54 protein-coding genes, 1 tRNA gene and 2 pseudogenes (2 of these 57 only partly in view) are annotated in these 56,544 nt (G+C 71.7%); 19 read left to right on the top strand and 38 right to left on the bottom strand.

What is annotated here, in order from left to right; genetic code table 11:
- Both QPJ90_RS11300 and QPJ90_RS11295 read right to left on the bottom strand, forming a co-directional pair.
- Positions 1–674, bottom strand: the 5' portion of a protein-coding gene (locus QPJ90_RS11300; RefSeq protein ID WP_290131319.1) for a response regulator transcription factor. 46 nt of this gene lie to the left of the window's left edge; 674 of the gene's 720 nt are visible here — the first part of the coding sequence; the start codon lies at positions 672–674; its stop codon lies beyond the left edge, outside the window.
- A 169-nt stretch (positions 675–843) separates the two neighbouring features.
- Complete coding sequence (locus QPJ90_RS11295) at positions 844–2,103, bottom strand: TRAM domain-containing protein (RefSeq protein WP_290131318.1); 1,260 nt, start codon at positions 2,101–2,103, stop codon at positions 844–846.
- Positions 2,104–2,117: 14 nt separating this feature from the next.
- Here QPJ90_RS11295 and QPJ90_RS11290 point away from each other — a divergent pair, with 14 nt between their 5' ends.
- Both QPJ90_RS11290 and QPJ90_RS11285 read left to right on the top strand, forming a co-directional pair.
- Entirely contained in the window at positions 2,118–2,909 is a 792-nt protein-coding gene (locus tag QPJ90_RS11290; RefSeq protein WP_290131317.1) for a Maf family protein, read from the top strand.
- Positions 2,910–2,988: 79 nt separating this feature from the next.
- Entirely contained in the window at positions 2,989–4,767 is a 1,779-nt protein-coding gene (locus tag QPJ90_RS11285) for a biotin carboxylase N-terminal domain-containing protein (RefSeq protein WP_290131316.1), read from the top strand.
- An 84-nt stretch (positions 4,768–4,851) separates the two neighbouring features.
- On the opposite strand, the gene QPJ90_RS11280 is transcribed toward QPJ90_RS11285, so the two are convergent.
- From QPJ90_RS11280 to QPJ90_RS11220, 13 genes are all read right to left on the bottom strand, one after another.
- Positions 4,852–5,706 (bottom strand): hypothetical protein, encoded by an 855-nt coding sequence (locus tag QPJ90_RS11280; RefSeq protein WP_290131315.1) that lies wholly within the window; start codon positions 5,704–5,706, stop codon positions 4,852–4,854.
- Between the two features lie 299 nt (positions 5,707–6,005).
- Positions 6,006–7,670: a phospho-sugar mutase gene (locus QPJ90_RS11275; protein ID WP_290131314.1), complete on the bottom strand. Its 1,665-nt coding sequence runs from the start codon at positions 7,668–7,670 to the stop codon at positions 6,006–6,008.
- Complete coding sequence (locus tag QPJ90_RS11270; protein ID WP_290131313.1) at positions 7,667–8,527, bottom strand: purine-nucleoside phosphorylase; 861 nt, start codon at positions 8,525–8,527, stop codon at positions 7,667–7,669. Before QPJ90_RS11270 ends, QPJ90_RS11275 begins: the two co-directional genes overlap by 4 nt.
- Before the next feature lie 134 nt (positions 8,528–8,661).
- On the bottom strand, positions 8,662–8,940 hold the full coding sequence (locus QPJ90_RS11265; RefSeq protein WP_290131312.1) for a PTS sugar transporter subunit IIB: 279 nt from the start codon (positions 8,938–8,940) through the stop codon (positions 8,662–8,664).
- Positions 8,937–9,416 carry a PTS sugar transporter subunit IIA gene (locus QPJ90_RS11260; protein ID WP_290131311.1) on the bottom strand — a complete coding sequence of 160 codons (480 nt, stop codon included), beginning with the start codon at positions 9,414–9,416 and terminating at the stop codon, positions 8,937–8,939. The genes QPJ90_RS11265 and QPJ90_RS11260 overlap by 4 nt, the downstream gene beginning before the upstream one ends.
- Before the next feature lie 3 nt (positions 9,417–9,419).
- Positions 9,420–10,532, bottom strand: a complete 1,113-nt coding sequence (locus QPJ90_RS11255; protein WP_290131310.1) for an adenosine deaminase — start codon at positions 10,530–10,532, stop codon at positions 9,420–9,422.
- 118 nt (positions 10,533–10,650) lie between these two features.
- Positions 10,651–11,949 (bottom strand): thymidine phosphorylase, encoded by a 1,299-nt coding sequence (locus QPJ90_RS11250; RefSeq protein WP_290131309.1) that lies wholly within the window; start codon positions 11,947–11,949, stop codon positions 10,651–10,653.
- A 4-nt stretch (positions 11,950–11,953) separates the two neighbouring features.
- A complete protein-coding gene (locus QPJ90_RS11245; RefSeq protein ID WP_290131308.1) occupies positions 11,954–12,448 on the bottom strand; it encodes a cytidine deaminase in 495 nt (164 codons plus the stop codon).
- 19 nt (positions 12,449–12,467) lie between these two features.
- Complete coding sequence (locus tag QPJ90_RS11240) at positions 12,468–13,751, bottom strand: ABC transporter permease (protein ID WP_290134216.1); 1,284 nt, start codon at positions 13,749–13,751, stop codon at positions 12,468–12,470.
- 5 nt (positions 13,752–13,756) lie between these two features.
- Positions 13,757–15,130, bottom strand: coding sequence for an ABC transporter permease (locus tag QPJ90_RS11235; RefSeq protein ID WP_290131307.1), 1,374 nt, complete (start codon positions 15,128–15,130; stop codon positions 13,757–13,759).
- The gene (locus QPJ90_RS11230) at positions 15,127–16,647 is read right to left on the bottom strand and encodes an ABC transporter ATP-binding protein (protein WP_290131306.1); all 1,521 of its coding nucleotides are present in this window, start codon (positions 16,645–16,647) and stop codon (positions 15,127–15,129) included. The genes QPJ90_RS11235 and QPJ90_RS11230 overlap by 4 nt, the downstream gene beginning before the upstream one ends.
- 77 nt (positions 16,648–16,724) lie before the next feature.
- Entirely contained in the window at positions 16,725–17,798 is a 1,074-nt protein-coding gene (locus QPJ90_RS11225) for a BMP family ABC transporter substrate-binding protein (RefSeq protein ID WP_290131305.1), read from the bottom strand.
- 198 nt (positions 17,799–17,996) lie between these two features.
- Positions 17,997–19,112 (bottom strand): mannose-1-phosphate guanylyltransferase, encoded by a 1,116-nt coding sequence (locus QPJ90_RS11220; protein WP_290131304.1) that lies wholly within the window; start codon positions 19,110–19,112, stop codon positions 17,997–17,999.
- Positions 19,113–19,275: 163 nt separating this feature from the next.
- Here QPJ90_RS11220 and QPJ90_RS11215 point away from each other — a divergent pair, with 163 nt between their 5' ends.
- From QPJ90_RS11215 to QPJ90_RS11190, 6 genes are all read left to right on the top strand, one after another.
- Positions 19,276–20,514, top strand: coding sequence for a glycosyltransferase family 1 protein (locus QPJ90_RS11215; RefSeq protein ID WP_290131303.1), 1,239 nt, complete (start codon positions 19,276–19,278; stop codon positions 20,512–20,514).
- A gap of 75 nt (positions 20,515–20,589) precedes the next feature.
- Positions 20,590–21,039: a succinate dehydrogenase, cytochrome b556 subunit gene (sdhC, locus tag QPJ90_RS11210; protein WP_290131302.1), complete on the top strand. Its 450-nt coding sequence runs from the start codon at positions 20,590–20,592 to the stop codon at positions 21,037–21,039.
- Positions 21,040–21,048: 9 nt separating this feature from the next.
- The gene (gene sdhD, locus QPJ90_RS11205) at positions 21,049–21,495 is read left to right on the top strand and encodes a succinate dehydrogenase, hydrophobic membrane anchor protein (protein WP_290131301.1); all 447 of its coding nucleotides are present in this window, start codon (positions 21,049–21,051) and stop codon (positions 21,493–21,495) included.
- Between the two features lie 41 nt (positions 21,496–21,536).
- Positions 21,537–23,345, top strand: coding sequence for a succinate dehydrogenase flavoprotein subunit (gene sdhA / locus QPJ90_RS11200; RefSeq protein WP_290131300.1), 1,809 nt, complete (start codon positions 21,537–21,539; stop codon positions 23,343–23,345).
- Positions 23,345–24,118 (top strand): succinate dehydrogenase iron-sulfur subunit, encoded by a 774-nt coding sequence (locus QPJ90_RS11195; RefSeq protein ID WP_290131299.1) that lies wholly within the window; start codon positions 23,345–23,347, stop codon positions 24,116–24,118. The genes sdhA and QPJ90_RS11195 overlap by 1 nt, the downstream gene beginning before the upstream one ends.
- Positions 24,119–24,141: 23 nt before the next feature.
- Positions 24,142–24,783 (top strand): TNT domain-containing protein, encoded by a 642-nt coding sequence (locus QPJ90_RS11190; protein ID WP_290131298.1) that lies wholly within the window; start codon positions 24,142–24,144, stop codon positions 24,781–24,783.
- A 157-nt stretch (positions 24,784–24,940) separates the two neighbouring features.
- Here QPJ90_RS11190 and QPJ90_RS11185 read toward each other — a convergent pair whose 3' ends face one another.
- From QPJ90_RS11185 to ptsP, 7 genes are all read right to left on the bottom strand, one after another.
- The gene (locus QPJ90_RS11185) at positions 24,941–25,564 is read right to left on the bottom strand and encodes a DUF805 domain-containing protein (RefSeq protein ID WP_290131297.1); all 624 of its coding nucleotides are present in this window, start codon (positions 25,562–25,564) and stop codon (positions 24,941–24,943) included.
- Between the two features lie 89 nt (positions 25,565–25,653).
- Positions 25,654–26,259 carry a DUF805 domain-containing protein gene (locus tag QPJ90_RS11180; RefSeq protein WP_290131296.1) on the bottom strand — a complete coding sequence of 202 codons (606 nt, stop codon included), beginning with the start codon at positions 26,257–26,259 and terminating at the stop codon, positions 25,654–25,656.
- Positions 26,260–26,372: 113 nt separating this feature from the next.
- Positions 26,373–27,317: an NADP-dependent oxidoreductase gene (locus QPJ90_RS11175; RefSeq protein WP_290131295.1), complete on the bottom strand. Its 945-nt coding sequence runs from the start codon at positions 27,315–27,317 to the stop codon at positions 26,373–26,375.
- Positions 27,318–27,408: 91 nt separating this feature from the next.
- Positions 27,409–28,566: a mannitol-1-phosphate 5-dehydrogenase gene (locus QPJ90_RS11170; protein WP_290131294.1), complete on the bottom strand. Its 1,158-nt coding sequence runs from the start codon at positions 28,564–28,566 to the stop codon at positions 27,409–27,411.
- Positions 28,563–29,000: a PTS sugar transporter subunit IIA gene (locus QPJ90_RS11165; RefSeq protein WP_022907882.1), complete on the bottom strand. Its 438-nt coding sequence runs from the start codon at positions 28,998–29,000 to the stop codon at positions 28,563–28,565. The genes QPJ90_RS11170 and QPJ90_RS11165 overlap by 4 nt, the downstream gene beginning before the upstream one ends.
- Positions 29,001–29,085: 85 nt before the next feature.
- The gene (locus QPJ90_RS11160) at positions 29,086–30,642 is read right to left on the bottom strand and encodes a PTS mannitol transporter subunit IICB (RefSeq protein ID WP_290131293.1); all 1,557 of its coding nucleotides are present in this window, start codon (positions 30,640–30,642) and stop codon (positions 29,086–29,088) included.
- A gap of 73 nt (positions 30,643–30,715) precedes the next feature.
- A complete protein-coding gene (ptsP, locus tag QPJ90_RS11155; protein WP_290131292.1) occupies positions 30,716–32,371 on the bottom strand; it encodes a phosphoenolpyruvate--protein phosphotransferase in 1,656 nt (551 codons plus the stop codon).
- Between the two features lie 263 nt (positions 32,372–32,634).
- Between ptsP and QPJ90_RS11150 the strand changes: the two genes are divergently transcribed.
- Positions 32,635–33,405 (top strand): DeoR/GlpR family DNA-binding transcription regulator, encoded by a 771-nt coding sequence (locus QPJ90_RS11150; RefSeq protein ID WP_290134215.1) that lies wholly within the window; start codon positions 32,635–32,637, stop codon positions 33,403–33,405.
- A 72-nt stretch (positions 33,406–33,477) separates the two neighbouring features.
- A complete protein-coding gene (locus QPJ90_RS11145; RefSeq protein ID WP_022904964.1) occupies positions 33,478–33,750 on the top strand; it encodes an HPr family phosphocarrier protein in 273 nt (90 codons plus the stop codon).
- 113 nt (positions 33,751–33,863) lie between these two features.
- Here the strand turns inward: QPJ90_RS11145 and QPJ90_RS11140 are convergent, their stop codons facing one another.
- Together QPJ90_RS11140 and QPJ90_RS11135 are read right to left on the bottom strand one after the other, a co-directional pair.
- The gene (locus tag QPJ90_RS11140) at positions 33,864–34,964 is read right to left on the bottom strand and encodes a tetratricopeptide repeat protein (protein WP_290131291.1); all 1,101 of its coding nucleotides are present in this window, start codon (positions 34,962–34,964) and stop codon (positions 33,864–33,866) included.
- A gap of 58 nt (positions 34,965–35,022) precedes the next feature.
- A complete protein-coding gene (locus tag QPJ90_RS11135) occupies positions 35,023–35,361 on the bottom strand; it encodes a hypothetical protein (RefSeq protein WP_290131290.1) in 339 nt (112 codons plus the stop codon).
- A 54-nt stretch (positions 35,362–35,415) separates the two neighbouring features.
- On the opposite strand from QPJ90_RS11135, the gene QPJ90_RS11130 reads away from it, so the two are divergent.
- The 8 genes and pseudogenes from QPJ90_RS11130 to QPJ90_RS11095 all read left to right on the top strand — a co-directional run bounded on the left by QPJ90_RS11130 (position 35,416) and on the right by QPJ90_RS11095 (position 43,785).
- A complete protein-coding gene (locus tag QPJ90_RS11130; RefSeq protein WP_290131289.1) occupies positions 35,416–36,258 on the top strand; it encodes an exodeoxyribonuclease III in 843 nt (280 codons plus the stop codon).
- A gap of 33 nt (positions 36,259–36,291) precedes the next feature.
- Entirely contained in the window at positions 36,292–37,302 is a 1,011-nt protein-coding gene (trpS, locus tag QPJ90_RS11125) for a tryptophan--tRNA ligase (RefSeq protein ID WP_290131288.1), read from the top strand.
- Between the two features lie 7 nt (positions 37,303–37,309).
- A complete protein-coding gene (locus QPJ90_RS11120) occupies positions 37,310–37,882 on the top strand; it encodes a GNAT family N-acetyltransferase (protein WP_290131287.1) in 573 nt (190 codons plus the stop codon).
- 90 nt (positions 37,883–37,972) lie between these two features.
- Entirely contained in the window at positions 37,973–39,007 is a 1,035-nt protein-coding gene (gene ribD / locus QPJ90_RS11115; RefSeq protein WP_290134214.1) for a bifunctional diaminohydroxyphosphoribosylaminopyrimidine deaminase/5-amino-6-(5-phosphoribosylamino)uracil reductase RibD, read from the top strand.
- Positions 39,008–39,036: 29 nt separating this feature from the next.
- Positions 39,037–39,660: pseudogene (ribA, locus tag QPJ90_RS11110) on the top strand (GTP cyclohydrolase II); the annotation flags it as partial.
- Between the two features lie 302 nt (positions 39,661–39,962).
- A complete protein-coding gene (locus QPJ90_RS11105; RefSeq protein WP_290131286.1) occupies positions 39,963–41,417 on the top strand; it encodes an MFS transporter in 1,455 nt (484 codons plus the stop codon).
- A gap of 306 nt (positions 41,418–41,723) precedes the next feature.
- Positions 41,724–41,939: a hypothetical protein gene (locus QPJ90_RS11100; protein ID WP_290131285.1), complete on the top strand. Its 216-nt coding sequence runs from the start codon at positions 41,724–41,726 to the stop codon at positions 41,937–41,939.
- Between the two features lie 7 nt (positions 41,940–41,946).
- On the top strand, positions 41,947–43,785 hold the full coding sequence (locus QPJ90_RS11095) for an ABC transporter ATP-binding protein (RefSeq protein WP_290131284.1): 1,839 nt from the start codon (positions 41,947–41,949) through the stop codon (positions 43,783–43,785).
- A 33-nt stretch (positions 43,786–43,818) separates the two neighbouring features.
- Here the strand turns inward: QPJ90_RS11095 and QPJ90_RS11090 are convergent, their stop codons facing one another.
- From QPJ90_RS11090 to QPJ90_RS17725, 14 genes and pseudogenes are all read right to left on the bottom strand, one after another.
- A complete protein-coding gene (locus QPJ90_RS11090) occupies positions 43,819–44,439 on the bottom strand; it encodes an isochorismatase family protein (protein ID WP_290131283.1) in 621 nt (206 codons plus the stop codon).
- A gap of 45 nt (positions 44,440–44,484) precedes the next feature.
- On the bottom strand, positions 44,485–45,978 hold the full coding sequence (dacB, locus tag QPJ90_RS11085) for a D-alanyl-D-alanine carboxypeptidase/D-alanyl-D-alanine-endopeptidase (RefSeq protein ID WP_290131282.1): 1,494 nt from the start codon (positions 45,976–45,978) through the stop codon (positions 44,485–44,487).
- An 11-nt stretch (positions 45,979–45,989) separates the two neighbouring features.
- Complete coding sequence (locus QPJ90_RS11080) at positions 45,990–47,015, bottom strand: Gfo/Idh/MocA family oxidoreductase (RefSeq protein ID WP_290131281.1); 1,026 nt, start codon at positions 47,013–47,015, stop codon at positions 45,990–45,992.
- A gap of 72 nt (positions 47,016–47,087) precedes the next feature.
- Positions 47,088–47,163, bottom strand: a tRNA-Thr gene (locus QPJ90_RS11075).
- 91 nt (positions 47,164–47,254) lie between these two features.
- Positions 47,255–47,878: a TetR family transcriptional regulator gene (locus QPJ90_RS11070; RefSeq protein ID WP_290131280.1), complete on the bottom strand. Its 624-nt coding sequence runs from the start codon at positions 47,876–47,878 to the stop codon at positions 47,255–47,257.
- 260 nt (positions 47,879–48,138) lie between these two features.
- Complete coding sequence (locus QPJ90_RS11065) at positions 48,139–49,281, bottom strand: DNA polymerase III subunit delta' (protein WP_290131279.1); 1,143 nt, start codon at positions 49,279–49,281, stop codon at positions 48,139–48,141.
- A gap of 25 nt (positions 49,282–49,306) precedes the next feature.
- Positions 49,307–49,942, bottom strand: coding sequence for a dTMP kinase (gene tmk / locus QPJ90_RS11060; protein WP_290131278.1), 636 nt, complete (start codon positions 49,940–49,942; stop codon positions 49,307–49,309).
- A complete protein-coding gene (topA, locus tag QPJ90_RS11055; RefSeq protein ID WP_290131277.1) occupies positions 49,939–52,719 on the bottom strand; it encodes a type I DNA topoisomerase in 2,781 nt (926 codons plus the stop codon). The genes tmk and topA overlap by 4 nt, the downstream gene beginning before the upstream one ends.
- The gene (locus QPJ90_RS11050; RefSeq protein WP_290131276.1) at positions 52,695–53,213 is read right to left on the bottom strand and encodes a hypothetical protein; all 519 of its coding nucleotides are present in this window, start codon (positions 53,211–53,213) and stop codon (positions 52,695–52,697) included. Before QPJ90_RS11050 ends, topA begins: the two co-directional genes overlap by 25 nt.
- Before the next feature lie 8 nt (positions 53,214–53,221).
- The gene (locus QPJ90_RS11045) at positions 53,222–53,524 is read right to left on the bottom strand and encodes a hypothetical protein (protein WP_290131275.1); all 303 of its coding nucleotides are present in this window, start codon (positions 53,522–53,524) and stop codon (positions 53,222–53,224) included.
- 10 nt (positions 53,525–53,534) lie between these two features.
- Positions 53,535–53,732, bottom strand: coding sequence for a DUF4244 domain-containing protein (locus tag QPJ90_RS11040; protein WP_290131274.1), 198 nt, complete (start codon positions 53,730–53,732; stop codon positions 53,535–53,537).
- A 105-nt stretch (positions 53,733–53,837) separates the two neighbouring features.
- Positions 53,838–54,626: a hypothetical protein gene (locus tag QPJ90_RS11035; protein ID WP_290131273.1), complete on the bottom strand. Its 789-nt coding sequence runs from the start codon at positions 54,624–54,626 to the stop codon at positions 53,838–53,840.
- A 161-nt stretch (positions 54,627–54,787) separates the two neighbouring features.
- Complete coding sequence (locus QPJ90_RS17730; protein ID WP_354670502.1) at positions 54,788–55,126, bottom strand: ATPase, T2SS/T4P/T4SS family; 339 nt, start codon at positions 55,124–55,126, stop codon at positions 54,788–54,790.
- Positions 55,127–55,253: 127 nt separating this feature from the next.
- Positions 55,254–55,793 (bottom strand): annotated as a pseudogene (locus QPJ90_RS17725) (ATPase, T2SS/T4P/T4SS family); the annotation flags it as partial.
- 557 nt (positions 55,794–56,350) lie between these two features.
- Between QPJ90_RS17725 and acs the strand changes: the two are divergent.
- On the top strand, positions 56,351–56,544 hold the 5' end (the start) of the coding sequence (acs, locus tag QPJ90_RS11025) for an acetate--CoA ligase (protein WP_290131272.1). It continues 1,762 nt past the right edge of the window; only the first 194 of its 1,956 coding nucleotides appear in the window; its start codon is at positions 56,351–56,353; its stop codon lies beyond the right edge, outside the window.

Below are 56,544 nucleotides of genomic sequence, written 5' to 3'. Positions count from 1 at the left end.
AGGATGCCGTCCTCGACCGCGCGGCGGAGGAGGTCGACCTTGGTCGGTGCGGGTCGGCCCACCTCGACGTACTTCACGCGGATGCGGTCGAGGTACTCGCGGGCCGTCGAGTAGCCGATGCCGAGCTGCTGCGCGGCGAGCTTGAGCGGCAGTCCCGAGGCGTAGAGGTGGAGGATCTCGCGCTCGCGTCGACCGAGCTGCGCCTTCGCGAAGTCCCGGTCGGCGTCGATGGCGCTCGCCCACTCGAGGTTGTTGAGCACGTCCCCGCGGGCCACGGTCGCGACGGCCGCCATGACGGTCTTCGTCGCGGAGGACTTCGGGATCACACCGGCGGCTCCGGCTGCCAGTGCCTCGCGGACGTTCGCGACGCGGTCGGCGATCGAGTGCACGAGCACGGCCGAACCGGTCCCCTGCACCCCCTTGACGTTCTCGGTCACGGTCGAGCCGTCGCCGAGCGACAGGTCGAGCACGACGACGTCGACCTCGCGGTCCCCGAGCTCCCGGATGTACTCCGGGACGCTCGCTGCCGTGAGGACGACCTCGAAGCCCTCGTTCTGGCACGCGGCCTGGATGCCGAGCCGTACGGACTCGTGGTCGTCGACGATCGCGACGCGGACCGGCCCGGTCTGCACGTCCTCGGTCGTCCCGGTGGTGGGTGTCGTTGCTGCTGCCACGGTGGCCTCTCGTTCCGATGCGCGGCCCGGCCCCTGAAACCGGGTCGTCATCACCGGGCAAGGATACCCAGGTCCGACCCAGGTTCGGGGCGCTGGCCGCGGGACGCGCCGGTCGGGCGACGGCTCCCGGGCGGGACGCGCCGACGTCGCCCCGGTGTCAGGCGACGGGTCAGGCGACGGGCACCAGGCGGGCGACGGCCTCGAGGTGGTGGGTGTGCGGGAAGAGGTCGAACGCTCGGAGCGCCTCGAGCCGGTAGCCGAGGTCCGCGAACGTCGCCACGTCGCGGGCCAGCGCCACCGGGTCGCACGCGACGTAGACGACCTGCGCGGGCTGCAGCGCGGCGATCTGGACGGCGACCTCGCGGCCGGCGCCGGACCGCGGCGGGTCGAGGACGACGGTGCCGGCGCGGAGGCGTGCGCGCTCCTGCTGCGAGGCGCCTGCGGCGGTACGGGCGAGCCAGCGGTCCACGCGGCCGGTCTCCGCCCGGGCACCGATCCACTCCGCGAGGTTCTCCTGCGCGTGCTCGGTCGCGCGCTCGGACCCCTCCACGCTGGTGAGCTTGGCGCGCGGCCCGACGAGGTCCCCGAGTGCCGCTGCGAGCAGCCCGACCCCGCCGTAGAGGTCGAGGTGCTGGCCCTCCGGGTCGAGGCGGTCGCGGTCGACGAGGTCCTGCACGGCCGCGGTCAGGACGGCGGGGGCCTGCCGGTGCACCTGCCAGAAGCCGTTGTCGTCCACGGCGAACGTCCGCTCCCCGACGACCTCGGTCACGACGGTCGGCTTCTGCTCGTCGATCACGAGCCGGGCGCCGTCCGAGCCGCTCGGTGCGAGGACGTCGATCACCGAGGCACCGGGCATCGATCTGCGGCCGAGCGGCGCGCTCTCCTGCACGGCGGCACCCGCGAGCGGCAGCGACGTCACCGGGACGACGGTGTGCGAGCGGGCGGCGAAGGGTCCGGGGGTGCCGTCCGCGTCGAAGTGCAGTCGGACGCGGGTGCGCCAGCCGGTGCCGTTCGCGGCGTCGTCGCCGGGGACCGCCTCGACCGTGACGTCGTGCCCGAGGACGTCAGCGAGGTCGGTGCGTGCGAACCGCGAGAACGCGTCGACGAGGACGTCGTGCTTGAGCTGTCGTTGGTGGGCGAGGACGATGTGGCCGAACTCCGCACCGCCGGCGCGGGTGGCGGGGTCGCGGTCGAGCGCTGCCTCGGGCCAGACGTGGTCGACGCGGTGCTCGCTCGGCTGCTCCACCGAGACGGTGTCCGCGCGCCAGAACGACTTCTTGCGGTCCTCGGTCACGCGTGCGGTGACGCGCTCCCCCGGGATAGCGTCGGAGACGAAGACCACGCGCCCCTCGTGCCGTGCCACCGAGATACCGCCGTGGGCGATCCCGGTGACGTCGAGTTCGAGCAGCGTTCCGACGGATTCACCCATGGTTCGATGTTCCCATGCGTCTGTACCTCGCGAGTACCTCCCCCGCCCGTCGCGCCCTGCTCGCCCAGACCGGCATCGAGCCCGTGCTCGTGGCACCGGGGGTCGACGAGGACGCCGCGGTCGCCACACACGAGGCGACGCTCGGACGCAAGCTGTCCGGGCCGGAGCTCGTGTCGCTCCTCGCGGTCGCGAAGGCGTCGGCCGTCGCGGACGCGGAGGTCGCCGGACGCCCGGTCGACGGCTTCGTGTTCGGCGGCGACTCCGCCTTCGAGGTCGACGGCACGCTCTACGGCAAGCCCCAAGACCCGGCGGTCGCGCGGGAGCGGTGGCGGCAGATGCTCGCGGTGGGCGGCGGGACGCTCTGGAGCGGGCACTGCGTGCTGGACCGTCGTGCGGACCGCGCTGCGGCGGTGGACGCGACCGCGTCCCGGACGGGAGGCACGGGTCGGCCCCGCACCGCGCCTCCCGTCCGGCCGCTGCCCGCCTCGACCGCCGGTGACGGCCTGATCGGTGACGCCGCGCCCGGCGGGTCCGCGATGGTCGCCGACGGCGACCGCGTCGTCGCGGTCGACAGCGCGGTGCTCACCTTCGCCGACGACGTCTCCGACGACGAGATCGACGCCTACGTCGCGAGCGGGGAACCGCTCGAGGTCGCCGGCGCCTTCACGATCGACGGCCGGGCGGCCGCGTACATCACCCGGATCGACGGTGCGCCGTCGGCCGTCGTCGGCCTGTCCCTGCCGGTGCTGCGCTCGATGCTGCTGCGCGGGTTCGGCGCGACGTGGCACGACCTCTGGTCGATGTAGACATCCACACTTCTTCCCGCCGGTTCTTTGTGGACGCCGGTCAATTCGGGCCGTGGCAGCACGAATACGCTGACTTACCATGCCCCGTATCAGCAAGGTCCTCATCGCGAACCGCGGCGAGATCGCCGTCCGCATCATCCGCGCGGCCCGCGACGCAGGCAAGGCATCGGTCGCGGTCTACGCCGACCAGGACCGCGACGCGCTGCACGCCCGCCTCGCCGACGAGGCGTACGCCCTGAACGGCACCACGAGCGCCGACACCTACCTCGTGATCGACAAGATCATCTCGGTCGCCCGCCGTTCCGGTGCCGACGCCGTGCACCCGGGGTACGGGTTCCTCGCCGAGAACGCCGACTTCGCCCGCGCCGTCATCGACGCCGGGCTGACCTGGATCGGCCCGTCGCCCGAGTCGATCGAGCGCCTCGGTGACAAGGTCTCCGCGCGGCACGTGGCCGAGAAGGTCGGCGCGCCGCTCGCACCGGGGACGATCGAGCCCGTGCAGGACGTGTCCGAGGTCTTCGACTTCGTCGACCAGGTCGGGCTCCCCGTCGCGATCAAGGCGGCGTTCGGCGGCGGTGGCCGTGGCCTGAAGGTGGTCCGCTCGCGAGACCAGGTGGAAGAGCTCTTCGAGTCGGCGACGCGCGAGGCCATCGCGGCGTTCGGCCGCGGCGAGTGCTTCGTCGAGAAGTACCTCGACGAGCCGCGCCACGTCGAGACGCAGTGCCTCGCCGACGAGCACGGCAACGTCGTCATCGTCTCGACGCGCGACTGCTCGCTGCAGCGCCGCCACCAGAAGCTCGTCGAGGAGGCCCCGGCGCCGTACCTGACGGCGTCGCAGACCGAACGGCTGTACGAGTCGTCGAAGGCGATCCTGCGCGAGGTCGGCTACGTCGGCGCCGGCACGTGCGAGTTCCTCATCGGCGCCGACGGCACCGTGTCGTTCCTCGAGGTCAACACCCGCCTGCAGGTCGAGCACTGCGTCTCGGAGGAGGTCACGGGCATCGACCTCGTCCGCGAGCAGTTCCGCATCGCCGAGGGCGGCACGCTCGACTACTCCGACCCGACGCCCCGCGGCCACTCGTTCGAGTTCCGCATCAACGGCGAGGACCCGGGTCGCAACTTCTTCCCCGCGCCCGGCCCCGTGCACGCCTTCACCGCCCCGTCCGGCCCCGGCGTCCGCGTCGACTCCGGTGTCGTCTCCGGTGACGTCGTGTCCGGCTCGTTCGACTCGATGCTCGCGAAGCTCATCGTCACCGGCGCGACGCGCTCCGAGGCCTTGGAACGCTCGCGGCGAGCACTCGCCGAGTTCGAGGTCACGGGTCTGCCGACCGTGCTGCCGTTCCACCGCGCCGTCGTGTCCGACCCGGCGTTCGCCACGGACGACGAGACGCCCTTCTCCGTCTACACGCAGTGGATCGAGACCGACTTCCAGAACGACATCCCCGCGTGGAGCGGTGCGACCGAGGAGCTCCCCGCTCCGGCGTCGCGCGACACCGTCGTGGTCGAGGTGCAGGGCAAGCGCATCGAGGTCACCATGCCGTCGATCGTCGGCGGTGGCGCTGCCGGTGCGGCCGGCCGCCGCCCCGCGGGCCCGACCGCTCCCCCGAAGCGTCGGTCGTCCGGCGTTCGCGGTGGGTTGGCGTCGTCCGGCTCGGTGACGTCGCCGATGCAGGCCACCGTCGTGAAGGTCGCGGTCGCCGAGGGTGACACCGTGGTGAAGGGCGACCTGCTCGTCGTGCTCGAGGCCATGAAGATGGAGCAGCCCGTGCAGGCGACCCGCGACGGCGTCGTGAAGGCGCTCAACGCCCCCGTCGGCCAGACGATCTCGTCCGGCCACGTGCTGCTCGAGCTCGCGTAGCGCGGCCGCGGGCGAGCGCCGAGGAACCAGGTTCCGGACACAGCACCGTGGTTTTCCGCGGTGCTGTGTCCGTTTCAAGGTGTTTCACCACGGCGGAGTGGTCCGGACAACTCGTGACACGGGCAACCCGGCATGAGCGAAGACAGTCGGCGCGGCTCCGCCGGGAAGGACATCGCGCCACGTCACCCGTCCGAAGCCGCGGACTTCCGGAAGGGAACGGACGGCGTCTTCTCGGAGCTTCTCGTCGACCACGACGTCCTCCGGTGTGCGTGTCCCTCGCAGTGTCCGGTCTCGGTACTTGGCGAGTCCGTCGAACTCGATGACGACCCCCTGTTCGGGGAACCAGAAGTCGACGCGGGCGACGAATCGACCGACGACCCGGAACTCGTGTTGCAGGACCGGCGCTGGGAGTCCGACATCGTGGGCGACGAGGTGGGTCAGGCTCTCACCCGGAGATTCATTGCTCCCGTCCGCGATCTCGATCAGTCGCCGCGCCCGAGCAACGCCGCGCCGGTGCGTGCGACGGGACAGTTCGACGAGCAGCAGCTCCCGCGAGGCGCCACGCCGGAGTACCGCGTCGAGCACGACGATGGCGTGTCCACGGTCCGCACGGAGCGCGACGTCGACGGCGGTCTCGACGAGATCGGTCGTCTCGATCCCGTCGATCGCGACGGTGCTCACGTGACGCCCCCGAGCCGGCACCTTGTCACTGAACCGCAGCCGCTGCGCTCGGTCTCGTCCGGGGTCGGTGAACAGGACACGCTCGGGCAACGGCCCGAACCACGGGAGTCCGAGCATGACCACAGCTGACTCGTGAGAGACGATCAAGCTGGACTTCGAGCGGCTGACGACAGCGTCGATCCTGGCACGATGGCGGGTGACTTCCGACGCGTCGCGGAACGCCGCAGCCGAGGTCGTGACGCCGTAGCCGACGCGCACGTGACCACCGTCGACGCGTCGTCGTCGGGCGCCTCGTGCGGCGCTCTCGTCGGCGGGGATGGAGAAGAGCGGCAGCCGGTCCATCGCCCCAGCTTCGACGGGCTCCCCCTGCTCGTCTGCAAGGCCTGCGCGAGCTGTGGACGCCAGCGCACCCCTCTCGCGTTGTGCATGAGCGCCGAGCGGATTTCGTTTCGTGTGGCGGTCGAACGGGCACGGGCGCGCTCGACACCGCGGAACGGACACAGCACCGCGGAAAGGCGCGGTGCTGTGTCCGGAACCTGGTTCTGGAGGGTGCGGCGCTACGACACGAGGGGGCGGACGGCGGCGGCGAGGGCGTCGGCGAGGGCCTGGGCCTCGGCGGAGGTCGTCGCGACGGTGTCGATGTAGACCTTGACCTTCGGCTCGGTCCCGCTCGGCCGGACGATCACGCGGGCGTCGCCCTCGAGGTCGTACCGCAGGATGTCCGACGGCGGGAACCCGTCGGCCCCGTCCGCGTAGTCCGTCACGGCGCGCACGGCCACCGGCCCGAGCGACGACGGCGGGTCGGCCCGGAGCGCGGCCATGATCTCCCCGATGCGCGACAGGTCGTCCACACGCGTCGCCACCTGCCCGGACGCGAACGCCCCGAACTCGGCGGCGAAGGCCTCGAGGCGGTCCGCGATGGTCTGCCCGGAAGCCGCGAGCGTCGTGGCGAGGTCGAGCAGCGCGAGGGCCGCGGAGATGCCGTCCTTGTCGCGGACGACGTCGGGGTCGACCAGGTAGCCGAGCGCCTCCTCGTAGCCGAACACCAGGTCCGGCACGCGCGACACCCACTTGAAGCCGGTCAGGGTGTCCCGGTACGCCAGGCCGTGGCGTTCGGCGACCCGGGCGAGCGCGGGCGAGGACACGATGGACGCAGCGAGCGTGCCGCCCCGTCCGTCCGACGCCGCACGGACGGCGGCCTGCCACCCGAGGAGCCAGCCGACCTCGTTGCCGGAGAGCCGTCGGAAGGAGCCGGCACCGTCCGGGATCGCGAGTGCGAGCCGATCGGCGTCCGGGTCGTTCGCGATGACCACGTCGGCGTCGGCGTCGACACCCCGAGCGACCGCGAGGTCCATGGCGCCCGGCTCCTCCGGGTTCGGGAACGACACCGTCGGGAACGCTCCGTCCGGCTCGATCTGCTCCGGCACCGTGGCGGGGACGGCGTACCCGGCCCGCTCGAACACGGCACGGGCGGTCTCCCACCCGACGCCGTGCATCGCCGTGTAGACGACCGACGGCTGGTCCGGGACCCCGAGCGCCGGTGCGGGGACGGTCGCGGCCGTCGCGGTGACGTAGGCGTCGAGCAGGTCCGGGCCCGCGACGGTGTAGTCGGTCGCCCGTGGCAGGTCGGCGATCGACCCTGTTGCGACCGCATCGATGGCCGCGGCGATGGTCGCGTCGACCGGGGGGACGATCTGCGAGCCCTCATCACCCTCGCCGAGGTACACCTTGTAGCCGTTGTCACGCGGCGGGTTGTGGCTCGCCGTGACCATCACGCCCGCGCCGACCCCGAGGTGCCGGACCGCGAACGCCAGCACCGGGGTGGGCAGCGCGGACGGCAGTAGGGTGACGTCGAGCCCGAGGCCGCGCATGACCTCGGCGGAGTCGCGGGCGAAGACGTCGGAGTTGACGCGCCCGTCGTAGCCGATGACGACGCTGCGCGAGCGGCCGGAGTCGATCAGGAAGCGGGCGAGCCCAGCGGCGGCCTGGGTCACCACGACGCGGTTCATGCGCAGCGGGCCGTACCCGAGCTCGGCGCGGAGTCCCGCGGTGCCGAACGCCAGACGACCGGCCAAGCGTGCGGCGAGCTCCTGCACGGCGGGTCCGTCCCCGGTCGCCGCTGCCGCGACGGCCGCGTCGAGCTCGGCACGGGTCTCGTCGTCGGGGTCCTGCGCGGACCAGGCACGCCCGGCGGCGACGACCGCGTCGACGTCGAGCTTCACAGTGCGGATCCGTCGACGGCGTCCGGCGACCCGATCGCCGCGACCACACGGGCGAGGAGGTCGGCGATCCGCGGCTCGGCTTCGCGGCCGGCCTCGAGCACCTCGGCGTGCGACAGCGGCGTCTTCTGGATGCCCGCGGCGAGGTTCGTGATGAGGGAGAACCCGAGCACCTCCATGCCGGCCTGCCGCGCGGCGATGGCCTCGAGTGCGGTGGACATGCCGACGATGTGCCCACCGATCGTCTTCGCCATCTGCACCTCGGCCGGGGTCTCGTAGTGCGGGCCGCGGAACTGCGTGTAGACGCCTTCGTCCAGCGAGGGGTCCACGCCGCGGGCGACCGCACGGAGTCGTGCCGAGTAGAGGTCGGTGAGGTCGACGAAGGTCGCGCCCTCGAGCGGGCTGTCGGCGGTCAGGTTGATGTGGTCGCTGATGAGGACCGGCGTGCCGGGCGTCCAGTGCTCCTTGATGCCACCGGCACCGTTCGTGAGGATCATCACCGAGGCGCCGGTCGCCGCAGCGGTACGGACGCTGTGCACGACGCGGCGGACGCCGTGGTTCTCGTAGTAGTGCGTCCGGGCACCGATCACGAGGGCGTGACGGCCGTCCGGGAGGGCGATGGAGCGCACCGTGCCGGAGTGGCCGGGAACGGCTGAGGCGCTGAAGCCCGGGACCTCCGACGCGGGGATCTCGGAGACCGTCTCACCGATGATGTCGGCGGCCTTGCCCCATCCGGATCCGAGGGTCAGGGCGATGTCGTGCCGCTCGATCCCCGACTTCGACGCGATGACGTCGGCGGCGGCGCGCGCGACCTCGAACGGGTCGGCGGCGGGGTCGTTCAGCGGGTTGTCCGTGCTCATGCACCGATCCTAGGGCGCGCCGACGGCACGCCCGCAGCGCACACGCGCGACCGCACGCCCGCAGCGCACACGCGCGACCGCACGCCCGCAGCGCACACGCGCGACCGCACGCCCGCAGCGCACACGCGAGCGGCTCAGTGCTCCCCGAGCGCCCGGTCCACCGCCGCCGTGATCTCGCCCTGGTCGAAGTGGTTCCGGATCACGATGACCTCGGCGTAGGTGTCCCCGATCGCCTCGACGAACTCCTGGCTCGTCAGGATGACGTTCGCGTCCTCGGCGACGTCGCGCACCGAGGCGACGTCCGCGGCCACCACGGAGGCACTCAGCCCGAGCGACGCCAGCGCCTTATCGGCGTTCACCTTGAGGATCCCGCTCGACCCGATGCCGGCGCCGCAGATCGTCACGATCTTCACGCCGCACCCCCGGCAGCACCGGCACGCCCGGCCGACGCGACCCCGAGGATCGCCCGGACCTCGTCCGCCGTGCCCGCAGCCGCCAACCGCGACGTCACGGTGTCGTCGTTGAAGGTGTTCGCGATCTCGCCGATCGACTCCAGGTGCGTCCCGACCTCGGCGACGGCGAGCCCGAGCACGACCCGCACGGGGTCGTTGTGCGGGTGTCCGAACGCCACCGGCGACGCGAGCGTGACGAGCGCGAGGCCGTCCCGGACCACCGACGACCCCGGTCGGGCGTGCGCGAACGCGAGCCCGGGAGAGATGACGATGTACGGGCCGTGCTCCTCGACCATCTCGATCATGGCGTCCGTGTACGGCTCGGTGGTGGCGCCGGAGGCGACGAGGGCGTCCCCGGTCAGCCGGAGCGCTTCGCGCCACGACGGCGCGGTGGCTCCGAGCACGACGGCGTCGTCCGGCAGCGGTGGGAGCGGCACGTCCTAGGCCTCCTGGTGTCCTGCGGTGATGGTGGCGATGATCTCCTCGCGGTCCTCGAGCGGGAGGAACGAGCCCAGGGCGGCGTTGATCTGGAACGCGGCGAGGTCGTCGAGGTCGTAGCCGAACGTGCCGGCGAGGAGCGCGAGCTCCTTCGACAGCGAGGTGTCGCTCATGAGGCGGTTGTCGGTGTTCACCGTGACGCGGAACCCGAGCTGGTACAGCACGTCGAAGGGGTGGTCGGCGAGCTCGTCGCCCCACGCGGCGATCGCGCCGGTCTGCAGGTTCGACGAGGGTGCGACCTCCAGCGGGATCTCGCGGTCGCGCACCCACGACGCGATCTCACCGAGCGACGCGAGGGTCGACCCGTCGCCGGCGTCGGACAGCGAGATGTCCTCGAAGATCCGGACGCCGTGCCCGAGGCGGAGCGCGCGACCGTCGACGAGGGCGGACCGGATCGAGGCGAGTCCGTCGGCTTCCCCCGCGTGGACCGTGACCGGGAAGAGCTGCGCGGCCAGCCAGTCGAACGCGGCCCGGTGGTTCGCGGGCGGGAAGCCGGCTTCGGCACCCGCGATGTCGAACCCGACGACCCCACGGTCGCGGTGCCGCACGGCGAGTTCGGCGATCTCCTGCGCGCGGTCGGCGTGCCGCATCGCGGTCACGAGCTGCCCGATGCGGATCGATCCGCCGGCGGCGTCGACGGCCTCTTCGATGCCGGCCTGCACGGCCTCCACCGTCTGGTCGAGCGTCAGCCCGCCCTGCAGGTGCTGCTCGGGTGCCCACCGGATCTCGCCGTAGACGACGCCGTCGGCGACGAGGTCCTCGACGAACTCCTTCGCGACCCGGTGCAGCTGCGGCGCGGTCTGCATCACCGAGGTGGTGACGTCGAACGTCTTGAGGTACTCGACGAGCGAGCCCGAGTTGGACTGGTCGGCGAACCACGCACCGAGCGCCCCGGCGTCGGAGGTCGGCAGCGCCACGCCCGCTTCGTCGGCGAGTTCGATGATCGTCGCCGGCCGCAGGCCCCCGTCGAGGTGGTCGTGCAACGAGACCTTCGGCAGGTTGTTGATGACCGCTCCGGCGTCGGGCAGGCGGTAGGTCGTGGCGTCGGCGCTCATGCGTTCCAGGCTATCGGTGGTCACCGACCCTGCGTCGTCCCCTGTGCACAACAGACGGACGACCGGACTGGAGGCTCCCCACACGGACCGCAGGAACGCAGCAGCGCGGGCGGCAGGGTCAGCCCGCGATGCGCTCCCGCACGATCGGCCCGCGGACGGCCGCCGCCGAGTCGGCCGGTCCGATCGACCACGCGCCCTCGAGCGACTCCAGCGCCCGGTCGAAGCGCTCCGGCTCGTCGGTGTGCAGCGTCCAGAGCGGCTGCCCCGCGGTCACGGTGTCGCCCGGCTTGACGTGCAGCTCAATGCCGGCGCCCGCCTGCACCGGGTCCTGTGCCCGGGCACGACCGGCACCGAGACGCCAGGCAGCGACGCCGAACGGCAGCGCCTCCTGCGAGACGAGCACGCCCGACTCCGGTGCGGTGACGACGTGCTGCTCTCGGGCGGCCGGCAGCGCAGCAGCGGGGTCGCCACCCTGCGCGGCGATCATCCGACGCCAGGTGTCCATCGCCCGGCCGTCCGCCAGGGCCGCAGCCGGATCGGCGTCCGGCAGCCCGGCGAGCGTGAGCATCTCGGTCGCCAGCGCGACGGTCAGCTCCACGACGTCCGCGGGTCCCCCGCCCTCGAGCACCGAGACCGACTCCCGAACCTCGAGCGCGTTGCCGATGGTCAGTCCGAGCGGGACCTCCATGTCGGTCAGGAGCGCCGAGGTCTTCACCCCGGCGTCGTTCCCGAGGTCGACCATCGTCTGCGCGAGCTCGCGCGAGGCCTCGTACGAGGGCATGAACGCCCCCGAGCCGAACTTGACGTCGAGCACGAGCGCCCCGGTGCCCTCGGCGATCTTCTTCGACATGATGCTCGACGCGATGAGGGGGATGCACTCGACGGTGCCGGTGATGTCCCGGAGCGCGTAGAGCTTCTTGTCGGCCGGTGCCAGCCCGGAACCGGCCGCGCAGATCACCGCGCCGACGTCGGACAGGATCGACATCATGCGGTCGTTCGAGATCGACGCCTGCCACCCCGGGATCGACTCGAGCTTGTCGAGCGTCCCCCCGGTGTGGCCGAGCCCGCGGCCGGACAGCTGCGGCACGGCCACGCCGAACGAGGCGACGAGGGGCGCGAGCGGCAGCGTGATCTTGTCGCCGACGCCGCCGGTGGAGTGCTTGTCCACGGTCGTCTTGCCGAGGGCGTCGAAGGACATCCGCTCCCCCGACGCGATCATCGCGAGCGTGAGGTCCTTGATCTCCCGCCGCTCCATGCCGTTCAGGAAGATCGCCATCGCGAGCGCCGCCATCTGCGGGTCCTCGACGTAACCGCGCGTGTACGCGTCGACCAGCCAGTCGATCTCGGCGGTGGCGAGGGCGTCGCCGGAACGCTTCGTGCGGATGAGGTCGACGGTGTCGAAGGGCTCGACGGCCATGTGATCAGTGCTCCTGCTGGTAGGTGACGAGGGTCCGCGGCCCGAAGGCGTCCGGGAGGACCTCGTCGATGGTGCGGATGCCGGAGACGGTCTCGAGGAGCATCCCCTCGGCGGAGTGCTCGAAGAGGAGCTGGCGGCAGCGGCCGCACGGCATCAGGGTCGCTCCGTCGCCGTCCACGCACGTGAAGGCGACGAGCTTGCCGCCACCGGTCATGTGCAGCTGCGAGACGAGCGAGCACTCGGCGCAGAGCGTCACGCCGTAGGACGCGTTCTCCACGTTGCAGCCCGAGACGACGCGGCCGTCGTCGGTGAGCGCCGCGGCGCCCACCGGGAAGGACGAGTACGGCGCGTAGGCGTGCCGCATCGCGGCCGTGGCCGCGTCCCGCAGGACGCTCCAGTCGACGTCCGCTGACGCGGGACCGGCCGGGAGGCCCGTGGCGGCGTCCGCCCCGTCGGCCGGCGTGACGGTCTGGTCACCGGAGGGGTTCGTGTCGGTCATGTGCCGTGCCTCCAGGCCGTCAGCTCTTGATGTAGGGCTTGCCCGCCGCGGCGGGGCCGCGCACCTGCCCGACCAGACCGGCGACCGCGAGGATCGTGACCACGTAGGGCAGCATGAGCAGGAACTCGCTCGGGACGGGCGACCCCTGCACGACGCTCAGGGCGTTCTGCAGGTTCGACGCGAAGCCGAACAGCAGTGCCGCGAGGGTCGCACGGATCGGGTCCCAGCGGCCGAAGATGACGGCGGCGAGCGCGATGTAGCCGGCGCCGGCGGTCATGTCCTTCGTGAAGCCGCCCACGGCGTCGAGCGTGAAGTACGCACCGCCGAGACCGGCGATCGCGCCGGCGAGCGACACGTTCCAGAAGCGGGTGCGGTTCACGTTGATGCCGACCGTGTCCGCGGCCTGCGGGTGCTCGCCGACCGAGCGGAGGCGCAGGCCCCAGCGGGTCTTGAACAGGCAGAACGTGACGACCGCCACCGCGACGTACGCGAGGTACACCACGACGGTCTGCTCGAAGAAGATCGGGCCGATGATCGGGATCTGGTGCAGCAGCGGGATCTCGAGCTTCGGGAAGCGCAGGCCCACGTTGAGCGTCGACTCGTTCGGCGAGAGCACCTGCGAGTACAGGAAGCCGGTCAGGCCGGAGACGAACGCGTTGATGACGACGCCGACGATGACCTGGTCGACGAGGTACTTGATGCTGAACGCCGCGAGGATGAACGACACCAGGACACCCGCCACGACCGCACCGACGAGGCCCGCCCAGGGGGTGCCGGTGACGGACGCCACGAGGGCCGAGGTGAACGCGCCGGCGAGGAACTGGCCCTCGATCGCGATGTTGACGACGCCGACCCGCTCGGAGATGACGCCGCCGAGGGCACCGAACACGAGCGGGACGCTGAGTCCGAGGGCACCGACGAGCATGCCGGGGATCGTGATCGAGTCGCCCGCGACCGCCCACGCGAGGAAGCCGACGACGAACACGATCGCGAACAGCGCGGTCACCCAGAGGCGGACCCGACGGTTCGCGCGCGTCTCGACGACCGCGTAGACGGTGGCCAGCGCGAGCAGCACGATGACGACGACCCCGGTCGCCGTGGACGGCAGCGGCAGGTTCGGCAGGGCGAAGAAGTCGCCGGTGGACGACAGACGGAAGGTCGCCGTCCCCGACCGGTGCGCGAGGCCGAAGAGCAGCAGCGCGATCACGGTGAAGACGCCGTACCCGATCGCCGTCTTCCAGCTGCGGGTGGTCTCGAGGTCGCGGCCCTGGGCGGGCAGTGCGGGGACCGCGGTGGGGGTCATGGTGCTCACGCGGCGACCGCCTTCTTGCTCGGCTTGGTGCGGGTTCGGCGGCGGGCGCCCGGCTGCGGGATCCGGAAGATCGCGCGGACGAGCGGCGGGGCCGCGATGAAGAGGACGATGAGGGCCTGGATGACGCCGACGATGTCGATCGGGATGCCGTTCGCGGCCTGCATCGCGTAGCCGCCGTTCTTCAGCACGCCGAAGAGGATCGCGGCCCAGAACACACCCCACGGCTTCGAACGCCCGAGGAGCGCGACCGTGATGGCGTCGAAGCCGATGCCGGCGTCGATGTTCGCGGTGAAGCCGCTCGTCACCGCGCCCTGCACCTGGTACGCACCCGCGATGCCGACGAGGGCACCCGAGATGAGCATGACCCAGATGGTGAGCGACGGGACGCTCATGCCGGCGACCCGGGCGGCACGGGGGTTCTCACCGATGGTGCGGAACCGGAAGCCGAGCGACGACTTGTTGAGCAGCCACCACACGACGACGACCGCGATGATCGCCACGACGAACCCGAGGTCGATGCCGTACCGCGGGCCGAACAGCTGCGGGAGCACCGAGCTGTCCTGCATGGCGGGCGAGATCGGGTTCGGGCTGCCCTTCGCCTGCAGCAGCCCCGGTGTGCGGAGCATGTAGCTGACGAGGTAGAGCCCGACGTAGTTGAGCATGATCGTGAGCACGACCTCGTTGGCGCCGGTCCGGGCCTTGAGGACGCCGACGATCCCGCCCCAGACGGCGCCGCCGACGATGCCGGCGATGATCGTCAGCGGGATGTGCACGATCGCGGGCAGGTCGAACGAGAATCCGACCCAGCCGGCGGCGGCGGCGCCCATGAGGATCTGCCCCTGACCGCCGATGTTGAACAGGCCGGCGCGGAACGAGACCGCGATGCCGAGGCCGGCCGCGACGAGCGGGACCGCGTAGTCGAGCGAGCGGGTGATCGGGACGATCGCCTGCGCGAAGGAGCTCGCACCGAAGTTGACGACCGAGCCCTGGAACAGCGAGGAGTAGGCGCCGCCGACCGAGGAGCCGATGGCCTGGAACGTGTCCGACGGCCGCGCGAAGAAGTAGCCGGCCGCGGTGCGGACGTTCTCGTCCGTGACCGCGATGAGGATGCCGCAGGCGACGAGGGCGAGCACGACGGCGAGGACGGTGACGAGCACCGACCCGTTGACGATGCCCTGGAGCGCGGTGCTCCAGCGGTCGCCGCCGGCGCGACGCTCGGAGTCGGCCGCGGAGTCCGTCATCAGGTGGGGCGTCGCCGTCTCCTCCTGCAGGCGGTCGTCCGTGACCGGGGTCTGCTCGGGCTGCGTGCTGCTCGCGCTGGTGTCGGGCTGCGTGCTGCGCGCGCTGTTCTCGGGTGGCGTGGTGCTCACGCTGCCAGCTCCGTTCCTTCGGGCAGTTCGCCTGCCATCATGAGGCCGAGGACGTCTCGGGGGGTGTCCGCGGGGACGATGCCGACGATCGCGCCGCGGTACATCACGGCGATCCGGTCGGCGAGCGCCACGACCTCGTCGAGCTCCGTGGAGACGACGATGACCGGGACGCCGGTGTCGCGGGTGGCGACGATGCGCTTGTGCACGAACTCGATCGAGCCGACGTCGATGCCGCGCGTGGGCTGCGCGGCGACGAACAGCCGGAGCTCGCGGCTGAGTTCGCGGGCGAGCACGATCTTCTGCTGGTTGCCGCCGGAGAGCCGTCCTGCCGCGGTGGTGCGGGACGGCGTGCGGATGTCGAACTCGGCGATCTTCTCGTCGGCGAACGCGTCGCGCTCGGCGCTGCGGATCGTGCCCGCGCGGACGAACTCGGCGTGGTCGGCGCGGTCGAGCATGAGGTTCTCGGCGATGGTGAACTCGCCGACGAGACCGTCCTCCTTGCGGTCCTCGGGCACGAAGCCGACGCCCGCGTCGAGGATCTGCTTGACGGTGCGGCCGGTGATCTCGGCGCCGTCGAGCGTGACGTGCCCGGCGTGCACCGGTTCGAGGCCGAGGAGCGCCTCGGTGAGCTCGGTCTGCCCGTTGCCCTGGACGCCGGCGATCGCGAGGACCTCGCCACGTCGGACGGTGAACGACACGTCGTCGACGAGCACGACGCCGGACGGGTCCGTGACGGTGAGGTGGTCGACGACGAGGGCGTCCTCGCCCCCGGTCGCCGGCGTCTTGTCGACGACGAGCGACACGGCACGGCCGACCATGAGCGCGGCGAGCTCGTTGTTGGTCGCGGTGGGCGATGCCTCGCCGACGACCTTGCCGAGCCGGATGACGGTGATGCGGTCGGCGACCTCGCGGACCTCGCGGAGCTTGTGCGTGATGAACACGATCGCGGTGCCGGCCTCGCGGAGCTGGCGCATGATGGCCATCAGCTCGTCGGTCTCCTGCGGGGTGAGCACGGCGGTCGGCTCGTCGAACACGAGCACCTTCGCGTCACGGGACAGCGCCTTGATGATCTCGACGCGCTGCTGCACGCCGACGGGGAGGTCCTCGACCTTGGCGTCGGGGTCGACGTCGAACCCGAACCGGTCGGAGATCTCCTTGACGCGCGCCCGCGCGCCGGCGAGGTCGAGCCGGCCGCCGAGCATGGTCTGCTCCTGGCCGAGCATGACGTTCTCGGCGACGGTGAAGACGGGGACGAGCATGAAGTGCTGGTGCACCATGCCGATGCCGGCGCGCATGGCGTCACCGGGGCCGTCGAAGTCCTGGACGGCGTCGTCCAGGAGGATCTCGCCCTCGTCGGCCTGGTAGAGGCCGTACAGGACGTTCATCAGGGTGGACTTGCCGGCACCGTTCTCACCGAGGAGGCAATGGACCTCTCCCGGCTCGACGGTGAGCGAGATGTGGTCGTTGGCGACCAGCGATCCGAACCGCTTGGTGATGCCGCGGAGTTCGAGCTTCATGTCTGTGCTGCGCAGTTCCTCGTGTCGGGGCACGGGAATGCGGGCGAGGGATTCCTCCCCCGCCCGCATCCGTGGTGTTACTTGACGGTCGCTTCGGTCTTGACCGTGATCGAGCCGTCGATGATGCCGGACTTGATCTTGTCGAGCTCGCCCTCGAGGCCGCTGTCGACCTTGGAGGCGTAGTCGTGGAACGGCGCGATGCCGACGCCCTCGTTCTTCAGGGTTCCCACGTACGGCGTGTTCGAGTAGTCGCCCTTGGCGGCCTGCTCGACGACGTCGCGCGTCGCGGGGCGCATGCCCTTCTCGACGGAGGTGAACGCGATGTCCTTGTAGCGGGGGTCGGCCTCGTAGAGGTCGCTGTCCGCGCCGATCAGGACGGAGCCGTTGCTCGCGTCCTTGATGGCCTCGGCCGCCGACTGGTAGATCGGGCCACCGACGGGCAGGATGACGTCCGCGTCCTGGTCGAGGAGCGTCTGCGCGACGGCCTTCGCCTGGGTGCCGGCCTCGAAGCCACCGGTGAAGGAGCCCTTCTGGCTGTCGACGTCCCAGCCGACGACCTTGACGTCCTTCTTCTTCTGCTCGTTGTAGTACTTCACGCCGTCCGCGAAGCCGTCCATGAAGATGGTGACGGTCGGGATCTGCATGCCGCCGAAGGTGCCGACGACGCCGGACTTCGAGTACGACGCGGCCGCGTAGCCGGCGAGGAACGCCGCCTGCGAGGTGTCGAACGTGATCGGCTTGACGTTCTTCGCCTTGATCGAGTTGTCGTCGATGATCGCGAACTCGGTCTCCGGGTTCGCGGCGGCCTGCTTCTTCGTGGCGTCGGCGAGGTTGAAGCCGACGGTGACGATGAGCTTGCAGTTCTGGTTGATCAGCTGCTCGATGTTGGAGTCGTAGACCGTCGAGTCCTTCGACTCTGCCGACTTGTAGGTCGCGCCGAGTTCCTTGGCGGCGTCCTGCAGGCCCTCGTAGCCGAGCTGGTTGAAGGACTTGTCGTCGAAGCCGCCGGAGTCGGAGACCATGCAGGGACGGAAGTCGGTCTTCTTGGCCGAGGCGTTGTCGGACGGGGCGGCGGAGCAGCCGGCGAGCACGGCGACCGTGCCGGCCAGGGCGAGGCCGCTGAGCGCGATCTTGCGGGTGCGGGATGACACTTGGGTGATTCCTCCGGGGGCGTTGGCCCGGAGCTGTGGTTCCGGGCGATCGTGGCGACAGTACACGACAGTCCGACCGGTACAGAACCCCCTGCTGACGGGCCCACGATCGGTTACGGGATCGCGATCACGCGGAAACCTGCCCGTAACGCGGGACCCAGTGTTCGAGGCCCGTCAAGCGCTTTTCGTGATGGAGCGCTACAGGACGTCGCCGCGACCGCTGATCTTCAGTGCGTCCACCACACCCTTGACCCGCTGGGCGTTCTCGCTCGTGGTCACGAGCAGGGCGTCCGGGGTGTCCACGACGACGATGTCCTCGACCCCGATGAGCGAGATCAGGCGCTGGCTGTGGGCGACCACGATGCCGCTCGAGGAGTCCGCCAGGATGCGGGCCCCGTCGCCGAGCACGGCGAGGTTGTTCGCCCGACCGCCGGACTGCAGCTTCGCGAGGGACGCGAAGTCGCCCACGTCGTCCCAGTCGAAGTCGCCGGGCACGACGGCCATCCGACCGGCCGCCGCCGCGGGCTCGGCGACGGTGTAGTCGATGGCGATCTTCTCGAGCCGCGGCCACACGGCGTCGACGACCGCACCCCGGGACGAGGTGTCCCAGGCGTCGGCCAGTTCCTCGAGTCCGGCGAGGAGTTCGGGCTTCGTCCGGCCGATCTCGTCGAGGAGCACGTCGGCGCGGGCGATGAACATGCCGGCGTTCCAGAGGTAGTTGCCCTCCTCCAGGTAGCCGCGGGCGGTGTCGAGGTCGGGCTTCTCGACGAACGACTTCACGGCGTGCACGGTCGAGGCGCCCTCGACGTCGAGCGCCTGGCCGTCGGCGTGGATGTAGCCGAAGCCGATCGCCGGCTCGGTCGGGGTGATGCCGATCGTGGTCACGTACCCGGCCCGGGCGGCGGCGACCGCCTCGCGCACCGAGCGCCGGAAGCCGCGGGCGTCGCCGATGACGTGGTCGGCGGCGAACGACCCGATCACGACGTCCGGCTCGCGGCGGCGGAGGATGGCGGCCGCGAGGCCGATCGCGGCGGTGGAGTCCTTCGGCTCGCTCTCGAGCACGACGTTGTGGTCCGCGACGCCGGGCAGCTGCGACTCGACCGCCGCCCGGTGCGCCCGGCCAGTGACGACCATGATCCGCTGGTCGCCGGCGAGGGGCGCGAGGCGGTCCCAGGTCTGGCGGAGCAGCGAGGCACCGGAGCCGGTCAGGTCGTGCAGGAACTTCGGCGCGTCCGCACGCGACAGGGGCCAGAGCCGCGAACCGATGCCGCCGGCGGGGATGATCGCGTAGAAGTCGCTGAGCTCGTCCGTCACCCGCTCACCGTACCGGTCCGCCGCGGCGGTCCCTGGGCGACGACCGCACGTTTCCCGCATGCGCGCTCCCGCAACGTGGCACGACCTGTTCACCCCCGCCGTGTCCGCCGTTCACGCGGTCCCCACCACCACGTCACGGCGCGCGCGGAGCATGGGTCACACCATGAGCGCACGCAGCGTGGAGCGCGGCACGTCCCAACGGACCGTCGCCGTCGTGACCGAGAGCTTCCTGCCCACCCTCAACGGCGTGACCACGAGCGTCATCGCGGTGCTCGACCACCTGCGGCTCCGTGGCCACAGGGCGGTCGTCATCGCCCCGGACACCCCGGGCATCGCGCAGCTCCGGCCGAAGGACCACGTCGAGCGGTTCAACGGCTACGACGTGCACCGCGTGCCCGCGGTCGCCTACCGCCAGTTCCCCGTCGCCCTCCCCCACCCGGTCCTCGACACGATCCTCGCCGCCTCCGGCGCCGACGTGCTCCACGCCGCGAGTCCGTTCCTGCTGGGTGGGCGCGCCATCACGGCGGCCGGGAGGCTCGGCATCCCCTCCGTCGCCGTCTTCCAGACCGACGTGGCCGGGTTCGCCCGCCGCAACGGCCTGACCGCGACCGTCCCGCTGGTGCGCAAGATCCTCGGGCGGATCCACGAGGGAGCGTCACTGACGCTCGCCCCGTCGAGCGCCACCGCGGCGATGCTCGCCGAGGACGGCGTGCCGCGCGTCGCGCGGTGGGGCCGCGGCGTCGACACCACGCTGTTCCACCCCGGGCGCCGCGACACGGCGCACGTCCGCGCGCTCCGCCGGCGGCTCGCCCCGGACGGCGAGACGATCGTGGGGTACGTGGGGCGGCTCGCACCGGAGAAGGAGGTCGAGCGGCTCGCCGAGCTCGGCGGCGTCCCGGGCATCCGGGTCGTGGTCGCGGGAGGGGGTCCCTCCCGGCCGCTCCTGGAGCGACGCCTCCGCCACCTCGACGTCCACTTCACCGGTCCGCTGCGCGGCGACGCGCTGGCCGACGCCTACGCGGCCCTCGACGTCTTCGTCCACACGGGCCCGGCGGAGACCTTCGGCCAGACCCTGCAGGAGGCGCACGCGACCGGCCTGCCGGTCGTGGCGCCCGCGTCCGGCGGGCCGGTCGACCTCGTCGCCCCGGGGCTCGACGGTGACCTGTACGACCCCGACGAGCCCCAGGCGCTCCGGCGGGCGGTGCTCCGGCTCCACCACGACCGAGCGCTCGCGGCCCGGATGGGCTCCGCCGGGCGGCTGCGCGTCGAGGGGACGACGTGGGAGGCCGTCGGCGACCAGCTGCTCGCGCACCACGACACCGCACGGACGATCGGCGCGCCCCCGGCGGCGGCGCGGGCGGTGCGGGCACGTTGGCACGAGAACGTCAGTGCGCGAGCATAGGATGGGGGTGTTCCACAGAACACCAACGGCAACGGCTCGCCGATCGGCGGGCCCGTCCTACGGGAGGACTCGCTCATGGCCGAGCAGACCGCAGGGGGGACGGCAACCGCTGAACCCCAGGTGACGATCGAGGCGCCACGCGCCTCTCGCACGCCGCAAGGCACCCTGTACCGGGGTTCCACCGGCATGTGGTCGTGGGTGCTGCACCGCATCACCGGTGTCGCGATCTACTTCTTCCTGCTCGTGCACATCCTCGACACCGCGCTCGTGCGGGTCTCGCCCGAGGCGTACAACGCCGTGATCGGCACGTACAAGACCCCGCTCATGAACCTCGGTGAGATCGCCCTCGTGATGGCGATCGTGTTCCACGCGTTCAACGGGCTGCGCATCATCCTCGTGGACTTCTGGTCGAAGGGCCCGAAGTACCAGCGCGCGATGTTCTGGATCGTGCTCGTCCTCTGGGCGGTCGCGATCGCGGGCTTCCTGCCGCGCCAGTTGATGAACCTCGTCGCGGACTTCCAGTAGGAGCACCAGATGACCACGCAGACCATCGAACCGCCCCGCAGCGCACAGGCTGCCCGCCGGACCACCAACTGGGAGAAGTGGGGCTGGATCTACATGCGCGCGTCGGGCGTCCTGCTCGTCGTGCTGATCTTCGGCCACCTCTTCGTCAACATGGTGGCGGGCGAGGGCGTCAAGCAGATCGACTTCGCGTTCGTCGCCGGCAAGTGGGCCAACCCGTTCTGGCAGGTGTGGGACTCGCTGATGCTGGTCCTCGCGCTCGTGCACGGGTCGAACGGCATGCGGACGATCGTGAACGACTACGTGTCGAAGCCGGGCATCCGGAAGACGCTCCTCGTCGCGATCCTCGTCGCGTGCGTCGCGCTGATCGTCCTCGGCCTGCTCGTGTGCTGGACGTTCGACCCGTGCCCCGCCGGCGCCGCCGCCGCGGACCTGCCGTCGTTCTGCCCGGCCCGCTAGCAGCTCCGAACGCCCGCTCCACCCCTGAACGAAAGACCCCCGTGCCTGCAAACACCCCGTCAGACATCACCGTGCACCACCACCAGTTCGACATCGTCATCATCGGCGCGGGCGGCGCCGGCATGCGCGCTGCCATCGAGGCCGGTCCGAAGGCGAAGACGGCCGTGATCTCGAAGCTGTACCCGACCCGCTCGCACACCGGTGCGGCGCAGGGCGGCATGGCGGCGGCCCTCGCGAACGTGGAAGAGGACTCGTGGGAGTGGCACACGTTCGACACGATCAAGGGCGGCGACTACCTCGTCGACCAGGACGCCGCCGAGATCCTCGCGAAGGAAGCCATCGACGCAGTCATCGACCTCGAGAACATGGGCCTGCCCTTCAACCGCACGCCCGAGGGCAAGATCGACCAGCGGCGCTTCGGCGGTCACACGCGTGACCACGGCAAGTCGCCGGTACGACGCGCCTGCTACGCGGCCGACCGCACCGGGCACATGATCCTGCAGACGCTCTTCCAGAACTGCGTCAAGCTCGGCGTGAACTTCTTCAACGAGTTCTACGCGCTGGACCTCATCATGGTCGACGTCACGGGCGACGACGGCGTCACCCGCAAGCAGCCGGCGGGCGTCGTGGCCTTCGAGCTCGCGACGGGTGAGCTGCACGTCTTCCACGCCAAGGCGATGATCTTCGCCACCGGCGGCTTCGGCAAGATGTTCAAGACCACGTCGAACGCGCACACGCTCACCGGCGACGGCGTCGGCATCGTCTGGCGCACCGGCCTCCCCCTCGAGGACATGGAGTTCTTCCAGTTCCACCCGACCGGGCTCGCCGGCCTCGGCATCCTCCTGACCGAGGGCGCCCGCGGTGAGGGCGCGATCCTCCGCAACGCCTCGGGCGAGCGCTTCATGGAGCGGTACGCCCCGACCATCAAGGACCTCGCACCGCGCGACATCGTGGCGCGGTGCATGGTGCAGGAGGTCGCAGAGGGCCGTGGTGCCGGTCCGAACAAGGACTACGTGCTCCTCGACTGCACGCACCTCGGTGCCGAGGTCCTCGAGACCAAGCTGCCGGACATCACCGAGTTCGCCCGCACCTACCTCGGCGTCGACCCGGTCGTCGAGCCGGTGCCGGTCATGCCGACCGCGCACTACGCGATGGGTGGCATCCCCACGAACGTCAAGGCCGAGGTCCTCTACGACAACACGACGGTCGTGCCCGGCCTCTACGCCGCCGGCGAGTGCGCCTGCGTGTCCGTGCACGGCTCGAACCGCCTCGGCACGAACTCCCTGCTCGACATCAACGTGTTCGGGAAGCGCTCGGGCAACAACGCGGCCGAGTGGGTCAAGACCGCCGAGTTCCTGCCCCTGCCGGAGCACCCCGAGCAGGGCGTCAAGGACATGCTCGACCAGCTCCGCGCGTCGACCGGCACCGAGCGGGTCGCGGCCCTCCGCAAGGAGCTCCAGGAGGAGATGGACCGGAACGCGCAGGTGTTCCGCACCGACGAGTCGCTCGCGAAGGTCACCGAGACCATCCACGAGCTCCGCAACCGCTTCCTGCAGGTCTCCGTGCAGGACAAGGGCAAGCGGTTCAACACCGACCTGCTCGAGGCCGTCGAGCTCGGCTTCCTGCTCGACCTGGCCGAGGTGGTCGTGTACTCCGCCCGCAACCGCAAGGAGAGCCGCGGCGGCCACATGCGCGACGACTACCCGAAGCGCGACGACGAGAACTACATGCAGCACACCATGGCGTACCTGACGGGCGACCCGCACTCGTCACTCGCCGACGACCACATCACGCTCGACTGGAAGCCCGTCGTGGTGACGCGCTACGAGCCGATGGAGAGGAAGTACTGATGACCGACACCCTGGTCTCCGACGCCCCCCGCACCCAGACCGTGCAGGAAGCCCCTCCCGGATCGTTCCCCGTCACGATCATCGTCCGCCGGTTCGACCCCGACGTCGACGACGAGCCGCGCTGGCAGGACTTCGACGTGATGATGCTGCCGACCGACCGCATCCTCGACGCACTGCACCAGATCAAGTGGGAGCAGGACGGCTCGCTCACGTTCCGCCGGTCCTGCGCGCACGGCGTCTGCGGCTCGGACGCGATGCGCATCAACGGGCGCAACCGTCTGGCGTGCAAGACCCTCATCAAGGACCTCGACGTCTCGAAGCCGATCTACGTCGAGGCCATCAAGGGTCTGCCGCTCGAGAAGGACCTCGTCGTCGACATGGAGCCGTTCTTCGCGTCCTACCGCGAGGTCCAGCCCTTCCTCCAGGCATCGTCCGCACCCGAGAAGGGCAAGGAGCGCGTGCAGTCCGTCGCCGACCGTGCCCGGTTCGACGACACCACCAAGTGCATCCTCTGCGCTGCGTGCACGTCGTCGTGCCCGGTGTTCTGGACGGACGGTCAGTACTTCGGCCCGGCCGCGATCGTCAACGCGCACCGCTTCATCTTCGACTCGCGTGACGACGCAGCCGACGTGCGTCTCGACATCCTGAACGACAAGGAGGGCGTCTGGCGCTGCCGCACGACCTTCAACTGCACCGACGCCTGCCCGCGCGGCATCCAGGTCACGAAGGCGATCTCGGAGGTCAAGCAGGCGATCATGCGAGGGAAGGCATAGGTCGGCCCGGTAGGCTCGCGCCCATGACGTTCGCGGAGACCCGCCCCATCCTCGACCAGCTCGGCTACACCGTCCGGTACGTGCAACTCCCCGGGGAGACCCTGCACGAGCCGCCGGTCGAAGGGGCACTCCGCATCGCGCAGGTGGGTTCGGGCCAGTACGCGCTCGAGGTGGTCGACTACGGCACCGCGCGGCGACTGGCGACCGCGAACGGCGAGGACGACGCCGTCGAGATGCTCCGTCGGTTCCTCAACCGGCCGTTCCCGGCGCCGCGGGACGTCCCGCGGCACGAGCTCGACGGACTCCGCGACCGCGCGGCCTCGACGTACCCGCAGCTCGCGCAGCAGGTGTCGCAGGCCGGCGAGCGGGGACTGACCATCCAAGTCCCGGCCGGCGTTCCCGTCGACCGCATCGGCGGACCGGACGGCTACCTCTTGCACCCGCTCGACACCCCGCTCCCCCAGCGCTCGTTGCCGCCGCACGTCGCGTCCGCACCGGAGACCCACCGCTACGTCGTGGAGCGGCCGTTCCTCGTGACGGTGCGCTTCGTGCAGCCGTGGTTCGACCAGCCGGGCGGGGCGATGCGCTTCGAGACGGCCGACCCCTCGGTCACCGTCCGCGACCTCGTCGTCGACGGCTCGCTCGCCCGCGTCCGCGTCGTCTGACGCGCTCGACGCGCTCGACGCGATCGACGCGATCGACGCGCTCGCTGCCTGCTCCGGCTGCTGCACAACCAAAGACCGTCCGCACCACGCCTCGGCGTGGTGCGGACGGTCTTTCGTTGTGCACCGCTGATATGCACCGACATCGCGCGGCGACGGTCTAGCCGAGGTCGGGGCGGTCGTACTGCGCGCCGGACGGGTTCGACCCGAGGCAGCCGAGCACGATCGCCGCGACGGAGACGAAGAGGCCCAGGAGCCAGGTCGCGCCCGGGAGTCCGGCATCGTGCACGCGCCGCCACCCGAGCGCGATGTTCGGCACGAGGGTCGCGAGCCACCACAGGAACCACAGCCCGAGGAACACGAACGCGATCGGCGCCCGTGCGGGCTCGCTGACGGAGTTGCCGTAGGCATCGATGCGAGTGCTCCCGAGGATCGTCGCGACGAGCACGCCGTAGAACGCCCCGATGAGCACGAGTGTGACGATCGCGTTCGCGAGGAACCAGTACCAGTACTCACTCCGGCTGGCGCGGCCGTCGAAGCGCGCGTACTTCTTGAAGAAGCGGGTGAAGGCGTCCAGGAACCCGATGCCGTACCAAGGCGCCCACAGCGGTGGTGTGCCGTCCGGCCCGAGCGGGATCGGCGGCGGTGCCTGGTACATCGGGTACGGCGGGCCGTACGGCTGCTGCCCGTACTGGGGCGGCTGCTGCCCGTACTGGGGCGGCTGCTGCCCGTACTGGGGCGGCTGCTGCGGCGGCCCCCACTGGGGTGTGCCGTCGTTCGTCATGGTCGTGCCCTCCCGTGGACGGACTCGTCGTATCGAGGACGAACGGCCCTCCCGGACACCCGGGAGGGCCGTTCGTCATCGTGCGTCGCTCAGCCGCGCTGGGGCTGGTCGAATCGCGCGCCCTCGGGCTTCGAGGGGAGCAGGTACAGGACGAGCAGGATGATGCCGCCGACGAACGGGATGAGACCGAGGAAGAAGAACGGTCCCGCGAAGTTCGCGTCGTGGAGTCGGCGCCACGCGAGGGCGATGTTCGGCACGATCGTCGCGAGACCCCAGAGCCCGAGCAGGATCCCACCGATGACGAACAGCGCCGACGGAGCGGTCATCACCGCGCTGGTGGAGTAGCCCGTCGAGACGGTCCGGTACTCCGACGTCGCCGCACCGATCCCGTAGATCGTGTACAGGACGATGCCGACGATCGCGTTCGCGAGGAACCACCACCAGAACTCGCTTCGGCTCGCGCGCCCGTCGAACCGGACGTACTTCTTGAAGAACCGCTTGATGGCGGCACCGAACGAGATCCCGTACCACGGCGCCCACAGCGGCGGCTCGCCGTTCGGACCGGTCGGCGCGGGCTGCCCGTACTGCGGCTGGCCGTACTGCGGCTGCTGCCCGTACGGCTGCTGCTGGCCGTGCTGCTGCTGGCCGTACGGGTCCTGCCCGTTCGGGTTCTGCGGCGGGTACTGGTCACTCATCGGGGTCCCCCTGCTGACTCGCGGTTCGGATCGGGTTGCCCCGGCACATCGCGCGGGGCGCTGCCGAGTCAACCAGACGCACCGCGGGCGCGTCCGGCGTGTGACACCCCCGATCAGGGGACGAGTGCGAGCTTCCCTCCCGGGTGCTGCGACTCCAGCAGCTCCGCGGCGGCCCTCGCCTCCGCGAGCGGGAACGTCCGGGCGACCGGCACGACGAGCTGCCCGTCGCCCGCGAGGTCGATGAGCCGCTGCCGCACCGAGTCCCGGAAGGCCTTGCTCTCCGGCTGCGCGCCGCCGACCGCGCGGATGCCGTCGGACTCCGCCCGGCCGAACGCCGCGATGGTCACGATGCGCGATCGGTCCGCGACGAGCGCGAGGGAGACGTCGACCGCCTCGTCGGTCCCGACGCAGTCGAGCGCCACGCTGACACCGCCGCCGGTCCCGTCGGCGACGAGCGCGCGGACGCGGTCCTCCAGCCCGTCGCCGTAGGCGATCCACTCCCCGCCGAAGTCCGCGACGACGTCGGCGTTGCGCTCCGAGGCGGTCCCGATGACCCGGGCTCCGAGCAGGCGGAGCTGCTGGAGCAGGCTGACCCCGACGGCCCCGGCTGCGCCGTGCACGAGGACCGTGTCGTTCCCGGAGGCCCGGGTGACCCGGAGCATGTCGGCCGCGGTGGTCCCGGCGAGGAGCAGGTTCGCGGCCTCGGGGAACCCCAGCATCGCGGGCTTCGCGAAGACGTCGTGCGCGGGCACCGTCAGCTCCTCGGTCCAGCCGCCCTCGACACGGAACGCGAGGACCTCGTCGCCGACGGCTCCCCCACCCGAGGCGATCTCGGTGCCGGGCCCGACGGCGCTGATGGTGCCGGCGACCTCGTAACCGACGGCGATCGGCAGGTCGGACGGGTCGCCCTGACGGGTGTGCTTCGTGTCCGCCGGGTTCATGCCCGCGGCGCGGACGGCGATGGTGACCTCGCCGGGGCCGGGCGCGGGCACCTCGGTGTCGGTGAACTCGAGGACCTCGCTGCCGCCGAACCGCGGTGCCACCCAGTGCTTCGTCATGCGCCCGACGCTACGCGCCGCGCCCCACAGACGGACTGGAGGCACGGTGCCAGCTGGCACCGTGCCTCCAGTCTGGGAGACGCGGACGTCGTCAGGCGCGCGCCTGACGCACCCGGTCCGCGAACGCGGCGTGCAGCGGGTGCTGCTCGTCGAGCCCGGTGATCTCCGAGACGACCTCGCCGTCCGCCTTGTCGGACCGCAGCAGCTCCTGGAGCTGGACGCTCTGCTCGTCGTCCGCGACGTCGAAACGGAGTGCCGCACCCATCGCGTCGAGCAGCGCGGTCGGTTCGGTGCCGTCCTCGGCGAGGGCCGCGGCCGGCGAGACGAACCGCTCGTCACGGGAGAGCTTGCGGAGCGGCTGCCGGCCGACCCGGGTGACCGTGTCGGGCAGGTGCGGGTTCTCGAACCGGGCGATGATCGCCTCGACGTAGGCGCGGTGCACCTCGGGGTCGAGCTCGTGGCGACGGACGAGCAGGTCGCTCGTCTCGGCGAGGACGGACTCGAGCTCGGACCGCACCGCCGGGATCGAGATGGCGTCGGCGATCTTGTCCGCACCGGCGAGGTACCCGTGGTAGGCGACCGTCGCGTGGCCGGTGTTGACCGTGAAGAGCTTGCGCTCGATCGACGCGGCGAGCCCGTCGACGTAGTGCGCACCGGGGATCTCCGGCTCGGACCCGTTGAACGGCGTGCGGTCGATGGCCCACTCGAAGTAGGTCTCCACCGTGACGTCGAGTCCGGCGCCCTCGGGCTGTGCGGGGACGATGCGGTCGACGGCCGTGTTCGCGAAGACGGCCTTGGCGAGGGCCTGGTCGCGGGACTCGGCGGGCAGCGCCTCGACGATGAACTCGCGGAGGCGGTCGGTGGCGTTGATCGCGTTCTCGCACGCCATCACGGCGAGCGGCGGCGCACCCGCGTCGCGCTGCTGCAGTCCCGCGGCGATCACCGGCGCGATGAACTTCAGCACGTTCGGGCCGACGGCGCAGGTGACGACGTCTGCGGCGGCGACCTCGGCGACGACGCCCGGCTCGTCCTGCGCGCTGTTCAGTGCGCGGAACCCGGTGACCTCGTGGTCCTTCGCGTCGGCACCGACCTCGTGCACGGTGTACGAGTCGGCGGCGGCGAGGGCGTCGATGAGCGGTGCGGCGACGTCGGCGAAGACGACCTCGTAGCCGGCCTCGTGCAGGAGCAGGCCGACGAAGCCGCGGCCGATGTTGCCGGCGCCGAAGTGGACGGCGGTGCGCTCGCTCACTCGTTGACCTCGCCGAGGATCGACAGGATCGCGGCGGTGTCGGGCGCGTCGGTCAGCTTCTGGACCTCGTCCTCGTCGGAGAACACGATCGCGATCTTCGAGAGGATGTCGAGGTGCTCGTTGTTGACGCCGGCGATGCCGACGACGAAGCGCACGGGGTTGCCGTCCCAGTCGATCGGGGTGGCGTAGCGGATGAACGAGAGCGCCGACGACTTGATGGCATCCTTCGCGTCGTTCGTGCCGTGCGGGATGGCGAGGAAGTTGCCCATGTACGTCGAGACGCTCTTCTCACGCTCGAGCATCGCCGGGTAGTAGTCCGCGGTGACCGCGCCCGCAGCCTCGAGGATCTCGGCAGCCTCCTTCATCGCCTCCGACTTGGTCGGCGCGGTGTCCTCGGTGTGGATCCGGATCTGGCTCTCCTGCAGGACGGGCATCGGGGTTCTCCTTGCTTCGTGACGTGGCGTCGTGGACGTGTGGAGGGGACGAGCCGCGGCCCGTCCCCTCCGATACTGCACTTGCTTACTGGTTCTTGAGCTGTTCGACGACCTCGTCGTACTGCGGCGCGTTCATGAAGTTGCCGACGGACACGTGCTGCGCCCCCGGGTTCTTCTGCCGAGCACGGTCGGTGAGCTCCTCCTGCGTGATGATGAGGTCCTCGGTACCGTCGAGGTTCGCGATCGCCTTGTTGACGACCGTGACGCCCTCGATCCCCGCCTTCTTCACCTTGTTGCGGAGGACGCTGGCGCCCATCGCGCTGGAGCCCATGCCGGCGTCGCAGGCGAACACGACGTTCTCGACGCGGGTGGCCGTGGCGGTCGACGCCGAACCGACGCCGCCGAGCGAGGCCTCGGCCTCTTCCTCGTTGGCCGGGGCGTTGTTCCCGAGCAGACCCGAGGTCGCGGCGTTGACGTCGCGGCCCTTGTTGGCCTGGAGCTTCGCCATCGCAGCGCTCATGTCGCCGCCGCCGTTCGCGAGGTCACGCTTGCGGGTGGCGAGGAGGAAGAACGACGCCACGGCGAACGACACGGCTGCCGACAGGATGACCGACAGGATGACGCCGACGAAGCTGTCCTTCGCGGTCGATCCGATCACGGCGAAGATCGATCCGGGCGAGGCCGGGGCGACGAGGCCGGACTGGAACGCGACGTTGGTGGCGACACCGGTCGCGCCACCGAGGATGACGGCGATGAAGAGCACCGGCTTCTGCAGCACGTACGGGAAGTAGATCTCGTGGATGCCGCCGAGGAACTGGATGATGATCGCGCCGGGAGCGGTCGAGCGAGCGATGCCGACACCGAAGAAGGTGAAGGCGAGCAGGATGCCGAGACCCGGGCCCGGGTTGGCCTCGAGCAGGAACAGGATGCTCTTGCCCGACTCCTTCACCTGCGCCGCGCCGAGCTGGTCGAGCACGCCGTGGTTGATGGCGTTGTTGAGGAAGAACACCTTGGCGGGCTCGATGATCACGCTGGCGAGCGGGAGCAGCGAGTTGTTGATGAGGAACTCGACCGCTGCGCCGAGGCCGTTCGCGATGGCCTTGAAGATCGGGGCGAGCCAGAAGAACCCGATCATGGCGAGCACGAACCCGAGGATGCCTGCCGCGTAGTTGTTGACGAGCATCTCGAAGCCCGGGCGGATCTTGCCGTCCCAGATCTTGTCGACCTGCTTGATGATGTACGCGCCGAGCGGGCCGCAGATCATCGCGCCGAGGATCATCACGGTGCCGTTGGCCCCGAGGATGACGCCCATCGCGAAGATCGAGCCGACGACGGCACCGCGGGTCTCGTAGACCATGCGACCGCCCTGGATCGCGATCGCGAGCGGGATGAGGTAGGTCAGGATCGGCCCGACGACGCCGGGGTTGGCGACGCCGTTCGTCTCACCGAAGCCGCCGAGGATGCCGACGGGCGTCCAACCGGTCTCGATGAAGAACGCCGTGATGATGCCCCACGCGATGAAGATCGCGATGTTGGGCATGACCATGCCGGAGAGGAAGGTGCCGAACTTCTGCACGGCGACGCGTGCGCCGCCCCGCGACTTCGCGGGAGCGTCGGGCGCTGCAACGGACGACGTTGTCATGTGCCTGGCTTTCTGTGATGGGTGCTGCAGTGGTGGAGGGGTGGGGGTGCTGCTGTGCTGCGGTGGTGCTGGGCTAGACGGCGTGCGCGGCGGCCGCGGCGGACTTGGCAGCCGCTGCGGTCGACGCGGCGAGTGCCGCCTTCGCCATCTCGCGGGCCTGGTCGAGCGTGTGCTTGCCGAGTTCGGCGCGCACGTCGGCGAGGGCCGCGGGGGTCATGGACAGGGTGGTGGCGCCCAGGCCGACGAGGACGACGGCGAGGAGCGGGTCGGCCGCGGCCTCGCCGCAGATGCCGACGGCCTTGCCGGCGTCTGCCCCGGCGGAACCGAGCTGCGCGACGAGCCGGAGCACGGCGGGGTGCCACGGGTCCTGGTAGGACGCGACGGTGCCGAGCATGCGGTCGGCGGCCATCGTGTACTGGGTCAGGTCGTTCGTGCCGATCGACACGAAGTCGGCGGAGGTGAACACCTGCTCGGCCATGAGCGCGAGCGACGGCACCTCGGCCATCACGCCGGCGGTCCGGATGCCGAGTTCGCGGGCGAGGGCGACGAAGTACTCGGTCTCCTCGGCGTCGGCGACCATCGGGGCCATGACCCAGAGGTCGGCCTCGGTCTCGGCGTCGGCCTGCGCGAGGGCGGTGAGCTGGTCGCGCAGGACCTCCTCGTGGTTCCGGAGGGCCCGGAGACCACGGCGACCGAGCGCCGGGTTCTCCTCGTCCTTGTCGGTGAGGAACGGCAGGGGCTTGTCGGCACCGGCGTCGAGCGCGCGGACGACGACCTTCTTCCCCGGGAACGCCTCGAGCAGACGTCGGTAGGACTCCTGCTGCTCGGCCACGGTGGGGGCCTTCGGCGAGTCGAGGAAGAGGAACTCGGTGCGGAAGAGCCCCACGCCCTCCGCACCGAGAGCGACGGCACCCGCGGCGTCGGCGGGGCTGCCGAGGTTCGCGAGCAGGGGCACGGTGTGGCCGTCGGCCAGGGCACCGGCGGTGAGGGGGGCCTCGGCGGCGGCGAGCCGGTCGGCGATGCGCTGCTCGACCTCGGCGACGAGTTCGGCGGACGGGTCGGTGACGACCGTGCCCGCGGCCGCGTCGACGACGACCTCGGTGCCGTCGACGAGCTGGTCCGCCCCGGTCACACCGACGATCGCGGTGATGCCCTTCGCGCGGGCGAGGATCGCGGTGTGCGAGGTCGGGCCGCCGTCGCGCGTGACGAGGGCGAGCACCTTCTCGAGGTCGAGGAGTGCGGTGTCGGCCGGCGCGAGGTCGCGGGCGACGAGCACGAAGGGGGTGTCCGACTCGGGGACCCCGGGTGCCGGGACGCCGCGGAGCTTGGCGATGATGCGCTGGGCGACGTCGTCGAGGTCGGCTGCGCGCTCCCCCATGTACCCGCCCATCTGGACGAGGAGGTCGCGGAACTGGCCGAACGCCTCGAACACCGCACGCTCGGCGTTCGTGCCGCCGTCGATGCGGGCGTGCACGTCGTCGAGGAGCGTCGGGTCCTGCGCCATGAGCGCCTGGGCCTCGAGCACGGCCTGGGCGTCGCCGCCGGCGAGCTGTCCGCGCTTGTTGAGGTCCTCGGCCACCGCGGCGAGCGCGCCGGCCACGGCCTGCTTCGCGTCGTCCGCCGAACCGGCCAGCGCGTCCTGCGACGGGGCGCCGAGCGGGTCTGCCATCCGGAGGACCGGTCCGTGGGCGACGCCACGGCCGACGCCGGTGCCGAGCAGTTCGGGCATTCGAGACTCCTTCATCTCACGCGCGGTGGAGCGGTGCGGTGCGGTGGTGCGTTCGGTGGTGCAGTCGTGCAACTGGCAGCACACTACATCGATCCTCGTTGACAAACAAACACATCCGGGGATAAAAATGCAGAAACAGATGCCCGTTTGCGTCTGGTGACCAGAACGGATCGGGCGTCCCGGATCGAGACGTGCCCGAGCGTGTCCGTTCCGGCCCGATCCGCCAGCACCCGCACGAGCAGCACGAGACGACGAGGCCCACGATGTACGCACCCGAGCGCCACCAGCGCATCGTGGAACAGGCCCGGGCGCAGGGCCGGGTCGACGTGAAGGACCTCGCCGAACTGCTCGAGGTCACGCCGGAGACCATCCGCCGCGACCTGACGAGCCTCGAACGCCGCGGTCTGGTCCGACGGGCACACGGCGGCGCGATCCCCGTCGAGCGGATCACGCTGCACCCCGGGGTCGGCGACCGCGGCGGCATCAACCAGGCCGAGAAGATGGTCATCGCCCAGGCGGCGCTCGAGGAGCTCCCCGAGAACGGCTCGATCATGATCGACGCCGGAACCTCGACCATCTGCCTCGCCGAGATGCTCCCCACCGACCGCGGCCTCACCGTCGTGACGCACTCACTGCCCGTCGCGATGGCGGTCGCGAACCGGCAGGGCCTCGACCTCCACCTCCTCGGCGGCAACATCCGCAGCGACTCGCTCGCGGGCGTCGGCACGTGGACGCACCAGCTCATCGGGATGGTGAGCGTCGACGTCGCGTTCATCAGCATCAACGGCATCACGCCCGAGCGCGGCCTCACGACGCACAACATGGCGGAGGCCGCCGTGAAGTCCGCCATGATCAAGTCGGCCCGGCGGAGCATCCTGCTCGCCGACCACACGAAGTTCGGCCGCGAGGAGTTCGGCCGCGTCGCACCCCTCGCTGCGATCGACACGATCATCACCGACCCCGGCGTCAACGCCGACCTCGTCCGCGAGGTCGAGGCCGCCGGCACCGAGGTGTTCTGGCCCGGTCGTTCCTGACCGCTGCCAGGACCAGCCCCACCCGACGCTCGCTACCATGAGCGCCACCACCCATCGACAGGAGTCCATTCGATGTCCGAAGCCACCCGCACCGTCACCGTCGCCAGCGCGTCCGGCCTGCACGCCCGCCCCGCGTCCCTGTTCGTCCAGACCGTGACCGCGTCCGGCCACCAGGTCACCATCGCGAAGGGCGACAAGTCCGGCAACGCCGGCAGCATCCTCGCGCTGCTCGGCCTCGGCATCGAGAACGGCGACGAGGTCACCCTCACGGTGTCGGGCGACGACGCCGAGAAGACCGCCGACGACCTCGTCGAGTTCCTGCAGACGGACCACGACGCGGCCTGATCGGGCAGGTCGCGTCCTCGACGCGACCTGCAGACGGATGGGAGGCGCGGTGCCGGCTGGCACCGCGCCTCCCGTCCGTCATCCGGTCACCGCCGCAGCCGCGCGGGGACCGATCACGCGTACCAGCGTCCCAGGAACCCCGCCGTGCCCATGGCCGCGACGAGCGCACCTCCGGCCGCGGCTGCGGCCACACCATCCGCGAGCCCCGGGGCACCCGTGCCGGCGAGCACGAGCAGGACGCCTGCCGCGACGAGCGTCGCCGCCTGCAGGACGGGGACGACCACGACGCCGGGCACTCGACGCCGGACCAGCCCCACGAACGGCCGCCACCCCGTCGGGAGCGCCCGACCGAGCCGGCGGAGCACCGCGACCTGGGCGAGGACCACTCCGACGATCAACGCCGCGCAGCACAGCTCGGGGGGCAGGGGGTCGTCGACCACCATGCCGACGAGTACCCCCACGGTGCCGGCGAGCACGAGACCGACGACGATGAACGCCGTCCCCAGCGACGCCAGACGGACGACGGCACGACGGAACGCGCCGAGCGGGCCGGCCGCGTCAGGGTGCTCCGCGAGGACGAGTGCGGCGTCGGCGAGCACCGCGATCGTGCTGCCACGGCGTTCGCGTGCTCGGAGGAGCTGCCAGCGGGGCCACGGGTCCGCGGGGGTCGCCGCCACCGCGGCGACGAGGGCGCGCTCGGCGGTGCCCGGGTAGCCCTCGCGGGCGGCCAGCCATGCGAGGGCGAGGTTCACCTGTGCGTGCTGCGGGTGCGCGGTGGCGGCCCGGGTCGCGGCGGCGTAGGTCGCCGCGTCCACCTGTCCGGTGCGGAGGTCGAGGACGAGCTGCGCTGCCGCCAGGCCGCCGTCGCTCGGGACGAGCTCGACGGCTGCCGCCCAGGCCGACCGGGCCTCGACGACGTCGTCGGCCTCCTCGGCGAGGTGCGCGGCGAGGAGGTACCCCTCGACGTCATCGGGATCGGTGGTGATCGCCCGGCGGACTGCCGTGCGCGCGGCGTCGAGGTCACCGGCCGACCAGAACGCGACCGCGAGGATCCGGAGCACCTCCGGGTCGTCGCCGTGCAGGGCGAGCGCACCGTTCAGTGGCTCGACGGCGTCCTCGGGCCAGCCGTGCTCCAGGAGTTCCGAGGCCGCCACGAGGGCACGCTCGACCTGCGGGTGGCGCCAGGGCGGAGGATCGGCGACGGGGTCGGTCACGGGCTCATCGTGGCGGGGCGACCGGCGGGCGGACAAGCCCGCGCACGGGGGTCGCGACCTACGAGCGCGCTGGCGGGATCGGCGGGATCGGGCGCAGCTCGCCCCACGCGAAGCTGCTCTCGGCGATGAAGTCCTGCAGGTCGTCGGCCATCTTCAGCAGCATCTCCTGCTCCCCCTCGCCGAGCCAGAGCCACGAATCCCCGTCGTCTCCGGCGATCGACCATGCGAGGGCCATCCCCTCGTCGGCGACCTCCGTCTCGACTACTCGGCGGAGTCGTTCGGACCAGTCGGTGTACACCCAGAACTCCGCTCCGCGGAACTCGTCCGGGCGCAGCATCTGCTCGGCCACGGGTCGGAACGCGGCGAGCAGCTCGCCCACGGTCAGCACGACGGTCATTGCCGGAGCCTACGGCGGGCGGGGCTGTCCGTGGCCGCCGATAGGCTGGGCGGCATGACACGCCTGCGCCTCGCATCCGTCAACGTGAACGGCGTCCGTGCCGCGTTCCGGAAGGGCATGGGCGACTGGCTCGCCACGCGCGACGTCGACGTCCTCGCCCTGCAGGAGGTCCGTGCGTCGAGCGACGACCTCGCGGGGCTCCTCGGTGACGAGTGGGACATCGTGCACGACCCCGCCTCGGCGAAGGGCCGCGCGGGCGTCGCGATCGCGTCCCGGCACCGGGCGCAGATCCACCGTGTCGCGCTGGGGGCGGAGGAGTTCGACTCCGCCGGCCGCTGGCTCGAGGCCGACTACGAGATCGACGGCACCACGGTGACGGTCGTGTCGACGTACGTGCACTCGGGTGAGGTCGACACCCCGAAGCAGGACGAGAAGTGGAAGTTCCTCGACGCGATGACCGAGCGACTGCCAGAGCTCCGGGCGCACAACCCGCTCGCGGTCGTCGTGGGTGACCTCAACGTCGGGCACGACGAGCGCGACATCAAGAACTGGAAGGGCAACGTGAAGCGGGCCGGGTTCCTCCCCCGCGAGCGCGCCTACTTCTCCCGGTTCTTCGGCGCCGAGGGCGAGCAGGTCGAGGGCGCGGACGGTTCGACCGGGCCGGGCCTCGGCTGGGTCGACGTCGGCCGTGCGCAGGCCGGCGACGTCGACGGCCCGTACACCTGGTGGTCGTGGCGCGGCCAGGCGTTCGACAACGACTCCGGTTGGCGCATCGACTACCACGTCGCCACCCCCGAACTCGCCGAGAAGGTCTCGCACTACACGGTCGACCGCGCCGCGGCGTACGACCAGCGATGGTCCGACCACGCCCCCGTGGTCGTCGACTACGAGATCTGATCCCCTCCCGCTCCAGCGCAACAGGACACCAGCATGACCACGACCCGCATCTTCTCCGGCATCCAGCCCTCGGCCGGATCGCTCCACCTCGGCAACTACATCGGCGCGCTCATGCAGTGGCGGACGCTGCTCGACGACCACGACGCCATCTACTGCGTCGTCGACATGCACGCGATCACCACCGCGCAGGACCCGGCCGAGCTCCGGGCGAACACCCGTGCCACGGCGGCGCAGTACATCGCGTCGGGCATCGACCCGTCGAAGGCGACGCTCTTCGTCCAGTCGCAGGTGCCCGCACACGCCGAGCTCGCCTGGGTGCTCAACACCCTCACCGGCTTCGGCGAGGCCAGCCGGATGACCCAGTTCAAGGACAAGTCGGCCCGTCAGGGTGCCGACGCGGCCTCGGTCGGGCTCTTCACCTACCCGATCCTCATGGCGGCGGACATCCTGCTGTACGACACGAAGGTCGTCCCCGTCGGCGACGACCAGCGGCAGCACGTGGAGCTGACACGCGACCTCGCCGGGCGGTTCAACTCGCGGTTCGGCGACACGTTCGTCGTGCCCGAGGCCCGGATCCTCACCGACACGGCCCGCATCTACGACCTGCAGGACCCGACGAACAAGATGAGCAAGTCGGCGGCGTCCGACAACGGGCTCATCCGACTGCTCGACGACCCGAAGCGCACCGCGAAGAAGATCCGCTCGGCGGTCACCGACACCGAGCGCGAGATCCGGGCGGACCGCCAGGCGAAGCCCGGTGTGACGAACCTGCTGTCGATCCTGTCGGCGTTCACGGGCACCTCGGTGGCCGACCTCGAGGCGTCCTTCCAGGGAAAGGGGTACGGCGACCTGAAGGGCGAGGTGGCCGACGCGGTCGTCGCCGAGCTCGAGCCCGTGCGTGCCCGCACGCTCGAACTCCTCGACGACCCGGCGGAGCTCGACCGGCTCCTCGCCGTCGGTGCCGACCGCGCGGAGTCGATCGCGCAGCAGACCCTCGCGCGCGTGTACGACCGCATCGGGTTCGTCCCGCGCGTCCGCGGCTGAGCACGACGTGATCCCGATCGTCCTCGAGTCCACGCGGGTGCGCCTCGACGTGCCCACCCGCGCGGACACGGCAGCCATCGTCGCCGGCTGCCAGGACCCCGACGTCGCGCGCTGGACGACCGTGCCGCAACCGTACGGGCCCGAGCACGCGCGGTCCTTCGTGGATGCCCTCGTCGGCCCGGGGTGGGCGTCGGACCGGGAGTACACCTGGGCGATCCGGCGCAGCGGTTCCGCCCTGCTCGAGGGCGTCATCGGGTACCGGACCGAGCGGCGTGACGTCGGGTTCTGGCTCGCACCCGCCGCACGTGGTGCCGGGCTCGTGCACGACGCCCTCGAGCTCGTGGTCACGTGGGCGTTCGAGCAGGGCGCTCCCGACGTCGCGTGGGAGTGCTACGAGGGCAACACCGCCTCCGCAGCGGTCGCCCGGGCCGCCGGGTTCTCCTTCACGGGGAGCGGTCCGGCGGCGAACCCCGGTCGTGACGGCGGCCCCACACCCGCGTGGCACGCGCGGCGTCGCGCGGACGGCGCGCCGGCGTCCGACCTGTCATGGCCTACAGCGTCGTTCGCCCACAGCGTGTAGTTCGATGACGCGTCACCGACTTGTCGTCGGTAGTGTCGAGGAGTGACCAGCACCCCCTCCGGAACCGCGACCCCGGCCGAGGTCCGGGCGATGCGCCGCGGCCTCGAGATCGCGGCGCTCGGCCCCGCCGTCGGCGACCACGCCCGGGTCGGAGCGGTGATCCTCTCCCCCGACGGCACGGTGCTCGCCGAGGGCTGGCACAAGGGCGCCGGCACGCCGCACGCCGAGGTCGACGCGATGGCGAAGGTCGACCCGGCACTGCTCCGTGGCGCGACCGCCGTCGTGACCCTGGAGCCGTGCAACCACACCGGGCGGACAGGCCCCTGCGCACTCGCCCTCGTCGAGGCCGGCATCGGCCGCGTCGTGTACGCGATCGACGACCCGGGGGCGCACGTGCACGGCGGCGCCGACCGGCTCCGCGCCGCCGGCGTCGACGTCGTGTCCGGGGTCCTCGCCGCCGAGGCCGAGACGTTCCTCGAGCGCTGGCTGCTCTCGGTCCGGCTCGGTCGCCCGTGGGTGACCGCGAAGTGGGCGTCGAGCCTCGACGGACGCGCTGCAGCGGCCGACGGGACCAGCCAGTGGATCACCGGTGCCGCCGCACGCCAGCACGTCCACGAACAGCGGGCGGCGCACGACGCGATCCTCGTCGGCACCGGCACCGTGCTCGCCGACGACCCCTCCCTCACCGCACGGGGCGATGCGGGTGAGCTCCTCGCCGACCAGCCCCTCCCGGTGGTCTTCGGCGACCGACCGGTCCCGGACACCGCCGCGCTCCGCCGGCACCCGCGCGGCCTCGTCACACTGCCGGGGCACGACCTCGCGGCGTCCCTGGCGGCCCTCCGCGACCACGGCGTGCACTCGGTCTTCGTCGAGGGCGGCCCCACCCTGACCTCCGCGCTCATCGCGGCCGGCCTCGTGGACGAGTACCTCGTCTACGTCGCCCCCGTGCTGCTCGGCGGACCCCGCGTCGCGGTCGACGACCTCGGCGTGGGAAGCATGACCGACCGCCTGCGGTTGGACGTAACATCGACCACCAGTCTGGGTCCCGACCTCCTGGTCCGGGCCCGGCCGCACGGCGCCGCGCACCCTGGGACGGCGCCCCAGAACGACCGGAGCACACGATGACCGACGCACTGACCTCCCCCACGCCGGGGAGCCCGGTCCAGTTCGAGGTGTCCACGAACGTCCCGACCACCCACGGCACGTTCGAGATGCGCGCCTACCGCGACCTCGTCACAAGCGCCGAGCACGTGGCGATCATCGCTCCCCTGCCCGACGGTTCCGCCCCCGCCGACGGCGCGCTCGTCCGCGTGCACTCGGAGTGCCTCACCGGTGAGGCGTTTGGCTCGCTGAAGTGCGAGTGCGGCCCGCAGCTCGACGCCGCGCTCGACACGATCGCAGCCGAGGGCGGGGTCGTGGTCTACCTCCGCGGGCAGGAGGGCCGGGGCATCGGCCTCATCAACAAGCTCAAGGCCTACCGCCTGCAGGAGGACGGCCTCGACACGCTCGACGCCAACCTCGCCCTCGGGCTGCCGGCCGACTCGCGCGAGTACGGCGGCGCCGCGGGCATCCTCGCCGACCTCGGGATCACGAGCGTCCGCCTCCTCTCGAACAACCCGGAGAAGCGTCGGCAGCTCGAGGAGCACGGCATCGCGGTCGAGTCGCTCGTGCCGCTCGTCGTCGGCATCTCCGCGCAGAACGCGGGCTACCTCGACACCAAGCGGGACCGCATGGGCCACCAGCTGCCCGCCCACCTCGAGGCCGGCGCCGCGAGCTGAGCGACCGCGCACCAGCGCGACCACGGCGCGCACCAGCGCGACCACGGCGCGCACCAGCGCGACCGCCCGCCGGGCGGCGCGGAGCACGGACGACGTGCACCGCGCCTCCCGGCCGTTCGTTCTCTGCGGATTCGCAGGAAAGCGACATCTGTCGTAGGCTGTGAGCCCCCGTCACAAGCGGTCAACCACCCACCGAACGCACCCGATCGGCGACGCGCCACCTGCGCGAACCGACCGGTGTCCGCCGTCCGGAACACCGCTGCACCCCTCCCGGGTGCTCCCCTCGGAGTCACCACACACGCATGTCAGCCGCATCGGCACCCAGCACGACCACCCCGGCACCCGCAGGCAACCCGCGCTCCCGCGTCGTCATCGCCAGCCTCGTCGGGACCTCCATCGAGTTCTACGACTTCTACGTCTACGCGACCGCGGCGGTCCTCGTCTTCCCGACGCTGTTCTTCCCGAACGAGGACCCGACGGCCTCGCAGCTGTCGTCGTTCGTGACGTTCGCCCTCGCGTTCTTCGCCCGACCAGTCGGCTCGATCATCTTCGGCCACTTCGGTGACCGCATCGGCCGCAAGGCCACGCTCGTCGCCTCGCTGCTCGTGATGGGCACGGCGACGTTCCTCATCGGCTGCCTGCCGACGTTCGACTCGATCGGCGTCTGGGCGCCCGTCCTGCTCGCCGTCATGCGCTTCGCACAGGGCGTCGGGCTCGGTGGCGAGTGGTCCGGTGCGGCGCTGCTCGCGACCGAGAACGCCCCGAAGGGCAAGCGCGGCGTGTTCGGTTCGCTCCCCCAGCTCGGCGCCCCGATCGGGTTCCTGCTCGCGAACGGGCTCTTCATCGCCATCAACGCCGCGATGCCCGCCGGCGCGGACGGCACGGCGAACGCCGACTTCCAGGCGTGGGGCTGGCGCATCCCGTTCCTGCTCTCCGCCGTCCTCGTGATCGTCGGTCTCTACGTGCGGTTCAAGCTCGTGGAGTCGACCGTCTTCCGCGGCGTGCAGGAGTCCGGCACGGTCGCGAAGGTCCCGCTGGCCCGGGTGTTCCGCACCTCGTGGCGGCCGCTCATCATCGGCACCTTCGGCATGGTCGCGACCTACGTGCTCTTCTACTTCATGACGACGTTCACGCTGACCTACGGCACCACTGGCGCCACGGCCGGTCCCCTCGTCCCGAAGATCGGCCTCGGGTACTCCCGCGGCGAGTTCCTGACGCTGCTCATGATCGGCGTGGTGTTCTTCGGCATCCTCACCCCGGTCGCCGGGTTCCTCGCGGACAAGTTCGGCCGCCGGTCGACGCTCCTCTGGACCACCGCGGGCATCGCCGTGTTCGGCCTGACGTTCCAGATCTGGTTCGCCGCCTCGCACGGGCCGATCACCGTCGTCACCTTCCTGATCGTCGGCCTGTCGCTCATGGGCCTGACGTTCGGGCCGATGGGCGCCCTGCTGCCGGAGCTGTTCCCGACGAACGTCCGGTACACGGGCTCGGCGGTGGCGTACAACGTCGCATCGATCCTCGGTGCGTCGCTCGCCCCGACCGTGGCGCTCGCGCTGTGGAAGGCCGACGGGAACATCTTCCTCGTCGGGCTCTACCTGACCATCGCCGCGGTCGTGACGCTCGTCGCGCTCTTCTTCGTCAAGGAGACCCGGCACGCGGACTTCGGCGAGGCCGAGGCCGAGCGCGTGCTCGGCGTCCCCGCCGACGCGGCGGCCGGCGACGGCCACGTGCGCTCCTCGGGGAGCCTCGCCCCGTAACGCACCCGGGTGCGCACGTCACGGACGGGAGGCGCGGTGCCAGCGGGCACCGCGCCTCCCGTCCGTCGTGTGGTGCGGTGGGTGCGGGCGGCCTGCGCCCACGAAACGCGCGCGTTGCGACGTCGCGCCCGTCGTTCGACGCGCGGTTCGTCGCCCGATGCACGCACATCGGATGCGCGAGCATCGAGCGACGAAACACCTCGTGATCGACCCGCGCAACGTCGCATCCGCACGGCCCGGGCCCGCCCCACCCCGCCCCGTCAACCCCGGTTGACACACCCCCGATCGTCAATGTAGGTTGACACCATGGACGGTCCGACCATCACCACGCTGGCCTCGGGCGCCGACGGCGACGACCCGTTCGCCGCACTCGCCTCGGTGCGCGAGCTCCGCAAGGCCCTCGACCGCACGGAGGAGCTCGCCGCCCGCCGTGCCCGCAACGCCGGCGCCTCGTGGCAGGAGATCGCGACGCTCCTGGGCGTCAGCCGCCAGGCAGTGCACAAGAAGTACGGCAGAGACTAGGAACACGATGAGCTCCCCCTTCGCCCGCCCCAAGAAGAACGACGGTCCCCGCGCCAGCTTCGGCCGCCTGCTGTCCTACCTGTTCGAGAACAAGCCCGCGATGGCCGTGATCATCGTGCTGAGCGTCCTCGGCGCCGGCGCCTCCCTCGCCCAGCCGCTCCTCGTCAACCAGGTCATCACCGCGGTCCAGGGCGGACGGACGCTGAGCACGCTCGTGTGGCTGCTCGTCGGACTCGTCATCGTGGCCGGTCTGCTGAACGGCATCCAGCACTTCCTGCTCCAGCGCGCGGGCGAGGGCGTCGTGCTGAGCACCCGTCGGAAGCTCATCGCGCGCATCCTCAACCTCCCCATCTCGGAGTTCGACACGCGACGGACCGGTGACCTCGTGTCCCGCGTCGGCAGCGACACGACCCTGCTCCGCGCCGTGCTCACCCAGGGGCTCATCGAGTCGATCGGCGGCGCGCTCACCTTCATCGGCGCGATCGTGGCGATGGCGATCATCGATCCACTCCTGCTCGTGATCGTGGTGGTCATCGTCGCCGTCGCGATCGTCGTCGTCGGTGGGCTCAGCCGCCGCATCCGCGTCGCCTCGAAGAAGGCGCAGGAGAAGGTCGGCGACCTCACCGCGGCCGTCGAGCGCGGCATCGGTGCCGTCCGCACCATCCGCGCCGCCGGCGCCACCGAGCGCGAGGTGCGCGAGGTCGACGGACACGCGACCGAGGCGTACAAGCGCGGCCTCGACATCGCGAAGATGTCGGCGTTCGTGGTCCCGGTCGCGAGCATCGTGATGCAGGTCGCTTTCATCGCCGTGCTCGGCGTCGGCGGTGCCCAGGTCGCAGCGGGGACGATCACCATCGCCACGCTCATCACGTTCATCCTGCTGCTCTTCATGATGATCATGCCGCTCGGCCAGGCGATGGGCGCCGCGGTCGCGGTCGCGCAGGCGCTCGGTGCGCTCGGCCGCATCGAGGAGATCCTGCACCTGCCGACGGAGGACCAGGACGACCGCGCCGTCCGGGTCGCCGCGGCAGTCCCGAGCGACGACGCGATCACGTTCGAGCACGTGTCGTTCCGGTACGCGGCAGCTGCGCAAGCGTCCGGTCCCGACGGGGCGACGGACCGGCCTGGAGGCACGGATCGCCCCGCCGACACCGCCCCCGCCGACGACGTGGTGCTGCACGACGTCTCCTTCCGGGTCCCCCGCGGCTCGCGCGTAGCCCTCGTGGGCCCCTCGGGTGCGGGCAAGTCGACCACCCTGGCGCTCATCGAGCGGTTCTACGACCCGACCGACGGCGTGATCCGGCTCGGCGGCGTCGACGTCCGCGGGCTGGACCGCGCCGAGCTCCGTGCCCAGATCGGCTACGTCGAGCAGGACGCCCCGGTGCTCGCCGGGACCATCCGCGCCAACCTGCTGCTCGGGTCGCCGGACGCCACCGAAGCGGACTGCGTCCGTGTCCTCGAGGCGGTGAACCTCGGCGAGGTCCTGCACCGCGACCCCCGGGGCCTCGACGCGCAGGTCGGCGAAGACGGCGTCATGCTCTCCGGCGGTGAACGGCAGCGGCTCGCCATCGCCCGGGCGCTCCTCGCGGCACCGCCGATCCTGCTCCTCGACGAGTCGACGTCGTCGCTCGACGGGGTGAACGAGCAGAAGATGCGGCTCGCGATCGACGCCGTGGCCGAGGACCGCACGCTGCTGGTCATCGCCCACCGGCTGTCCACCGTGGTCGACTCGGACGTCATCGTCGTGCTGGAGCACGGACGGGTCGTGGGGGTCGGAACGCACTCGGAGCTCGTCGAGTCGACGCCGCTCTACCGCGAACTGGCGAAGCACCAGCTCCTGGTCTGACGCGCGGGCGCGCGCGTCACGCCTGCTGCGGCGTCAGATGCGCGCGCCGCCCGGGCGGTGCAGGCCCTCGTCGGTGTCGCTGTGGTCGACGAGCCCGCCGGCCGCCCGCACCTCGTCGAGCGCTGCGGCGCTGCGCCCCGGGTCGACCCCGACGACGAGATCCTCGTACACCGTGACGGCCGCGCCGCCCTCGAGTGCGTCGAGCGCGCTGGCACGGACGCAGTGGTCGGTGGCGATGCCGACGATGTCGACCTCGCGGACGTCGTGCTGCTCGAACACCTCGCCGAGCGGGACGCCGTCGGCCGTGCGCCCCTGGAACGCCGAGTACGCCGGCGCCCCCTGCCCCTTGTAGACGTGGACGTCCACCGGGTCCGTGTCGAACGCCGGGTGGTAGTCCGCGCCGGGCGTGTCCTGGACACAGTGGACGGGCCACGTGTCGACGAAGTCCGGGCCCTCCGCTCCGGCGAAGTGCCCACCGTTGTCGTCGTCGCCGTGGTGCCAGTCGCGGGAGCCGACGATGAGGTCGTACTCCCCCGCGTGCTGCCCGAGGAACACCGAGATGCGCTCGGCGACGGCGTCACCACCGGTCACCCCGAGCGCACCGCCCTCGGTGAAGTCGTTCTGGACGTCGACGACGAGCAGTGCCCTGGCCATGGGTCCATCTTGCACCGGACGGCCTCGGAGACCGCATCGGGTGCGCTACGAGCTGGTGAGCTTCGCCCCGCACGAGTACGTGGCCGCGGTCACGGCGTCGAGTGCCGGGAGCGCTGCCGCCCGCGACGAACCGATGGCGTAGAACGCGAACGTCAGGCGGGTGCCGTCCGCCGCGTCCATCCAGCCGCCGAGCGTGTTCGCGCTGTCGATCCAGCCGGTCTTCGCGTGCACCTTGCCCCGCGCGACGGCGTTCGCACCCGTGAAGCGGCTCGAGAGCGTGCCCGAGACGCCCGCGACCGGCAGGGCGTCCGACAGCGTGCCGAGGCCCTTCGCGCCGGCCTGCACGGGCACCATGAGCTTCGCGACGAACTCGGGCGACACCGCGTTCGCCGCGCTCTCCCCCGAGCCGTCCTTGATCACGATGCCGGACGGGTCGACCCCGTAGGTCTTCAGCGCCGCCTGGTACACCCCGGTCAGCGAGGCTGCGGAGCCGTTCGACCCGGACTCCTTCGACGAGATGCGGGCGAGCATCTCGGCGAGGGTGTTGTCCGAGTTGGGGATCATCTGGCCGATCAGGGTCGACACCGGCTGCGAGGACACCGTGGCGATGGTGTCCGTCGAGGTGGTGGCGCGCTTGACGATCTGCGCGTTCGCGGCGCCGACGACCCCCGCGTTCGCGAGCGCGGTCCGGAACGCCGCCCCGGCACGCCCGACGGGGTCGGTGGACCGCGGGGACGTCGCTGCTCCGGGGTTCGCGCGGTCGCCGTCGACCATGAGCGCGGTGACCTCCGGCTGGTACCCGATGGTCCGCTCGGACACGGGCCACGTCGGGTCCCAGGCGTCGGCGTCGCTCCAGTACGTGTCGTCCGTGACGATCGTCGTGACCGGGGAGCTGCCGAGCTTCGCCTTCACCTGCTGTGCGAGCTGCCCGAGCGTCGGGGCACCCGGGTACACGGTCGCGCCGCCCGCGGAGAGGGTGGCGTCACCGTGCCCGACGAGCGCGATCGTCCCGTTCGCCTCCTTCGTCACCGTCGTGGGGATGCGGTGATCGCCGCCGAGGACGGCCAGTGCGGTCGCGGTCGTCAGGGTCTTCATGACGCTGCCGGTCTGCTTCGGCTGGTCGCCGGCGTGCGAGTACAGGACCTCGCCCGTCGCCGCGTCGACCACGGCCCCCTCGAACGATCCGAGTCCGGGTGCCCCCGCGGCCTGGTCGATGCTGCACGTGCGGAGCGCGGTCGGTCCCGCGGGGTCCTCCGGCACCGCGCGCCCGGTCGCGGTCGGGGTGGCCGACGGCTTCGCGGACGGCGTGCCTGGCGCCGTCGCGGAGGGCGCCGCAGCGGTGGTCTGCGCCGGTGTCGCCACGTCGGGCATGGTGGCCGCCGCGACCGCGACCGCACCGCCGGAACCGAGGACGAGGACACCGGCGAGACCACCGGCGATCCACGGCACGGGACGTCGGGCGACCGAGCCGCGGAACGCGGTGACGGCGTGACGGGCGCGCTCGGCGAGGGTCGGTCGTGGGGGCTGCGGCTCGGACATCGCGACCGATCCTACGGAACTGCGGGAGGAGCCTCCAGGCCGTCTTCCTGATCCGCCTGCTCGTCGGCCGCGTAGCGGACGCCGACCTGGCGCCGGACCTCGTCGAGGAGCGCCATGATCCCGACCGACTCCTCGAGGTCCATCGGCCCGCCCTCGTGCGTCCCGGTCTCGATCATCGCCTCGAACGCGCGCGCCTCGTGGCCGTAGCCGGTCCGTTCCTCACGGCCGTCGAACTCCTCCACCACGACGCCGTCCCGGTCGCGGAGGCGCCACGTCGTCGGCGTGAACCACGTCGCGTCGAGGTCGATCCGGCCGTCCTCGCCGATGATGGACGCCGTGTTCGGACTCGCGAGGTCGAGGGCGAAGTGCACCGTCGACTGCGTCCCACCCACGTGGGTCATCACGATGCCCATCTGCGTGTCGACGCCCTGCTCGCTGAGCGTGCCGGACGCGACGACCGACTCCGGCAGTCCGAGCACGTCGACGGCGAACGACACCGGGTAGATGCCGAGGTCGAGCAGCGCTCCCCCGCCCAGCGCCGGGTCGTTCAGCCGGTGCTGCGGGTCCGACGGCAGGGCCTGGTGGTGCGTCGCCTCGACGAGCCGCGGGCGACCGATGCGGCCCTCCGCGAGCACCTGCCGGATCATCGCCATCTGCGGCAGGAAGCGCGTCCACATGGCCTCCATCACCGCGACGTCGGCACGGCGGGCTGCGTCCGCGACCGCGCGGGCCTCGGCGGCGGTGATCGTGAACGCCTTCTCGACGAGGACGTGCTTGCCGTGCTCGATCGCCAGGAGCGCGTCGGCGGCGTGGCGGGAGTGGGGCGTCGCGACGTAAACGGCATCGACGTCCGGGTCGGCGACGAGTTCCTCGTAGGAGCCGTGCGGCCGCGGGATGTCGAACTCGTCCGCGAACGCCTGCGCCGACGCCGCGGTCCGACTGCCGACCGCGACGAACTCGACACCGACCGCCGCGCAGTCACCGACGAACGAGCGCGCGATGCCGCCCGTTCCGAGCACTCCCCACCGAACCGTCATGCGGCCTGTCTACCAGGCGACCCGTGCACGAACGGGAGAACCCCCTCCGATCCGGGATCGGAGGGGGTTCCGTGGAGCCGCCTGTCGGAATCGAACCGACGACCTATTCATTACGAGTGAATCGCTCTACCGACTGAGCTAAGGCGGCGAACGCACCGTTTCCGGCACGTCTGGTGCTGTGTCACCACAGCGTTTCGGCACTCCGTCGCCGGAGCGGCACGAGCAATGACTATACAGGTTCAGACCAGCGAACGCGAAACCAGCGCGCCGAGGTCGGCGAAGGACCGTTCGAGCTCGTCGACGAGGTGCACGTCGCCGCCCTGCTCCGACCACTCCCACCATGCATGCCGCAGCGCGCCGAGCGCCACGATCGACGCCAGCCGGGCCTGCCGACGGCGTGCATCGGGGTCCGGCTCGGTGGTCTCGAGGCGACGGGCGACCGCGGTCTCGATCTCGTGCTGGAACTCCTTCATCGACGCCATCCGCCGCGAGAACAGCTCGGGGTTGGCGCGCAGCACCTCCTGCCGCTCGGCGATGAGGCCCCGCTCGTCGATGAGCGCCTGCGTCGAGTGCACGAGGAGGTTGCCGAGATCCTGCAGGAGGTCGCCGGTGGGACCGCCCGCGACGAACTCGGCGAGCGCGTCGTCGTCCGGGAGCGTCGGGTCGTCCCCGAGGATCGCCTGCTCCTTGCTCGGGAAGTAGTTGAAGAAGGTGCGCGGCGAGACGTCGGCGCGGCGGGAGATCTCGTCGACCGTGACGGCCGCGAGGCCGTCCTCCACCGCGATGCGCAGCGCAGCCTGCTGGATGGCGAGTCGGGTGGCGAGGCGCTTCCGCTCGCGCAGGCCTGGGGCGGCGTCGGACATGCCGCGATTCTCCCACGTGGGTCCGACCGGGAGGCTGTGGGTTGCGTCAGGCGGGTCCGCCAGGTGCGCGGCGACGGACTGGAGGCGCATGGCGGGCTGGACCCGTGCCTCCAGTCCGGCGATGGGCAGCGTCGGCATCCAGCGCACGGCGCGGTCCGCCAGCGCGCGGCGCGGCCCGTCAGCGCGCGGCGCGGCCGGTCAGCGCGCGGCGCGACCTTCGCAGCGCGCGGCGTGGCCCGCTCAGCGCGCGGCGCGGCCCGTCAGCGCGCGGCGCGCGCGATGGTCACGAGCAGCGCTTCGAGCGCGAGCAGGGCGGCGACGTTCGCAGCGATGCGTGTCCGTGCCGTCGAGACGGCATCGAGGACCTCGAGCGCAGCCGCCGGCGGCACGGACGGCAGCGCCCGCTCGAGTTCGTCGCGCATCGACAGGTTGACCGGATCCGCCGGCGCGCCCAGTCCGAGCAGCAGCAGGTCCCGGTAGAGCGACGACACGTCCACGAGGATGCGGTCGAGGCCGTCCCGGAGACTCCGGGTCGCCCGACGCTTCTGGTCCTCCTCGAGCGCGCGGAGCTGCGACCGGAGTGCCGGCGGGATCGTGCCGCCGGGTTCCACGCCGAGGGAGCGCAGGGCGGCGTCGCGTTCCTCACCGTCGCGCTCCTGCGTGATGGCCTTGGCGTCCTCGTCGGCGACCGCGAGGAGCTCGGCGGCGGCCATCACGGCATCGCCGACGCTCCGCACACCGAGGACCGTCGAGAGCGTCCGACGACGGCGGTCACGGGCGTCGGCGCTCGTCGCGAGGCGCTGTGCCATGCCGATGTGGCTCTGGGCCTGGCGCGCGGCGTCCATCGCCAGCACCCGGTCGACCCCGGTCCGGGCGACGAGCAGGTCGGCGACCGACTCGATGCCGGGCACGCGCAACCGGACCGAACGCACCCGGGACCTGATGGTCGGGAGCAGATCGGCCTCGCTCGGGGCGCAGAGGATCCACACGGTCCGCTCGGGCGGTTCCTCGAGGGCCTTGAGCAGCAGGTTCGAGGTGCGTTCCGTCATGCGGTCGGCGTCCTCGACGATGACGATGCGGTACCGGCCGACCGAGGGCGAGTAGTACGACGAGGTCACGAGCTGCCGGATCTCGTCGATCGTGATGATGACCCGCTGCGTGGTGAGGACCGAGACGTCCGGGTGGGTCCGCGCGGTGATCTGGCGGAGGGTGTGGTCGTCGTCGGGGCCGGCACCGACCAGCGCCGCCGCGAAGGCCGCTGCGACGTTCGAGCGGCCGGACCCGGGCGGACCGGTGATGAGCCACGAGTGCGTCATACCGCCCGTGCCCTCGGGGGCTTCGGCCGCGCGGCGCAGGGCAGCGACGGCTTCTTCCTGACCGGTCAGGCCGTCCCACACGCTCATGCCGACATCCTGGCAGCGACCACCGTCATGCCGCGTCGATCCCGACGACGGGGGCGACGGCCGCACGGATCGTGCGCTGCACGGTGTCCGCGTCCGCCGAGGCGTCGACGACGAGGAAGCGTCCGGGCTCCGCGGCGGCCATGTCGAGGAACGCACGACGGACCGACTCGTGGAACGCGGCCGCCTCGGACTCGAGTCGGTCGAACGTGTCCCCGCGTGCGGCAGCGACCCGGGCCCGGCCCACGGTGACGTCGAGGTCGAGCAGGATCGTGAGGTCCGGCGTCAGCCCGTCGGTCGCCCAGTCGGACACCGAGCGGATGTGCTCGGCGCCGAGGCCCCGGGCCACACCCTGGTACGCGACGGAGGAGTCGATGTAGCGGTCCTGCAGCACGACGTCCCCGCGCGCGACGGCGGGACGGACGACCGTCTCGACGTGGTGCGCGCGGTCGGCGGCGTAGAGCAGGGCCTCGGCACGGGGTGCGACGTGGCCGCGCTCGTGCAGCACGATCTCGCGGATGCGGAGCCCGAGGTCCGTGCCCCCGGGCTCGCGCGTCCGGACCACCGTGCGCCCGTGCTCGCCGAGCCACGACGCGAGGCGCTCGGCCTGCGTCGTCTTTCCCGCGCCGTCGCCACCCTCGAGGGTGATGAAGCGACCGGTCACTTCTTCTTGGCCGCGGTCTTGCGGGCCGGTGCCTTCTTCTTCACCGGACCCTTGGCGCGCTTGTCCGCGAGCAGCTGGACGGCCCGCTCGAAGTCGACCGCCTCGACGTCCTCGCCGCGCGGGATCGTGGCGTTCGTCTCGCCGTCGGTGACGTACGGGCCGAACCGGCCGTCCTTCACCTTGATCGGCTTGCCGGACACCGGGTCCGCGTCGAACTCCTTGAGCGCCGCGGTCGCGGAGCGCTTCGCGCCGTACTTCGGCTGCGCGAACAGCTCCAGCGCACCGGCGAGGTCGACGTCGAAGATCGCGTCCTCGCTCGGGAGCGTCCGGGTGTCGGTGCCCTTCTTGAGGTACGGGCCGTAGCGACCGTTCTGCGCCGTGATGTCCTCGCCGGACTCGGGGTCCTGCCCGACGGTCCGGGGCAGGTCGAGGAGCTTGAGCGCGGTCTCGAGGTCGACCGTCTGCGGGTCCATCGACTTGAAGAGGGACGCGGTGCGCTCCTTCGGCGCGGCGGCCTTCTTCGTCGTCGCCTTCTTGGCCGTCGTCTTCTTCGCGGTGGTGCTCGTCGTGGCGGCGCTGGTCGACGCGGCCGCGGCCGGCGCCGCCTCGGTGACCTCACCCGTGGCGGGGTCGACGGTGGGCTCGGGCTCGGGGGTGCGCTCGGTCACGTACGGACCGAAGCGGCCGTCCTTCGCGAGGACCTCCTTCCCGGTCTCCGGGTTGATGCCGACCACACGATCACCGAGGACCGGTGCCTCGACGAGCTCGCGGGCTTTCTCCGTGGTCAGCTCGTCGGGAGCGAGGTCCTCGGGGACGTTCACCCGACGCGGCTTCTCCGGGTCGTCGCTCGGCACCTCGATGTACGGGCCGTAGCGGCCGATGCGGAGCGTCAGACCGGGGGCGAGCTCCACCGAGTTGATGTCGCGCGCGTCGATCTCGCCGAGGTTGTCGATCACGGTCCGGAGCCCGCGCTGGTCGCCGCCGCCGAAGTAGAACCCCTTGAGCCAGTCGACGCGGTCCTCGTCGCCGCTCGCGATGCGGTCGAGGTCGTCCTCCATCGAGGCGGTGAAGTCGTACTGCACGAGGTCGCCGAAGTAGTCCTCGAGGAGCCGCACCACGCTGAACGCGATCCAGTTCGGCACGAGTGCACTGCCCCGCTGGGTGACGTACCCGCGGTCGATGATCGTCGAGATGATCGCCGCGTAGGTCGACGGACGGCCGATACCGAGCTCTTCGAGCGTCTTCACGAGGCTCGCCTCGGTGTAGCGCGGCGGCGCCGAGGTGTCGTGGCCCTTGGCCTCGACGTCCGAGACGCCGAGGGCGTCGCCCTTGGTCATCTGCGGGAGCTTCGCGTCGTCGCCGTCGGTCTTCGCCTCGTGCCGTTCCTCGTCGCGCCCCTCTTCGTAGGCGTTGAGGAAGCCGCGGAACGTGATGACGGTGCCGGACGCGGTGAACTCCGCGTCGGTGCCGTTCGCGGTCGCGGTGATGCCCTCGACCGACTCGGTGGAGCTGATGCCGAGGACGACCGACGCCGTCGAACCCTTGGCGTCCGCCATCTGCGAGGCGACGGTGCGCTTCCAGATGAGGTCGTAGAGCTTCCAGTCGTTGCCGCGGAGCACCTTCTCCATCTGCGACGGCGTCCGGAACGTGTCACCGGCGGGGCGGATCGCCTCGTGCGCCTCCTGCGCGTTCTTGCTCTTGCCGGCGTAGCTGCGCGGCTTGTCCGGCACCGTCTCGGCGCCGTAGAGGGCGGCGGCCTGCTTCCGGGCGGCGTTGACGGCCTGCTGCGAGAGCGACGAGGAGTCGGTTCGCATGTAGGTGATGTGGCCGTTCTCGTAGAGCGACTGCGCGACGCTCATCGTCTGCCGCGCGGAGAAGCGGAGCTTGCGCGCGGCCTCCTGCTGCAGCGTCGAGGTGGTGAACGGCGCGGCGGGGCGGCGCGTGTACGGCTTCGAGTCCACCGAACGCACGACCGCGTCACCGGCACGCTCGAGGACGGTCGTCAGCGCGGCGGCCGAGGCCTCGTCGAGCCGGACGACGTCGCCCGAGATCGCGCCACGGTCGTCGAAGTCGCGGCCGGAGGCGACCCGGGTGCCCTGGACACGGGCGAGCTTCGCGGTGAAGGCGGTGTCGCCGGGCTTCTCGAAGCGGGCGGTGAGGTCCCAGTAGTTCGCGGAGACGAAGGCCAGGCGCTCCCGCTCGCGGTCGACCACGAGACGGGTGGCGGCGGACTGCACACGACCGGCGGAGAGGCCGGGGCCGACCTTGCGCCAGAGCACGGGCGAGACCTCGTACCCGTAGAGACGGTCGAGGATGCGACGGGTCTCCTGCGCGTCGACCAGGGCGGTGTCGAGCTCACGGGTGGCCTCCTGCGCGCGCTGGATCGCCTCCTTCGTGATCTCGTGGAACACCATGCGCTTGACCGGCACCTTGGGCTTCAGCACCTGCAGGAGGTGCCACGCGATGGCCTCGCCCTCGCGGTCCTCATCAGTCGCGAGGAAGAGCTCGTCGGCGTCCTTCAACGCGCGCTTCAGCTCGGAGACGGTCTTCTTCTTCGCGTCGGAGACGACGTAGTACGGCTCGAAGCCGTTGTCGACGTCGACCGAGAACTTCCCCATCGGGCCCTTCTTGAGCTCCGCGGGGAGGTTCTTGGGCTCGACGAGGTCGCGGATGTGGCCCACTGACGCCTGGACCTCGTATCCGTCACCGAGGTATTGCGCGATCGTCTTCGCCTTCGCGGGGCTCTCGACGATCACGAGCTTCTTCGTGCCTGGCACGTGTCTCCTTGATCGATGGTGCTCGTCGGCCCTGGACCTGCGACGTCGCCGGTGTGACTCGCCGTCCGGGTCGACCGGGACATCGATGACCGGGGGCCGACGTGCACACCATACACACAGAGGTGGCGCGCTCCGCTCGCTGCTCCGGCGACGGCGACTGCGCTCACGGCGAACGCACCGCTGCCGATCGCGGTGGTCACCCGGGCGTCCGCGCCGGCCGTCGAGCATCCTCCGAGCACCGCGCCGCCGGCCTCGGCGACGACTGAGGCCCGGGCACAGGGGTCGCCGGGGACCAGCCCGACGAGGGCGGCCGCTGCGGCGAGCGCCGCGGCGTCGGCAGCCGCCTGTGCTCGGACGACGGCCACGCGGTGGGTCGCCGCCACCACGCCCGCCGTCGCGACGGTCGTGCCGACGCCGAGGACGACGGCGAGCAGCACCGTCACGGAGCCGCGGTCCGACCGCGACGGGCCGTGGGCCGCACGGTCCGGTTGCACGCGCACGGTCACCCGCCCCGCTCCGCCGCGCACCCGGAGGCGCGCAGCACGACGGCGGCGAACACCCCGGGCGCGGGCACGGCGAGCTCGACGCACACGAGCCCCGCGGGCCGCTGGTACGCGGCCGACGCTCCGGGGACGGAGGCGGCCGCCGCCGCGGCCGCCTCCTGGTCGCCACGTCCTGCCGCGCGCGCCGCCGTCGCGGCCGCGAGCTGGAGCGCGCCCTGCCGATCGACCGCGACGACGGCTGCGACGAGCAGCGTCAGCACGACCGCCACGGCGGGCAGGACGACCGCGAACTCCACCGTCACCGAGCCACGGTCAGAGCGACAGGGCACCGCGGACGAGCTCGGTCAGGATCGTCTGGACCTCGCCGGAGCGCATGACCGCGACGAGCACGCCGGCGAAGGCCACCGCGGCGAGGATCACGACGGCGTACTCGGCGGTCGCCGACCCGCGGTCCTCGGCCATGCGGGTGCGGAGTCGTCGCCACCGCGTCGGCTGTGGGTGCTGGTGCATGGTGTTCCTCTTCCTCTCGGGCGGCCGAGCGACCGCTCGGCCCTGTCGTCAGCATCGCCGCCCGCGCGACCCCGTCGGCGGCCGGACGACCAGGCTGTGGAGGGATCACCGCACTCCCACGACCGTGGAGGAGAGGACTCCGGCGACCACCGGCACGACGCCGACGAGCACGAACGCGGGCAGGACGCACACCCCGAGCGGCAGCACCAGTCGCACGGCCAGCCCCTCGGCCGCCGCGAGTCCGGCGGCGGCAGCGTCGTCGCGGACGTCCTCGGCGGCGGCGCGGAGCAGCGCGGCGGCCGGCACCCCGGCGCGCCGGGCGAGCCCGAGCACCTCGGCGAGCCGTGCCCGCTCGACCGTGTCCGCGTCGGCGCGCCCCGGTTCCTGCACGGCTTCCTCGACGATGCGTCCGGCGTCCGTCCACGACCCGCCGCCCGACAACGCGACCGCCCACGCGTCGAGGAGCGCGCCCGGCACGTGTCCGTCCGGCGTCGCGGCCCGGACCAGCCCGTTCGTCCACCGCCGACCGAGCGCCACCAGACCGGCGGCGAGCGCCGTGCACGCCCACCCGAACGGCGACCCGACGAGGAGTTCCACGGCGCCGGCACCCCACGTGGACGAGAGCCCGACCCCGAGGACGGGCAGGGCGAGGACGACGCGGGCGCTCGCGCGCGGGCCGGCGAGGGCGACCCGCACGGCACGGTCGCTGGCGGCCGAACGGCGCAGGGCGCCGGCGAGCGCCCGCAGCGCCACGGCGGAGGGCGCGCCGGTGCGGTCCGCGACCCGGAGGACCGCGCGGACGTCGTGCCACGCGGGCGTCTCGACGGTGGGGAGTCCACCCACGAGGTGCCATGCCCGCGGTGGTGGCACGCCGGCCGAGACGAGCGTCGCCACGCGTTCGAGCGTCCGCGCGGCAGCGGCCGCAGCGGCCGCGTGGTCCGACACCGCGCCCCGCCGCCGCGCCGGCGGCCCCGCCGCCGCACCGGGCGGCCCTGCCCCCTCGGCCGCTGCTCGTCGCTCGGACGCGAGGACACGACCGCGTCGCCACCGCCTCGTCACCGCCACCCGTCCACCGCGCGCACGTCGAGCCTCCCGTCCGTCCCCAGCACCGGCGTCCCCACGCCGGCGAGTCGTCGTACGCCTCGACGACGCTCGACGTGCAGCACCAGGTCGAACGCGCTCACCGCCTGTCGGGCCAGCGTGGGCGGGTCGAGTCCGGCGAGTGCGCCGAGCGCCTCGAGCCGGGCCGGTACGTCCGGCAGCCCGTTGGCGTGCACGGTGCCGGCTCCGCCCTCGTGCCCGGTGTTGAGCGCGGACACGAGTTCGCGCACCTCGGCGCCGCGGCACTCCCCCACGACCACGCGGTCCGGCCGCATCCGGAGCGACTCGCGCAGCAGCCGGCCGAGGTCGATCGCACCGCTCCCCTCGGCGTTCGCCTGCCGGGCCTCGAGCGCGACGACGTGGGGGGTGGTCGATGCGGAGCTCGGCGACGTCCTCGACCGTGACGATGCGCTCGTCGTGCGGGACGGCGCCGAGCATCGCTGCGAGGAGGGTCGTCTTGCCGCTGCCGGTGGCCCCGCTGACGAGGACGTTCCGCCGTTCCGCGACCGCGCGTTCGACGACGCGCCGCGGGACCCGGTCGAACGTCCCGCTCCGTTCGAGCGCGGCGAGCGTCGGGCGGCCGGGCCGCGGCAGCCGGATCGACAGGGCGGTGCCGGTGACCGCGACGGGTGCGAGCACGACGTGTACGCGGATCCCGTCACCGTGTCGGACATCGGCCACGGGCGTGCTCTCGTCGACGTGCCGACCGCCCCGGGCGACGAGGGCGGCGCCGAGCTCGCGGGCACGTCGTTCGCCGAGCACGGGATCGGCCGGCTCGAGTCCGGAGCCGCGGTCGATCCACGTCCCGCGTCCTCCGACGGCGAGGACGTCGGTCACCGTCGCGTCGCGGACGAGGCCCGCGAGCTCCTCGAACTCCTCGGCCCGGACGGCGCGCTCGGAGCGGGGCGGGGCGACCCCGGGCAGGAACGGCGTCGTTGGGGCGGCTCGGTGTCGGTGCATGTCCGGCGACGCTAGGCGTGTCCCGACACGCGGTCCGGCGGGGTCGCTGTGCGGTGCACAACGGCATCGAGTCCACAGCAGCGGACAACTTTGTCCCCCGTTGCAGAAAGCCGTACCCCACTCGGCGACGCGTGCACCTCCGGACACCGCGCCGCGCCGCGCTGCTCGCGAAGGCACCGGCGAACGGGCAGCCCCGCGACTCGACGACCCACGAAACCGATGCGTCAGCATGGACAGGTCTGTCCACTCATCCGCGTACCCGCGCGGATCGATGCGTGACACATGTGTCCGGGCGGACCCACGACGGGAGGACGTGCCCGGGAAACAGAAGAGGCGGCACCTGTTGGGGGGAACGGGTGCCGCCTGGACATCGGCGGATTGGGGGGAATCACGGCCGACGCCACCGGAAACGAGTCCGGCGATGAACACTGTACCCCACGAACACCCCTCCACGGCAACCCCGACACGGAATCCGCGACCGCCGGGGCAGGGGTAGTCTCCGGGTGCTGCCGGCAGCGCCACGGGTGCTGCTCCGATGCCGACGCGAAAGGACACCGATGTCCCCGACCCCGACCGACGCCTCACCCCGCCACGAGGACGGCCCCACGTTCCCGCCGTCGCCGGAGTTCGTCGCCGACGCCGTCGCCCACGAGGACCTGCACGAGGCCGCCGCGGCCGACCGCGAGGGCTTCTGGGCCGAGCAGGCGCGCACCCTCCTCGACTGGCGGACGCCCTTCACGCAGACCCTCGA

This window comes from Curtobacterium sp. 458, assembly GCF_030406605.1.
In the GTDB taxonomy this organism is placed as follows: Bacteria; Actinomycetota; Actinomycetes; order Actinomycetales; family Microbacteriaceae; genus Curtobacterium.
This window is presented reverse-complemented; position numbering and strand designations above follow the sequence as displayed.

What these genes read in the sequence shown, in the direction of transcription:
- QPJ90_RS11065 (WP_290131279.1), bottom strand. Translation starts at nt 49,281, where the DNA reads ATGAGCGTGTGGGACGGCCTGACCGGTCAGGAAGAAGCCGTCGCTGCC.
- QPJ90_RS11100 (WP_290131285.1), top strand. Translation starts at nt 41,724, where the DNA reads ATGGACGGTCCGACCATCACCACGCTGGCCTCGGGCGCCGACGGCGAC.
- QPJ90_RS11165 (WP_022907882.1), bottom strand. Translation starts at nt 29,000, where the DNA reads ATGCCCGTCCTGCAGGAGAGCCAGATCCGGATCCACACCGAGGACACC.
- sdhD (WP_290131301.1), top strand. Translation starts at nt 21,049, where the DNA reads ATGACCACGCAGACCATCGAACCGCCCCGCAGCGCACAGGCTGCCCGC.
- QPJ90_RS11040 (WP_290131274.1), bottom strand. Translation starts at nt 53,732, where the DNA reads ATGCACCAGCACCCACAGCCGACGCGGTGGCGACGACTCCGCACCCGC.
- QPJ90_RS11255 (WP_290131310.1), bottom strand. Translation starts at nt 10,532, where the DNA reads ATGAGCGCCGACGCCACGACCTACCGCCTGCCCGACGCCGGAGCGGTC.
- QPJ90_RS11195 (WP_290131299.1), top strand. Translation starts at nt 23,345, where the DNA reads ATGACCGACACCCTGGTCTCCGACGCCCCCCGCACCCAGACCGTGCAG.
- QPJ90_RS11295 (WP_290131318.1), bottom strand. Translation starts at nt 2,103, where the DNA reads ATGGGTGAATCCGTCGGAACGCTGCTCGAACTCGACGTCACCGGGATC.
- QPJ90_RS11180 (WP_290131296.1), bottom strand. Translation starts at nt 26,259, where the DNA reads ATGAGTGACCAGTACCCGCCGCAGAACCCGAACGGGCAGGACCCGTAC.
- QPJ90_RS11185 (WP_290131297.1), bottom strand. Translation starts at nt 25,564, where the DNA reads ATGACGAACGACGGCACACCCCAGTGGGGGCCGCCGCAGCAGCCGCCC.
- QPJ90_RS11230 (WP_290131306.1), bottom strand. Translation starts at nt 16,647, where the DNA reads ATGAAGCTCGAACTCCGCGGCATCACCAAGCGGTTCGGATCGCTGGTC.
- QPJ90_RS11270 (WP_290131313.1), bottom strand. Translation starts at nt 8,527, where the DNA reads ATGAGCACGGACAACCCGCTGAACGACCCCGCCGCCGACCCGTTCGAG.
- QPJ90_RS11090 (WP_290131283.1), bottom strand. Translation starts at nt 44,439, where the DNA reads ATGGCCAGGGCACTGCTCGTCGTCGACGTCCAGAACGACTTCACCGAG.
- QPJ90_RS11080 (WP_290131281.1), bottom strand. Translation starts at nt 47,015, where the DNA reads ATGACGGTTCGGTGGGGAGTGCTCGGAACGGGCGGCATCGCGCGCTCG.
- trpS (WP_290131288.1), top strand. Translation starts at nt 36,292, where the DNA reads ATGACCACGACCCGCATCTTCTCCGGCATCCAGCCCTCGGCCGGATCG.
- QPJ90_RS11135 (WP_290131290.1), bottom strand. Translation starts at nt 35,361, where the DNA reads ATGACCGTCGTGCTGACCGTGGGCGAGCTGCTCGCCGCGTTCCGACCC.
- dacB (WP_290131282.1), bottom strand. Translation starts at nt 45,978, where the DNA reads ATGTCCGAGCCGCAGCCCCCACGACCGACCCTCGCCGAGCGCGCCCGT.
- QPJ90_RS11070 (WP_290131280.1), bottom strand. Translation starts at nt 47,878, where the DNA reads ATGTCCGACGCCGCCCCAGGCCTGCGCGAGCGGAAGCGCCTCGCCACC.
- QPJ90_RS11160 (WP_290131293.1), bottom strand. Translation starts at nt 30,642, where the DNA reads ATGACAACGTCGTCCGTTGCAGCGCCCGACGCTCCCGCGAAGTCGCGG.
- QPJ90_RS11095 (WP_290131284.1), top strand. Translation starts at nt 41,947, where the DNA reads ATGAGCTCCCCCTTCGCCCGCCCCAAGAAGAACGACGGTCCCCGCGCC.
- QPJ90_RS11130 (WP_290131289.1), top strand. Translation starts at nt 35,416, where the DNA reads ATGACACGCCTGCGCCTCGCATCCGTCAACGTGAACGGCGTCCGTGCC.
- QPJ90_RS11145 (WP_022904964.1), top strand. Translation starts at nt 33,478, where the DNA reads ATGTCCGAAGCCACCCGCACCGTCACCGTCGCCAGCGCGTCCGGCCTG.
- ribD (WP_290134214.1), top strand. Translation starts at nt 37,973, where the DNA reads ATGCGCCGCGGCCTCGAGATCGCGGCGCTCGGCCCCGCCGTCGGCGAC.
- QPJ90_RS11240 (WP_290134216.1), bottom strand. Translation starts at nt 13,751, where the DNA reads ATGACCCCCACCGCGGTCCCCGCACTGCCCGCCCAGGGCCGCGACCTC.
- QPJ90_RS11250 (WP_290131309.1), bottom strand. Translation starts at nt 11,949, where the DNA reads ATGGCCGTCGAGCCCTTCGACACCGTCGACCTCATCCGCACGAAGCGT.
- QPJ90_RS11245 (WP_290131308.1), bottom strand. Translation starts at nt 12,448, where the DNA reads ATGACCGACACGAACCCCTCCGGTGACCAGACCGTCACGCCGGCCGAC.
- QPJ90_RS11215 (WP_290131303.1), top strand. Translation starts at nt 19,276, where the DNA reads ATGAGCGCACGCAGCGTGGAGCGCGGCACGTCCCAACGGACCGTCGCC.
- QPJ90_RS11150 (WP_290134215.1), top strand. Translation starts at nt 32,635, where the DNA reads ATGTACGCACCCGAGCGCCACCAGCGCATCGTGGAACAGGCCCGGGCG.
- QPJ90_RS11105 (WP_290131286.1), top strand. Translation starts at nt 39,963, where the DNA reads ATGTCAGCCGCATCGGCACCCAGCACGACCACCCCGGCACCCGCAGGC.
- QPJ90_RS11290 (WP_290131317.1), top strand. Translation starts at nt 2,118, where the DNA reads ATGCGTCTGTACCTCGCGAGTACCTCCCCCGCCCGTCGCGCCCTGCTC.
- QPJ90_RS11285 (WP_290131316.1), top strand. Translation starts at nt 2,989, where the DNA reads ATGCCCCGTATCAGCAAGGTCCTCATCGCGAACCGCGGCGAGATCGCC.
- ptsP (WP_290131292.1), bottom strand. Translation starts at nt 32,371, where the DNA reads ATGCCCGAACTGCTCGGCACCGGCGTCGGCCGTGGCGTCGCCCACGGA.
- sdhC (WP_290131302.1), top strand. Translation starts at nt 20,590, where the DNA reads ATGGCCGAGCAGACCGCAGGGGGGACGGCAACCGCTGAACCCCAGGTG.
- QPJ90_RS11175 (WP_290131295.1), bottom strand. Translation starts at nt 27,317, where the DNA reads ATGACGAAGCACTGGGTGGCACCGCGGTTCGGCGGCAGCGAGGTCCTC.
- QPJ90_RS11190 (WP_290131298.1), top strand. Translation starts at nt 24,142, where the DNA reads ATGACGTTCGCGGAGACCCGCCCCATCCTCGACCAGCTCGGCTACACC.